Here is a 57,671-nt window from a genome sequence, read left to right on the forward strand (position 1 = left end):
GTGTTGAATTAAATGCAATTCAAGGTTGGTAACCGTAATTTGTTCAGGTTTTACTAAACCACTTTGTACTAATCCTTTTGCTATAGAGGATCCCAAATTTCCTCCTCCAATAATTGTAATATTCTTTGAGTTCATTTTTAAGCTGTGTTTGTAAATATCGTTTAAAATTGCGGCAGCAAAACTAATGAAGATTGCGATTTAAATTACTAACTATTTGTAGTGATTTTTGTGTTATTCAACTAGTCTGGAAAATGATTTTCGAAAGCATACCAGTGTTGTGGAGTTGTGGTCATTATATCTGATATAAATGAGGTAGAATTATTTTAAGAATGCAATTGAGAATAGATGAGTGTACTCTTAAATTTTGTATGTGATTAATTACTGAGACAAAGAGAGTCTGCACTCTTACGCTACGAGTGCATGCTTACTTAGGTGACGAGTGTACGTACACTTAACCTAAGAGTGCATAGTTAAGCAGACGATGTAATAGTAGTTACGACTGTAACCTAATGTTCTCCAATTAAAATGTCATTTTAATAGTAATTGTAACGATGCTACAATACTAATTAAAACGTCGTTGTAATAGTAGTTAAAACATCATTACATAGAAAATGCTGACTCAAAAGGATCAATTGTTCAAGAAATTAATACATCACACATTAAGCTTCTTTTTCTTTTTGAAGTATTTGTTAATGGTCTCCAGTAATTTCTTTTCATCAAATGGCTTCGCAATGAAGTCATCACATCCAGCTTCAATACTCTTGTTCTTATCTTCTCTGAAAGCATTTGCCGTTTGTGCAATAATCGGAAGATTATCACGCATTTTCTTAATAGATTGTGTTGCTTCCAAGCCATTGATGTCAGGTAATCGCAGATCCATTAAAACAAGGTTAATTGTAGGATTTCTTAAGCTCAGTTCTATTGCTTTGTTTCCTGATATGGTATGAAGTATTTTTACTTTTGTAGGCTTTAAAGCTGCTTCGATGTACTTGTAGTTGGTTTCGTCATCCTCTACTACCAAAATTAGCTTATCATCCCATTTGTAATCTTTTTTTTTCGGTTTTGTTTTAATTGGAACATTATCCGAATCAACAGGTTTGTATGGAATTGTAAAGAAGAAGGTTGTTCCTTTATCCTCAACCGTTGCCATTCTTATTTTACCACCCATTAATTCAACAAAACCTTTTGAAATGGCCAAGCCAAGACCAGTACCACCATATTTACGCGTAAAGGATTCTTCAACCTGACGGAATCGTTCAAAAATAATGTCCTGCTTCTCTTTTTGAATACCAATGCCTGTATCCTTCACATAGAACTCCAGGAAGTTGTCCTTTAAAAGTTTATAGCCAAACTCAATGGAACCTGATGAAGTGAATTTAAATGCATTGTTCAGAAGGTTAGAAAGAACTTGTCTTAGTTTTCTTTCCTCGGTTACTACCAGAGTTTTTTCGTTTGGTAATGATTTAATAACTCTAAATTCAATCTCATCATCAGCAATATTCTCTTTGCTGAATTGCATATGTAAATCGTCTAAAATTGAATTAATAGAGCATTGTGTTTCCTTGATGATAGTCTGACCGGCATCCAGCTTGGAAATATCAAGAATGTCATTAATAATCTTCAGCAGCTGATTTGAACTCTTGTAAATGATATCTACATATACATTTTGTTGTTCGTCAGTTTTTCCAGGCTTTCTAAGCATATCTGCAAAACCAATAATCCCATTCATTGGGGTTCTGATTTCGTGTGACATGTTAGCAAGGAATGCAGACTTTAAACGATCACTTTCTTCAGCTTTTTCTTTTGCTTTTACCAATTCACTTTGTGAATTAATGATTGGAGTAATATCATTAATGATGATCATGGAAGAGGTGTCGAATGGAACCATGAAAAATTCACAATGCCTCTGTTCTCCATTTTTAGTGCTAATGTGAAATTCTTGTTTCTCAATATCCGTATTGTCCTGTCTTGCTTTTTCAGTAGCTTTTTCCCAAGTTTCAATAACTATCTTTCTGTATTCTTCGTCAGGATAACATTTCGCATACCAGTCTTCAGAAGTACGAATGTCATTTAAGTTATAGCCAAATTGCTCAATAAACTTATCATTTAAGAATTCGATATCCTTATTCTCATCAGTAATTACAATCGGAAGCGGTGATTTATGGATCATCTTCTTCAACCTGCGTTCGCTCGAAATTATAGCCTGTTGGGCATTCTTCCTTTCGGTGATATCACGTGCCGTGGAAAGAATTACATGTTTTCCTTGCAAGGTTACCAACTGGTTGACTGTTTCCATTGGTGTTTTTTTGCCATACTTGGAAACAAACATTTGTTCACTGGTAAACTGCTTTTCACGCGTTAAACGTTTTATAGAATCTACAATGTAATCATCATCTAAATTTTCAATGAAATCATGAAGTGTCAGTTGTAACAATTCTTCACGAGAGTAACCCAGCAATATACAAGCGGTATCGTTAGCTTCTATCAATTTAGAAGAACCATCACCCAAATATTCATTAACCAATATGATATCAGTGCTACCATTGATTAGGTTTCTATACTTTTCTTCACTTGTAGTAAGAGCAGTAGTTCTTTCTTTAACCCTTTCTTCAAGCTTTTCATTGAATGATCGTAATTGTTCCGAATAATCGTGAATTTCCTGGTATTGTTCACGAATGGTTTGTTCACCTTTTTCACGCTCTAATATTTCATTCTGAAGCTTGGTATAGGTTTCGGTTAATTCGGTGATAGAATGGTTTAACAAGCTCTCCTCACTAATTCTTTTAACTGAACCATGACCTTGTCCTTGATAAATGGCTTGAGCTTTATAAATATAATTTTTAATTGGTCGGGAAATACTATCAGAAATTACATAGGTAATGGCGATACAAAGCAGTACAATTATCACTGATATAATTGTGAACCAAAACAATGTGGCGTTATGCATTTCCGATGCTTCCTTATAATTGGAATCTGCTTGATTTTCAGCAAAATCAGTTAATACTTTGGTTTTTTCCTTAAGCTTATTCAAATGGTTTGCTGCCATGCCATCCACCATTTTCTTAGCAGTAAGTTCTTTACCACTAACTTTTAAGTCGATAATTTGGTTTCGGATATCTTCCCAATCCATAAAGGCGCGGTGAGCTTCACCTACATCTCTTCCATTGCCTAGGAAATTATTGTAGACAATGTCAAATTCACCTTCCACCTTAAGGTGATAAAGGTTAATGGTATCAATTGCCTGATCGAACTCCTCTTGAGTATTAGCAAGTAAGATATCTTTCATTGCACTTTCCATGATTTGAATGTGCGTATTGATATCTCGAATACTATTGCTTACCGTATAGGCATGATTATAAATAAATTCAGATTCTGATCGTAGTTTTTTTACCTGGAAAATAGAGAGGACGAAGAATGATACCGTAAACAGTAGAATAAGTCCGAATCCGGCAAGCACTCTCGTACGAAATTTTAACTTATTAAGCATTTAGCTTCGCCTGTATTTAGTGTGTAATTAGTGGTTGATTTTGGTCACATTTAGGTGACTCTCATTCCTAAGTTAGTTATTCTGATGGATTTACACAAGATTTTTGATAAAGGTGCTATAATTGCTTACGTAGAGGGGAATTTATGCAACAAAAAAAGCAGCTCAAAATGAGCTGCCTATGAAATATAATCAATTGTATTTTGATTTATACGATCCCAGAGAATCCCATAAAGGCCATTGCAAGTAATCCGGCAACAATAAGAGCAGCAGGAGCACCTTTCATACCTTTTGGAAGTTCTACTAAATCAAGATGTTCTCTTAGACCTGCAAATAGAACCAATGCCAAACCAAAACCAATTGCTGATGCTCCTGAGAATACAACAGCTTCAACAAGGCTATAGTCTTTTTGGATGGTCATGATTGCCACACCCAAAATAGCACAGTTAGTAGTAATAAGAGGCAAGAATACACCTAATGCCTGATACAATGCAGGACTCACTTTTTTCAAGATAATTTCAACCAACTGCACCAATGATGCAATTACCAAAATAAAGGTGATGGTCTGCATGAATCCAATATTATAAGGATTCAAAATATAGTTTTGAATCAAATAGGTTACGATTGTAGCAAGAACCATTACAAAAGTAACAGCACCAGTCATACCGACAGCCGTTTCAACCTTTTTCGAAACCCCAAGGAATGGACAAATTCCAAGGAATTGCATCAATACAACGTTATTAACGAATATTGCAGATATAATAATTACAATAAATTCCATGATTTTCCTCCTTAAGCTTTTCTAAGTTTGTTAATAAATGCGATTAAGTAACCAAGGGCAATAAATGCTCCAGGGGCCAATACAAAAATCAACATACCATAGTTTTCACTAAATAATGTTATTCCAAACATTTTACCTGCACCAAAGAATTCGCGTACAGCTCCTAGCATAGTTAATGCCATTGAGAAACCAAGTCCCATACTAGCACCATCGATAATTGAAGGAACCAATTTATTTTTAGATGCAAATGCTTCGGCACGCCCTAACACAAGACAGTTAACTACGATAAGAGGAATGAATACACCCAATTGCTCGTGTAAAGCAGGAGCGTAGCCTGCCATTACCAAATCAACCATTGTTACGAAAGAAGCAATGATTACAATAAATGATGGAATCTTTACTTTATCAGGAATTTGAGAGCTAACCAGTGAAATTACAATGTTAGACATGATTAGTACGAATGTTGTAGCTAATCCCATACCCAATCCGTTAATTGCAGAAGAGGTTACCCCAAGTGCAGGACACATACCCAACAATAGAGTAAAAACAGCATTCTCTTTAAAAAAACCTTTTAAGAAATTTTCTTTGTTTGTCATTACTTGGTTCCTCCTTCCATTTTCTTGTTATACTCATTGTAAGCAGTCTGAACAGCTTCTAAGAAAGCTCTGGAGCTAATTGTTGCCGCAGTAATAGCATCAACTTCACCACCATCTTTGCTAACAGTAAGGTTTGCTGTTCCAGGATTTTTGCCCAAAATGCTACACTTGGCTTTAGTTGGATCTGTAGTTTTAAACCAAGGTTCCATTTTTGTACCCAAACCAGGTGTTTCTTTGTGTTCCAATACTGAATAATTGTTGATTGTTCCATCAGGTTTAAAACCTACCATGATCCAAATGTATCCAGAGAATCCGTTTGTGGTAAATGTTTTTACAGCAGTACCAACCAATTCACCTCCTTTTTTTGCAGGATAGAATTCCAAAAGATCACCTGTAGGCATCTCAACCGAATACATTTCCTCGCTAGGATTATTATCAAATTCAGGAACAACTTCCTTAATGGCTTTTAATTTTTTAGCCAATTTAGCAGCAGCGATAGGCTCTTTGGTTAACTCGTAAAGTCCACCTAATGCAGCTGAGGCAACTAGTGTTACAATGAATAACACCAGAACCATATTTATAAATGTAGATTCTTTTTTACCAGCCATGATTATTTCCTTTTTTCGCCGAAACGCTTAGGTTTAACATACACGTTAATTAGTGGCACAAATGCATTCATAATAAGAATGGCAAATGATACTCCTTCAGGATATGCTCCAAACACACGGATTACTACAGTTAGGACACCGATTCCCACACCGTAGATGATCATTCCTTTATTAGACATTGGAGAAGTAACATAGTCGGTAGCCATGAAAATAGCACCTAACAATAAACCTCCTGTCAAAATATGGAATACAGGTCCCGCATAAGCTTCAGGATCTACCATGTGAAGAATTCCTGTTAAGATCGCAACAGAACCAATCACTGCCACAGGAATGTGCCAGGTAATGATCTTACGGATCAACATGTAAATCAATCCAAGAACTAAGGCAGCTCCTGCAATCTCACCCATTGAACCTCCCATGTTTCCAAGGAACATGTCCATGTTTGAAGGGATTTGGCTTGTTAATTCCGATAAAGGTGTTCCGCTTTTTAGACCTTCCTTAATGATAGCAAGAGGTGTAGCTCCAGTTTCTACATCAATATATCCACTGGTTAAACCTATAGACACTGGCCAACTGGTCATCTGAACAGGGAAAGAGATCAAAAGGAATACACGACCAACCAATGCAGGGTTGAATACGTTGTTTCCTAATCCTCCAAATGTCATTTTACCAATACCAATCGCCACTAATGCACCAATCATGATGATCCAGATTGGAAGGTTAGATGGTACGTTAAAGGCCAAAAGAATACCAGTAATAAGGGCAGAACCATCGTTAATGGTAACTTCTGTCTTAAGAATGTATTTTTGAATTAAGAATTCGAATAAGTAACATGATGCTACGGCGGTTAGGGTTACAACTAGTGCACCTAATCCAAAGTAAAAGAACGAAAATAGCAGCGCCGGAAGCATCGCAAATACCACACCATACATATTTTTCTGTATGGAATCTCCACTATGAACATGCGGAGATGGTGCGACAAGTACTTTGGTGTTCATATCTATTTGTTAATTAGTTAATTTTTCATTTGGTAAATGAACGATTATTCATCACTCATTGTTAATCGCTAATTATTTGCGTGCTCTCATAATCTGACCCACTTTTCCTTTTCCCAATCGGATGTAATCCAATAAAGGACGGTGAGCAGGACATGTGAAACTACAAGAACCACATTCGATACAATCCATTACTGCATCTTTTTCTAAGCGCTCGTAATCTTTCTTATCAGCACATACCATTAGCAAGTAAGGTTCAAGTCCCATTGGACATACAGAAACACACTTACCACAACGGATACAAGCTTTGGTAGCTTTACGTGCAGTTTCTTCGCGAGGAAGAAGCAATAATCCAGAACTACCTTTAGTCAATGGAACATCAACGCTGGCAATTGCTTTACCCATCATCGGACCACCACCAACAATTTTACCAGTATCTTCTGGCATTCCACCTGCAGCTTCGATAATATCTTTAACAGGGGTACCGATACGGAACATCCAGTTCGATGGATTCTTCAAGGATTTACCAGTAACTGTTGCTACACGCTCAATCAATGGCTTGTTTTTCTGAATTGCTTCGTAAACTGCATAAGCAGTACCTACATTCTGAACAACTGCACCAACTTCAATTGGAAGAGCCCCCGATGGAACTTCTCTCTTAATGGTTGCAGAGATCAATTGTTTCTCACCGCCTTGAGGATATTGAGTCTTTAATGGACAGATTTCAATGCCTTGATAGTTTGCAGCAAGCTTTGTAAGGTGTGCAATGGCATCAGGCTTGTTATTCTCAATACCGATAATTGCTTTGTTTACCTCAAGCGCTTTCATCAAGATTTGAGTACCAACTAGTACTTCATCACCTTTTTCTAACATGATTCTGTGGTCAGAAGTTAGATAAGGCTCACACTCAACTGCATTAATGATTAAAACCTCTGCGGTTTTTCCAGGAGGAACTGAAAGTTTAACATGAGCAGGGAAGGTAGCACCACCCAAACCAACGATACCCGCATCGCCAACTCGTTTGATGATTTCCTCTTTGCTTGCGCTAATTTCTTTTACCAATTCTTCGCTTCGATCGATATGCTCTAACCATTCATCGCCATCAACTTTGATGATAACCGATGTTCTTCGGAAACCACTAGCATCCATGATATCATCTACCTTGAATACTGTTCCTGAAACAGATGAGTGAATGTTTGCAGATACAAATCCTGAAGATTTAGCAATTAGTTGTCCTACTTTTACTTCGTCGCCTTTTTTAACGATTGGTGTAGCAGGAGCACCAATATGTTGTGAAATTGGAATGCTAACCATTTGGGGTATTGGCAATGCCTGGATTGCGCTTTCAGCAGATAGTTTGTTTTCTGCTGGATGAATACCTCCTATAGAAAATGTTTTTAACACTGATTATCCTCCTATTTATTTGTTATCAGATGTTTCTTCTTTCGAATCGTTTGCTTTTGGCTCAGCTTTAGGAGCATCTTTAACTTCCGCCTTAGCAGCTGCAGGTTTTACTGTTTTAGCATCAGGTTTTGCAGCAGGCTTCTCTTTTCGAGGAGGGAAGTTTAATTCATGTATTGCATTAGTAGGACAAACTACCACACATTTTCTACACAATTTACATTTGTTGTAGTCGATGTAAGCAAGGTTGTTTTCTACTGTAATTGCATCGAAAGGACATTCTTTCTCACACTTGCGGCAACCAATACATGCAACATTACAAGCTTTTTTGGCAACAGCACCTTTGTCCTTGTTTACACAAGACACAAAAATACGACGGCTCTTAGGTCCTTTTTTGCGAAGCTCAATAATGTTATTAGGACAAGCTTTAACACAAGCGCCACAAGAAACACACTTGTCTTCAATGATAACTGGCAGACCTGTTTCTTCGTCCATGTACATTGCATCAAAATTACAAGCTTCAACACATTCGCCTAAACCTAGACATCCATGCTGACAACCAGTTTCGCCACTATAAAGTGATGCTGCAATAGAACAAGATGCTGCTCCATCGTACTGATTTGTTTTCGGACGGTTTTCGCAAGTTCCGTTACAACGTACAACAGCAACAGTTGGGTCTGCTGCTTTAACTTCGTGTCCTAAAAGGGCACCTACATGTGACATTACCGCTGCTCCACCAACAGGGCAGTTGAAGTTTGAGATGTCGTCGGCTTTTACCAATGCTTCGGCAAAACCTCTACAACCCGGATAACCACAACCCCCGCAGTTCGCTGCAGGCAATGCTTCTTCAACCTCGTCGATACGAGGATCTTCGTACACTTTGAATTTTTGGGCTACAAAATACAGGATAATTGCTGCAGTAACACCAATAGCACACAAAGCCAGAATAGTGATAGCTATAATGCTCATAGAATTAAATGTTTACGATTTTTTCTATTGTAAATGAAAACGTTTTCTTTAAACGTCCTTTAAAAAAGGACAATATGATATAATAAGGTGGTAAAACTGCTAATGATAGTAAACCACTTATTAGTTCGTCGTTAGTAATTGATGTTGCTATAAAAAGAACAAGTAACACAAGAACAAATGGGAGTACATATGCCAACATTAATGCAAACCAGCCTAAGGATTCGCGGTAAGTTAATTTGACTTTTTCTCCTACAGAATACTTGTTGCTAAAATCAATAACATCAATTGATTTTTCCTTCATATCAGACATTGTACACGCTCCTTTTGCATGACAACCTGCACAAGCCGAAACATTAACAATTCCGACTGTAATCTTACCATCCTTTATTTCCAGGATAGTCCCCTCATGATCAATTTGTTTGGGAGTACTCATGATTTAGCCCCTTTTTATTTAGTGTATGTGTTTGTTAGCTGTATATCAGCACCTTTAAATAGGTATGTTATTTAACACATGGCAACAAAATTAACACTTTAGGCCACATTCCATCCTGAAAAAGTCTATTTATAGCGTGTTTAAATAGAGGGAGTTCCTTGCTTTTGTAATGTAGAGATTGCAATTTTTCATGTATCTATATTGAATACAGTTAGTTTGGGCTATTCAAGAAAAAAATCGCTAATTTTAGTACTTTCTGCAAACGAGGTAATTTAGAATCTATGTAAATAAATCATCGTTTATCGTATTTTAGAATTTCATTAAAGAATTATAAAGACAAAGAAAACTTAGATTGAATAGGATAAAATTGACATAAATAATCACCACTAACCTAGAATTATGAAAAAAATACTATTGCTTAGCTTAATGCTAATTCCTGGAATTTTAATGGCGAAGACGCAAAAATTAGAATCTTTTGAACAAGTAATGGATGCCTTAAAACAAGGAAAAGTTGTACATGCTGTTTTCTATTATAAAGATTGTCAGTTAATAAGTGACAATGAGATAGAGGACGAGAGCGTTGATGCTATTGGAGGTATGAAAATAGATACCTGGGAGTATTTTGCCAAGGGTTCGATTCGAAATAAAGAGGCTTTTGTTGTTACTTCAACTTCGAAACTAATTGCCAATCCAAAAGGAAAAGGATATGTGTACAATTACGTGAAACTTAAAATTAAGGAATCAGGTGAAGTTAAAATCACTGCCAACTACGTTGATTCTGTTACCCATGAAGAAACGATGACTGAAAACTTCTTTACAGAGATTAATGACGGAGAAAAAGGAGCTGCCCACTTTTATGTGGATTAAGTATATGGATTAAGGACATCACGATATATAAAGCAGAAATCTAATGATTTCTGCTTTTTTTACATTTGATTATGAGTGGTTAGGCTTATTTTATTGATGTGTAGAACTTGTACTTTACAGTATCTACCTGGTTACCCAACCAGGTAAAGTAGGTTGGTAGACGTACTAGAGTAGGTTATCCAAATGGGTAAAGTAGGTTGGTAGACGTGCTAGAGTAGGTTATCCAAATGGGTAAAGTAGGTTGGTGGACGTACTAGAGTAGGTTATCCAAATGTGTAAAGTAGATTGGTGGACGTACTAGAGTAGGTTATCCAACCAGGTAAAGTAGGTTGGAAAACGTGCTAGAGCAGGTTGTTTAAATGGATATAATAATTTATTGCACTTACTTGGGTAGGTTGTTATTATAATAATTGCAGTTCAAGTAGGTATTTAAAGAAAAATGCCCAACGTATGTAAAATACATTGGGCAAATATCTTAAGTGCATATTGTGCTTCCTTAGAATTGAAAACGCAATGCCACATAAGGCATTACCGAATTATCAGCTTTAAAGCTTCCATCATCCTGTTTATTCCAGGTCCATTTGTAGTCTACTCCTGTTGCTATAATAGGACTGATTTTATAGGCAAAACGAATTAATGCCAATGAATTATCATCGAATTCAAAAGCATCACCAAAATCAACCAAATTGGCTTTTGTATAATATCCTTCAATAATAATCTTATCGAATAAATCTTTTGTTTTAAGATTTAGCTGCATGGTAGCAGGAGTTTCTTCACTTACATTATCAGGTAGAAGTAAATTACCTCCAACCAAAACTTTATCCATTAACGAAGCAGTTAATGATCCGTAAATACCCTGCTTGTTTTTTGCATCTCCCAATGCCACAATTTTTGCATCCTTATTGATTTCGTAATGGGCATCGAAGAATTGTGGCAGGTAATTGTCGCTATACCAAAGACGTTCTATTCTTGAGTTTAGCCTGAAAAAATTGCCTATGACATTCATATTGGCATTTACACCAATTCCCATACCTTTTCCTGCACCATACCTTTGCGTAGGAGGAATTGCCTGATGATATCTGGCCAATGAATCTGATTTTATTTTTGTCAATTTACTAAAGTGGGTATATCCGGTAATATTGATGAAGTTGGAATTGATGAAAGTGATTCCCATATCAAAACCATAGGCTTTCACTCCATCAGAAAGGAATTCATTTATTCCAGTATCATCGCCAAAGCGATTGGTTCTATCCTTATCGGAGATATAGGAAATACCAAAATCTAAGGTTTTAAGTACTGGAATTCCACTAGCGCCAAAAGGACGCACATAAGGGCGAATGGCGAAAAGATTGAATGATTCAAGGTTAAAATCGCTATACAAACCTTCGATACCAACTACTTTTTTAATTCTGAAATCGTAGCTTACACCCACTTTTCGTTTCTCGAAACTAGGTGAGTTGTTGTAGTTATTTAGCAAACTCCCATATCCAAGAGATTCACCTCTTAGTTGACCTACTTTAATGAATACAGGATCTTTTTTCTTACGGCCGTAACGAACATAGCTTATTAGACGAAGGATTCCAGAGCCATTTTTGAATTCGTCGCTGTACAATTTTCCCGATTCTAGGTTAAAGTATATTGGAAGATCAAATCCTACACCTACTTTTCCTAAGTTCAATTCTGGTTGAAATCTTGCACCTGCATAGTTTTCGCCACCAATTCTTGCAAAGGCAAATGAACCGGTGAAAAGACTTATAGAATCTGGATTGCTTAGGTTTTCGAAAGAGTTATCGAAACCATAAAATAAATTGTCTTCCTGAGCTTTCAGATTGCCTGCATACAGGAATATTGAAGCGATAGAGAGTAGTAATAGTTTTTTCATATCGTTATAGTGATTATTGGTGTATGTTTACCGAACAATGGATAAAGATCCCTGTTTTATTTATAAGGAGCATTGCTTTGTGAATAATGATATTATTGAAATACAATTTAAAAATATAAATTTATGATTCAATAATTAGCTTATTACACTCCAATTTATTTTTGTTTTGCTAAGTCTTTTTACTTGTTTGGCTAAAGTGAAGTTCTCTTCTTTTTCCAGAAGAGGATCATCATCTAAAATTTGCTGTGCAACATCTCTTGCATATTGCAATAACTGACCATCTTTACCAAGGTGAGCAATTTTTAAATCATAGGAAATACCACTTTGCTGAGTTCCTTCAATATCTCCCGGGCCTCTTAGTTTTAAATCAACTTCGGCAATTTCAAAACCATCGTTGGTTCTTACCATGGTTTCAATTCTTTTTCTCGATTCATTGGAAATCTTGTAGGAAGACATGAGGATACAGTATGATTGTTCGGCACCACGTCCTACACGACCACGCAATTGGTGCAACTGCGATAAACCAAACCTTTCGGTACTTTCAATAACCATTACCGATGCATTGGGTACATTAACACCAACTTCGATTACGGTAGTTGCTACCATAATTTTGGTTTCACCTTGCGCGAATCGTTGCATTTCAGCATCTTTTTCGGCTGGTTTCATTTTACCGTGAACCATACTTATGCCGTACTTTTCAGGAGGAAAAGAACTGGCCACACTTTCATAACCTTCTTCCAGGTTTTTATAATCCATTTTTTCCGATTCTTTAATCATCGGATATACCAAATAGATTTGCCTTCCCAAATCGATCTGTTTTTTCATGAACTGATAAACCTGTCGCCTTTTATTCTCGAAGTAATGAACCGTTTGAATTGGCTTTCTCCCTGGAGGCAGTTCATCAATTACAGAAACTTCCAAGTCGCCGTATAAGGTCATTGCTAAAGTTCTTGGAATTGGAGTGGCCGTCATCACCAATACATGTGGAGGAATGTTATTCTTTTTCCATAATCGAGCACGCTGTGCTACCCCAAATCTATGCTGCTCATCGATAATAACCAGACCAAGGTTATTGAATTGAACCACATCTTCGAGCAATGCATGTGTACCAATCAGAATCTGCAACTCTCCACTTTTAAGGTCTTCATGTATTCTTCGTCTGTCCTTTTGCTTTGTGGAACCGGTAAGTAAAGCAACATTTACATCAATTCCTTCCAGAAATTCAGAAATGCTTTCCATGTGTTGTGTAGCTAGAATTTCGGTAGGAGCCATTAAGCATGCTTGACAACCATTATCGAGTGCCATAAGCATGCACATTAGTCCAACCATGGTTTTACCACTACCTACATCACCTTGTAGCAGGCGATTCATTTGTTTCCCGGAACCAACATCCTTACGAATTTCTTTAATTACTCGCTTTTGGGCATTGGTTAATTCGAAAGGCAAATTGTTTTGGTAGAACGTATTAAAGTATTCACCAATTTTTGAAAACAGATGTCCTTTGTATAGGATTTTCCGTTTCATTTTCATTTTAAGAATGTTGAGTTGGATGTAGAACAACTCTTCAAACTTTAGTCGATATTGTGCTTTTTTTAGGATCTCAGTATTTTGCGGAAAATGAATCTGAAGCAAAGCTTCGTGCAGGTTGATTAGACCCTGTCTTTTAATTAGAGGTGCTGGCAAAGTTTCTGGTATTTTCCCATTAACTGATTTTAGTGCATTTTCTTGCAGTTTCTGAATTGCTCGTGAATTCAGAAAGCTATTCTTCATTTTCTCGGTGGTCAGATAAAATGATTGAAGCGAAGCATTAATCTTCCCATTGCTTTTGTTTGCTTCTTCTATTTCAGGATGAACAACATTAACCTTCCTGTTGAACTCAGAAGGTTTTCCAAAAACAATGTAATCGGTATTTGGCTTTAGGTTGCCTTTAATGTATTTAATGCCCTTAAACCAGACCAATTCCATGGTGTCTTCACCATCTGTAAAATAAGCTACCAAACGTTGTTGACGTTTTTCGCCTAAAGTTTCGATGCCTGTAATTTGTCCTCTTACTTGAATATAGGGTAGTTTCGAGTTAATCTCCCTAATTGAATAGAATTTTGTTCTATCGATATATTTGTACGGAAAATGATACAACAAATCCTCGTAACTATAGATCGATAGTTCTTGATTCAAAATGGAAGCTCTTTTGGGACCAACTCCAGCTAAAAATTTTATATCTAGGCCAGCTAATTCAGACATTTAATCACATTTTAATAATACAATATTGCATGTATTATGCCGATTGATTTCTAAAAGTACATTGAAAGTGTAATGAAACATTGCGACATTCTAGAAACAAATCGGTTTAAAGTATTGAAAGTTCAAAAAATCTAATAATTTTAATTGTTGAGAAACTCAAATTTACAATTTAATTCGCCAAATATACATAAACACTAGCATGAGTGGAATTCGATATCGACTAAAAAAAAGATTAATTCGTTTAAAAACTTATCGCCGAAAGGGCTTTGGAGAACATTCTTCAAATGCAATAGATTTGATAACTAATGTATTTGGAGCTAAGCTTCATTATTATGCCTTTCGCGATCTTCAACAAACCAGGGGATTGGCGGTAAGGTTGTTGAAAGCATCTTGTAAATCATCGGCTATTAGTGCTGGTCGTGCAAATTTTTTGAAGGAGGAAATCCTAAATTTAAAAAGGGGAAAAGATGTGGATCGCTTAATTTTTCGCTTGATGAATTATTACCAAGTAAAAAAGCCTGTGTTTATTGGAAATGGATTGGGGTATACGAAGGCGTATATGGCCAAGGTTGATTCGAGAATTAAACTTTGCTGTATTGGAGATTGCCTAAAAAATGAAGAGATAAATTCAAAAATATTTAATAGACAGCTTCAAATTAATAATATTGAATCTATACAGTTCTGTGAAGTAAAGGATGTTGACTTTATAGTAATATCCAATATGGCCAGTGTTGAAGATATTGAGCTATTTAAAACAAACTATGCTCAAATATTGGGCAGGTCTTCTATTCTTGTTTTTCAAAATATGAATAGAAATTCTGTCTTGTTGGATACCTGGAAAACGTTAAAACATTCTCGTGAATTTGATTTTCATCTAAATATGCATTCCGTAGGAATTTTAATTTCTATAGATAATACGGAAAAATAAATTCTTAGAATCGTTCTAAATAATAAAAAATTTTATCTTTGTTATAACTGCTAATTTTATCAGGCAAAACTTGAAATGTTAGCTAAAAAATAGAACAATGGATAAATTTAAAGTATATACAAAAACAGGAGATAAGGGAACCACTGGTCTTATTGGTGGAACTCGTGTTCCTAAATATCATTTGAGATTAGAAGCTTACGGAACTGTTGATGAATTGAATTCATATATTGGATTAATTCGATCTCATGAAATAGAAGAAAAAACTCTGGAAGTTTTAAATATAGTACAGAACAAGCTGTTTTTGATTGGCTCTCGTTTGGCTACAGATGATGAAAAATCAGACTTAAAACAGAAGCTAAATCTGAATGAGGATGATATTTTATTATTGGAATCCGAGATGGATCGAATGGATGAAGAACTTCCAGAATTAAACAATTTTGTTCTACCTGGAGGGAGCCGATTAAATGGATTTTGCCATGTTGCCAGAACAATTTGCCGTAGGGCAGAGAGAAGAGCCAATCAATTGTCATTAGAAATTGACATAAATCCCTTATTGTTGAAGTACTTAAACAGGTTGTCGGACTACTTATTTGTGTTATCACGCAAGGTTTTAAAGGATGTTGGGGCTGATGAAATAAAATGGGAGCCGGACTTGTAAATTCGGAAAAAAAAATTATATTCGCAGAATAAAGGAACCTAAAAATATTTTGAACTTATGTATTGGACACTTGAATTAGCAACAAAACTTGAAGATGCCCCATGGCCGGCTTCTAAGGATGAGTTGATTGACTACGCAATTCGCTCTGGTGCGCCGCTGGAGGTAATTGAAAATTTGCAGGAAATCGAGGAAGAGGGAGAGATTTTTGAGAGTATTGAGGATATTTGGCCTGATTACCCTAGCAAAGGAGATTTTTTATTCAACGAAGATGAATACTAAAAAATAAAAAACGAGGTTTTGTTACAAAACCTCGTTTTTTATTTCCTGCTTTAAACAGATTTATAATCTGTTTACTCACCTTTTAAAATACTTTTAGCTGTATGTGGAGGTGTATCTCGCCAAATAAATATATCTTCTTTTGATTTTGGCTGAACACCATCGAACCAACGGAAATTTTTCAGGAATAGCATTTCTTGTTCCACTTCAAACAAAGGGTACATGTTGCCATCAGGTTTTTTGATAAACTTAATCTGATCGATTTTGTTATCCTTTATAAGTATTGTAATATTACTGCTTTTGGCAATATTCATTCCCATTAATATTTCTTTGTCTTTTGGATAATATATAGTCTCACCATTGCCATCAATATCTAATTTGTAAATTTTATTGTCTCTAACATGACCAAGCATGTTCTTTCCTTTGATCTGGTTGTAAAAGACGCTGTCTTCTTTTGCCGTTAGGAAGGAAGAACCTCTAAAATGAAGATATTTTAGTTTCTGATTTTGTGTTTCTATACCTATAGTATCAGCAATCATCTGATTGCCCTGCGCCCATAAAACCGGATCGTTAAACAATCTTATGGTAGAGTCTTGCATGGTATATACCAGAGAATCACATTTACCTTGCAAATCGGGTCTGAAAAACTTCACGTGATGAAAAGCCTTTATTAGTTCATAATCTGCAGTGTCTTTTGATATTGTAAGCGTATCTGCATGTAGAAAAAGAGAATCTTGTTCTGCAACTTGAATAAAAACTGCCGAATCAGTCATTAGTGCTTCTTCGGTATTCTTAAAAGTTTCTAAAAAGTGTCCTTGCAAGATAATATTATTAACCGTGTCTTTTAATTCTACATTGTCAAATACTCTTGCAGTTTCATTATTTTTATCCAAGTAAATGCTATCGCCTTTTATTTGATATGCTTTACTATTAAGGGTAGTGTTTTTAAAAAATTGTGATATTCCAGTAGTTGTATTGTACCATCCATCTTCTGAATAAAGTGTTTCTGTTTCATTTTCGATGGTAGTAGGACCTAAAATAAAAGCAGTTTTGCTAACCGTATTGTATTTTAATGTATCTGATTTTAAAGTATAGTCATTACTTAGAACTTCAACGCTATCTTTAAAGAACAACAAATCCTGTCTCGTATAATATCTTCCTATGCTGCTGGTAAGCGTATTGTCGGTATCTACAATTTTTCCACCATTAAAATAGTAACCTACACTTTCGTTCATATCAAAATCAAGAAACTCAGTGGTTACGGTAACTGTTTTATTTTTAAGCTTTACATTTTTACGCATTTCAGCCAGTTTGGTGTTTCCATAGTACTTTAGTACATCACCATAAATGTGAACTGTGTCCGAGCTAATAATGTGAACATTACCATATGCAACAATTCTGTTGTCTCCTCTGAATTGATATACGCTATCGCAATACATCTTAATGTTTTCATGAGTAATAAATACATTGTCATTGAAAACAGTAAGCTGTGATTCTGATTGTAATTTCGCTCTCATGCTATCGAAATGTTTAATTTCAATTAATGATTTTTTCTGAGCTTCCAGCGTAAATGAGAAAAGGCAGAATATTCCTGCGAATAGAATAATCGATTTATATTTTGTAATGATGCAAGGCATTCCTTTTATTTTATTAATTCTTTTATAATATCTTCAACACTAATTCCTTCAGCTTCGGCCTTGTAGTTTTTCATGATCCTATGTCTTAATATAGAAACTGCAACTTCCTTTACATCTTCTATGTCTGGAGAATATTTTCCGGAAAGAAGAGCGTGTGCTTTTGCTCCAATAACCAAATATTGTGACGCTCTTGGTCCAGCACCCCAATTAATATACTCATTTGCCATAGAATGCGAAAACTCGGTATTAGGCCTCGATTTTGCCGCCAAATTTACAGCATATTCCAATACATTGCGATTAATTGGTACTTTTTGTATCAATTTTTGATAATAAGAAATCTTTTCACCTGAAATAATCTTGTCCAATGCAATTTCCTTGCCACATGTAGTGTTTTCAACAATCGAAATTTCATCTTCTAATTTTGGGTAATCCAAATAAATGCTAAACATGAAACGGTCTAGTTGAGCTTCAGGAAGTGGGTATGTACCTTCTTGTTCGATTGGGTTTTGTGTGGCCAATACGAAAAAAGGTTTTTCAATTTCGTAGTTTTTACCATTTACCGTTACCATTTTTTCTTGCATTGCCTCCAATAAAGCCGATTGAGTTTTGGGAGGCGTACGGTTAATCTCATCAGCAAGAATGATATTGGCAAACAAAGGACCTTTTATGAAATTGAATTTGCGCTCGTTATTTAATATTTCCGTTCCTATAATATCAGAAGGCATTAGATCTGGAGTAAACTGTATTCTTTGGTATTTTAAGTCTAAAACCTGCGCAATTGTGTTTACAAGTAAAGTTTTAGCCAGCCCAGGAACACCAACAAGTAAACAGTGTCCATTACTAAAAATCGAAATCAATACTTTTTTAATGATTTCATCCTGACCATAAATTTTCTTGCCAATTTCCTCAAGTAGTTTTTTATAATCGGCATGTAAGGAATTAGCAGCTTCCACTTCTGATTTAAAATTCATAAGAATTTAGTATTTGGATTTCCTTGAAAAAATCAGACACAGCAAAAAGGCTGTGTCTGAGAAAATATTTTAAGCTTAATTATTTTTGCCAGCCTTTGAATCTGAATTTTGCATTTTTGTATGAATCATCAATGTGAACGTAAGTTCCAGATTGCTTCTCCTTGATCCATTTATCAAGAATATCTTGCTGCTTTTGATTGGTCAGCATATTTTCAAAAATACTCCAGTCGTCAGATAGGTTTGCCGTGTGAGATTTAGTTTCTGATTTTATCTTGATGATTTTGTAAGCATCCTTTCCTCCAGAAACATCTAAAAATGGCTCAGAAATCTCGTTTAATTTTAAGTTGTTAATTTGTTGAGCAATTGCAGGAGGCAAATTATCTTTTTCAAATCTTGATGATCCAGTATATGGATTAACAATCAAACCACCATTATTTCTTGTGTCTTTGTCAGCTGAGAAATAAAATGCAGCTTCATCAAATTTTAGTTTTTCACCTCTAATTAAATCTGCGATACTATCTAAGCGTGAAGTAGCTTCTGCTCTTTTTTCTTGTTCAATTTTTGGTTTTAGAAGAATGTGACGAACATTAATTCTTTCACCTTTTCGATCAATAAATTGAATGATGTGAAACCCGTACTCTGTTTCTACAATTTTAGAAACTTTATCAGTTTTTAGGTTGAAAGCTACGTTTGCAAACTCTGGTACCAAACTTGATCTTGGTGTATATCCTAATTCTCCACCTTGACGAGCACTTCCTGGGTCTTCAGAATAAAGAACTGCCAATGTAGAAAAGCTCTTTCCTTCATGCACCATATCTCTAAACTCTCTTAACCTGTTTCTAATTCGGTCTTTCTCGTCGTCAGTAACTTGTGGATATCTAACAATCTGTTGAACCTCTAGTTTTCCAGGAATTGTAGGTAAACTGTCCTTGTTTAATTTATTGTAAAAATCACGAACCTCAGCAGGAGTAATGTGAATATCCTTAGTGATTTCTGCTTGCATTTTTTCTTTGATGCGCTCATTTCTGGTAGGTTCGCGTAAATCGTTTTTCATATCAAGAATCGATTTTCCAAAATATTGTTCCAATTTTTCTTTGGAACCGATTCTTTGAATGTACATTTCCATTTTGCGATCAAGATCATCTTCAACTTCTTGTTCGGTTACCTCAATACTATCAATAGCAGCTTGGGCAATCATCAATTTTTGAATCAATAGATCTTCAAAAATTTCGGTTTTCAAGTCAACACTACCTGATGTGTATCCTTGAGCCTTAAGACTGATAAATCTTTGCTCAACATCGGATTTTAATACAACCTGATTACCAACCACGGCAATGATTTTATCTACCACATTGTCTTGAGCATTAAGAGTAAGAATACTCAGTAACAACAGTGTTAACACCGTGTAAGTTTTTCTAAAAATGTAACGCATATTTTATGGTTTAATAAATTTTGAATTTATTTTTCGATTCTGCATCCCTATAGATGTTTTCTTCGAGATTTTTTATGAATTCTATTTTTCTTTTATTGATTATTATTTTTCTGATGTCATCTCTTACAAAATCAAGAGGTGCAACATTATTTTTGAACTCAACATTTTTAATAGCGACAAAATACCTGTATGTCGAGTCTTCTGTTTCAATGTGTTTTCTGCTTTTTAATAGTTTATCTTCGTTGCTAAATTCGAAAGGGATTCTATTTAATAGTTCTTTCGCATTTACCCATTGCCCGCTAAAATTATCAAATTTTGTGGCATTCTGAAAACAGTAGTCTTCCAATTCGTCCCAATCTTCCTCTTTTTCTGATTTATAAAGCTTCTGAACTCCTTTGTAATTTGGAACAGGTTTTGAGATTTGAATATATAATGCTTTGATAATGTTTCTGTTCAATATAAAGTTGCCAGAGTTTTGACGATAATAATTATCAATTTCAAAAGTTGTAACAGTGGTATCAAGTTTTTGCTCTAAAAGTTGTTGCTGATACTTGTGAATAATTAAAGATGAACGATAATCTTCTACCATTTTGCTAACATCCTTGTCTTCATCAGAAAGATTAAGTTCTGCCTTCGAAATGATCAACTGTTTTTTTACCCACTGGTGAATGTAGTTATCAGCAATTAGAATACTATCTTCTTTTGTGCTTCCATTGGGAACAATAGCTGCCACCTCACTCATGTATAAATAGTTCTGATTTACTTTAGCAACAGCTTTGTCTTCCTCTTGATTGTAGTTACAGGCAATCATGCCTGCAAGTAAAATTATTGTAAGTATGTACTTATTCATTCTTATTTGTTCGCAAATTTGTTAAAGCTTTAGGATTGATTTTTACAGAGTACTTCTTTCTTAGTTTTTCCGACCAATTTTTCTCAATCCAAGCTCTGTAATCTTCAGATACAATATCTTTAACTGTTTCGTAACCAGCTTCTGTGTTGTATTTGTGCTGATTGTTAATGTAAAATTCTTTTGTTTTTTCTTTGTTTGAAGTATTATTCCAAATTGTTTCTTTGGTGATAAAATAAACTAAAATTCCTTTTTCGTATTCATCCAGTAATATTTTAAGCTCAGGATGATTTTCCACAAGTCTATTTTTGTGGTATGCTAAGATACAAGTGTTTGAGAAATTAACATATAATCTATTGATATAATCTTCAAAATTTTCGTAAATATCTTTAGAAGCTTGTTTGCTTAGGAATTCAGCAAACTTTTCTTGTGAGTAACTTTGATCTTCAAGTGAAAATAAAGTTTCCCATAATTCAGCATAAGCATAATCCAAAATCGAGTAAAAATTTGATAGCAAATTCTTATTTTCTTTGAAATTATATCTTTCTTTTAACTGCTTGATTAACTCATTTTCTGAGATTCTTGATCTGCTATCTTCTTCCAATAGCTCAATTAATTCATCTTTGCATTCCTCTAGATTATTATATTCCTTTTTATCTATAAGCTGGATAATGTGGTATCCAAATTCGGTTCTAATTGGTTGTGAAAATTCACCTGTGTTTTTTAATGCAAATGCAGTTCTTTCAATGGTTGGATGAGTTTCGAATAATCCAAACCATGGCAATATACCATTGTTGTTTACTGACGTAACATCATCTGAGAATTTTTGAATAAGTTTAGGAAAATTAGCTCCTGATAGAAGAAGTTGATATATAGAATCTGCTTTTGTTTTAAGTTTATCCTTTTCGGATTTCTTTTTAAACTCAAGCATAAGGTGTCTAACCTTTACTTTCCCTGGATTTTTAATTTTGTCAATGGTTTGGACAATGTGGTATCCGTAAGGCGACCGAATAGGTTTGGAGAATTTGCCTTTAGCTGAATTGTAAGCAGCAGTTTCAAAGGCGTAATCCATATCGAAAACTGTAATGTATCCTAATTCTCCATTGTTTTTTCTAGCTGATAAATCATCCGAGAATTGATTGGCAAGTTTTGAAAATTTCTTGCCCTGATTTAATAATGAATAGATTCTGCTAACCTCATGATAAGCTTCAATTGTATCTTTTGGTGTAGCCCTACCTTCAATTTTAATTAAAATATGGCGAGGTTTTATGAAATGTTGAATTCTTTTGAATGTTTCTTCAAGTAAATTTTGACTGATCTCTGCAGGATACAAATAAGCATTAAATGCTTGATTGTGATAAGTTTCGATTTCCTGAATTACTTCTGGTAAAGTGTCAAATTGAAGATTTTTAGCTTCTATAGCCTTTAGGTGAAAATCGATGTATAAATCTAAAGATTCCTTTAAAGAAAGCGGTTTGTTATGCTGGTTGCGGAGTTTATTACTTTCGAAAAGTTCCACAAACGGAGCAGAAGGGTAAGTTGTTTTATCAATGCTAAAAAGGGTATCTGTCGAACTGTATTGCCCGTAACTTTCTAACGAGCAATATAAAACTGTAATCAGATATAATAAACCCTTCCTCATTCAGTAATTATATGGTAAATATTCTAATAAAGAAAACGGTAACCCGTACCATAACGGGTTACCGAAATATATGCGATAATATTATCTGCTATAGTTAGGAGCTTCGCGAGTAATCGCAACATCGTGTGGATGACTTTCTGCCATACCCGAAGCAGTAATTTTAACAAATTTGGCATTGTGTAAGTCCTCAATACTTGCAGAACCACAATATCCCATACCTGCACGTAAACCACCAATTAACTGATAGATTACTTCGTATAAAGTTCCTTTATATGGTACACGAGCAGCAATTCCTTCAGGAACCAACTTCTTAATGTCATCTTCAGCATCCTGGAAGTAGCGGTCTTTTGAACCTTGTTGCATTGCTTCAACAGAACCCATACCACGGTACGATTTAAATTTACGACCGTTGTAAATGATGGTTTCTCCTGGAGATTCTTCAACACCAGCAAGAAGCGATCCGGCCATAATACAATCTGCACCAGCAGCAATTGCTTTTACAATATCACCAGAGTAACGCAAACCACCATCAGCAATTACAGGAACTCCTGTTCCTTTAAGGGCTTTTGATACTTCGTAAATTGCACTTAACTGTGGAACACCAACACCAGCAATAACACGTGTAGTACAAATAGAACCAGGTCCGATACCAACTTTAACAGCATCAGCACCAGCATCAACTAGCATTTTTGCAGCCTCAGGTGTAGCAATGTTACCAACAATGAACTGCATATCAGGAAATTTCTTCTTTGCAGTTTTTAGTACCTCAACAACTCCTCTTGAGTGACCGTGAGCTGTATCAATAATAATAGCATCGGCATTTGCTTGTACTAAAGCTTCAACCCTTTCTAATGTATCAGCAGTAACACCAACAGCAGCAGCTACACGCAAACGACCTTTCTCATCTTTACAAGCCAATGGCTTATCTTTTGCTTTGGTAATATCCTTATAGGTTACCAAACCAATTAATTTGTTTTTTGAATCAACAACTGGTAATTTCTCAATTTTATGAGCTTGAAGAATTTCAGCTGCTTTTTCTAAATCAGTAGAATCGGAAGTGGTAACAATGTTTTCACTTGTCATTACTTCTGATATTGGACGATCCATATCCAATTCGAAACGCAAATCACGATTGGTAACAATACCTAATAATGATTTATCTGTGTCAACAACAGGAATACCTCCAATTTTGAATTCCTTCATCAATGCCAAAGCATCGTTTACAGTTTTGTAAGGAGGAATTGTAATTGGGTCATAAATCATCCCGTTTTCAGCTCTTTTTACAGTTAATACCTGCTTTGCCTGAGCTTCGATACTCATGTTCTTGTGAATTACACCAATACCACCTTCACGAGCAATGGCGATTGCCAAAGCAGATTCGGTAACTGTATCCATCGCAGCAGATACCATCGGAGCATTAAGAGTAATGTTACGGGAGAACTTAGTTTTTAAACTTACGTCTCTAGGAAGTACTTCAGAATAAGCAGGAACCAAGAGAACATCATCAAACGTTAGACCGTCAGAAATAATTTTATCAGATACGAATGACATTATGCAATAATTTTAGATTTAAATTGCATGCGAAAATACAAAAAAATAGCGGAATAGAACTTGATTACAAATACTAAAAAATGTTAATTGATTAATTCCATATAAAAGTTAGTATTTTTAAACTGTTTTATTGATAGAAAAAGTGAATAAAAAGACCATAAATAAACTGGAAAAGAAATAAATGGATCGATTTAAAGATGTTCTAAAAAAATATTGGGGCTATGAGGAGTTTCGTCCTTTGCAGGATGAAATTATTAAATCGGTTTCAGAAGGGAAAGATACTTTAGGCTTAATGCCAACCGGAGGAGGTAAGTCATTAACTTTTCAGGTTCCGACTATGGCAATGGAAGGCATCTGTTTGGTGGTTTCACCTTTGGTTGCGTTAATGAAAGATCAGGTTCAAAACTTAAGAGAGAAGGGAATAAAGGCTGAACTGTTATATTCGGGACTATCAAGACATGAAATTGAGAATATTCTGAACAAGTGTTTGTTCGGAAACGTGAAGTTTTTATACATATCGCCAGAGAGAATTAGTTCAGATATATTTAGGAAGAAGGCGGTACAAATGAATGTTTGCCTAATTGCTGTGGACGAATCGCATTGTATTTCGCAATGGGGCTATGACTTTCGACCTTCATATTTAAAAATTATTTCGCTTCGAGAGCTATTGCCTGATGTTCCGGTTTTGGCATTAACCGCTACTGCAACAAAAGATGTAGTTTCTGATATTCAGGAAAGGCTAGGATTTCCTGAGAAGAATGTCTTTAGTAAAAGTTTTGAGCGTAAAAATTTGGTGTACCTGGTCAGAGAAACCGAGGACAAGCCAAAATATCTGCTCAAGATTTTAAACAAGCAAAAAGGAAGTTCGGTTGTTTATGTGCGAAGTAGGAAAAAGTGCAAGGAGTTGGCCGAGTTCCTTAAAAATAATAGAGTGAAAGCAGAATTCTATCATGCAGGCTTGCCGAACGAAGTGAAAGATTTTCGTCAGGAAAGATGGAGAAAAGGGATTGTGCAGGTTATGGTAGCTACCAATGCTTTTGGTATGGGAATCGATAAATCGGATGTGCGTACCGTTGTGCATATGGATTTGCCGGATACATTGGAAGCCTATTTTCAGGAGGCAGGAAGAGCAGGAAGAGATGGCAAAAGAGCTTATGCAGTAATGCTGTATTCAAATCCCGATAAGGTGCAATTGCTGAAAAGAATAAAAACATCATTTCCGGAAAAGGATATGATTATTAGAGTGTACCAGGCATTGGGGAACTTTTTGCAAGTTGCAGAAGGAGCTGGAAAGGATGCGGTTTTCGACTTTGACTTGGGACAGTTTTGCCACAATTTTAAATTTAATGTTCTGCAGGCTTTTAGTGCATTGAAGATTTTGCAACGAGCTGGATACATTGAATTGACAGATGATTTGGAACATGAGTCGAGAATACATTTTGCAGTACAACGGGATGATTTGTATAAATTTCAGGTAGCAAATAAAGATTTTGATGCCTTTATAAAGGTACTCTTGCGATCTTTTACAGGTTTGTTTACCGATTACGTTCCTATTAATATTGATACTTTATCCAAAAGGATAAAAGCTGATAAAGAATTAATAATTGAATACCTAAAAGAATTATTGAAGTACGGGATCATAAAATACATCCCTAGAAAGAAAACCCCTTTTATATTATATACCCAAGAGCGATTACCTATCAGTTTTATTAAATTGAGTAAAGAGGTTTATCAGGAAAGAAAGGAAAATCTTGAAAGCAAAATTCAATCGGTGATTGATTATGCAGAATCTGAAAATATATGTCGATCGAAATTCTTGTTGGAATATTTTGGACAAAAACATGCTCCCGATTGTGGTAGGTGTGATATCTGTAAAAGTAAAGAAGAGAAAGAGTTGAGCGAAGAAGAGTTCAAAGAAATTTATTATGCGATTTTGAATTTAATCGAAAAAGATTTTTTGAGTATTGATGAACTTGTGGATCGTTTAGATTACAAGGATGATAAGATATTGGAAGTAATTCAGCATTTAAAAGACAATGAAGAAGTGGATTGCCAAAGTGGAAATCGAATAAAATACATTCCAATCTAGTTCGTAATTTAACCAATAATATCAGGGTACAGAACAGGTCTATTAGTCAATTCTTATGTGCTGACTGGTAACTAAGGATTTATTATTCGTAAAATCTTGTTATTTTTGCAAGGTTGTAGGAAAAAATAGAGATGGAAGATCAATTTGAACACGTAGTATATTCTAAAAATGTGATTGAATTTGTAACGGTAGCAAACGAATTTTGTTTGTTATTGGAATCAAGTTCAAAAGTTTCGAAACTTGAGTATGTGGAAACAGCTCAAAAGTTATTGCCATTGCTTTATTTAAAAGCATGCATGTTGCCGAAAAATGAGAATGAACTAGAAGAGGAAGTTGAAAAGTTTGTGACAGAATCTGATTGGGAATTTATTCACTCATCGGTAAAAAATAAAATGGGTGCTCACGACGAGTTTTTAGAAGTGTTCGAGAACGATATGGAGTATAGCGATACACCATTGGTAGCTTCTATTTCTGAAAATTTTGCCGATATTTATCAGGATCTTAAAGATTTTATCACTTCATATAAGATTGGAACTGTTGAGGTAATGAATGATGCACTTTGGGATTTAAACAACCATTTTTACGAATATTGGGGCCAAAAATTAGTTAATTCGCTAAGAGCAATGCACAAGTTGGCTGCCGATAAAATTAATTTAGATGATGAATCAGAATTAGATGCTGATTCAAATATCGATAACATAGACATGACTGGATCTATTTTCTCGCAGCGTCAGAGAGAATGGGGCGAAGATAAAGAATAAGGAAAATAAATTTCCGGAGTAAAAGAGTAGTAAATGTTGCCATTTCAAAAATCAATTACAAGCGAAGAAGCAAACAAAATGCCGTTAAAGGCTTTCGAAGGAGATATCATACTTGTTGATGAGTATAAAGATCTGTACGAAGCTGTTCAATACCTGAATAACTATTCTATTTTAGGTTTTGATACGGAAACCCGACCGTCGTTTAAAAAAGGAAAAGTAAACGATGTTGCTTTGCTACAATTGGCGGCTAACTCTAAAACATTCTTGTTTAGAATCAATAAAATTGGTCTTCCCGAGGAAATTATAGAATTGCTAAAGAATCCAAATATTGTGAAAGTTGGCGCAGCAATAAAAGACGATATCAGAGGCTTGCAGAAGCTAAATGATTTCGATGCCAATGGATTTTTGGAATTGCAGGACTATGTTTCCAATTTTGGAATTGAAAGCTTTTCATTGAAAAAACTTTCTGCGATTGTATTGAATTTCAGAATATCAAAAAGACAACAAGTATCCAATTGGGAAGCAGAAACCTTGAGTCCTGGTCAGTTAAGATATGCTGCAACTGATGCATGGGTATCTTTAAAGATTTTTGAAAAGTTGAAAGCTTCAGAACAAGAATTGTAAGACTCTCAAAAAATACCTTGACTGCTAATAGTCAATTAACAACGAATACGAAAAGTTAATATTCGTTAATCAGTAAAAAACACATTTCTAAATGATAGATTATCCAAAAGTATACCTGAGAAAAGGAAAGGAACATTCTGTAAAACGCTTCCATCCGTGGATTTTTTCAGGAGCGGTAAGTAAAGTAGATGAAGGCTTACAAGAAGGCGATTTGGTCTCAGTTTATAACGATCAAAATGAATTTTTAGCCATAGGACATATTTCAATTGGTTCAATTGTAGTCCGCATTTTAAGCTTTGAAGAGAGAGAGATTAACCTGGACTTTTGGGTAGAGAAAATCCGTTCAGCTTGCGAAATGCGTAAGGCTGTGGATCTTTATGGCCGAGATAATAATAATGTATTCAGATTGGTTCATGGAGAAGGTGATGGATTGCCAGGATTGATTATTGATTTTTATGCTGGAACAGCAGTAATTCAATGTCATTCGGTTGGAATGTATCTGCACCGCGAGGAAATTACGGAAGCATTACAAGCTGTATTTGGCGATGATTTGGTGGCTGTTTTTGATAAATCGGAAGGAACCATTCCTTTTAAATCAGGAATTGAGCCAAAGAATGGATACTTGTTTGGCGAAACAGAATCATTTACCGCTATAGAGAATGGATTGAAATTTAATGTGGACTGGTTAAAAGGACAGAAAACAGGTTTCTTCATCGATCAGCGTGAGAACAGAAGTCTATTGGAGCAATATTCAAAAGGAAGATCGGTGCTAAATGTGTTCTGCTACACGGGAGGATTTTCTTTCTATGCCATGAGAGGTGGTGCAGAATTGGTTCATTCGGTAGATAGTTCTTCCAGAGCAATTGATATCACCAAAGAAAATGTTGAGCTTAACTTTCCTGATGACAAGCGTCACGAAGCATTTGCTGAGGATGCATTTAAATTTTTAGATCAATCATCTCAAAAATATGATTTAATTGTTCTTGATCCACCTGCATTTGCGAAACACAAAAAGGTGTTGGATAATGCATTGAAAGGATACAAGCGATTGAATAAAAAAGGATTCGAACAGATTAAGCCTGGCGGAATTCTATTTACATTCTCTTGTTCGCAGGCAGTGAGCAAAGAGGATTTTAGAAAAGCAGTTTTTGTGGCTGCGGCTAATGCAGGAAGAACGGTTCGTGTGTTACATCAATTGACACAGCCTGCCGATCATCCTGTAAATATTTACCATCCAGAAGGGGAATACCTGAAAGGTTTGGTTTTGTATGTTGAATAGACATTTTTTTGTATCTTCAATATGGCTTAAAAAGAGAAGAATACTCTCTTGGTATTAATTACTAAATCGAAACTAGTTGAAATTTTCTGAATTTGATTTTTCTCCTGAAATAATGGAAGGACTGGATGCCATGGGCTTCGAGACACCTTCTCCGGTTCAGGAGTTATCTATCCCAAATATTATAGCAAAAAAAGATATGATTGTTTGTGCCCAAACGGGTACAGGTAAAACGGCAGCATATCTTCTTCCGGTAATGGACCAAATCCAGAAGAATCAAATTGAAGGTTTTAGTACCTTGATATTGGTTCCTACACGTGAGTTGGCTATGCAAATCGATCAGCAAATGGAAGGATTTGGATACTTTGTTTCCATTACTTCTTTGTCTGTGTATGGAGGAGGTGATTCATCGGTTTGGGATCAGCAGAAAAAAGGCTTAATGGAAGGTGCAGATGTAGTAATTGCTACGCCAGGAAGAATGATTTCGCACCTGAATTTAGGTTATGTGGATACTTCAAAGTTGAAACATTTAATTTTGGATGAGGCCGACAGGATGTTGGATATGGGCTTCTTTGATGACTTGATGCAAATTGTGAGTTTTCTCCCAAAAGAGAGACAAAACCTGATGTTTTCAGCTACCATGCCTCCAAAAATTAGAGAATTGGCAGAGGAGATTTTGGTTGAACCAGAAAGCATCAATATTGCAATTTCGAAACCAGCCGAGGGAGTTCTACAAGCTGCCTATATGCTCCACGAAAATCAGAAAATTCCATTGATCAACCATTTGCTGGAAGGAAAAGATCTGAAAAGTGTAATTATTTTCTCATCCACGAAAGTGAATGTAAAGGCCATTACAAAAGATCTGAAAAAGCATAAATTTAAGGCTGCTGGTATACAATCTGATTTGGAACAGAGTCAGAGGGAAGAGGTTTTGCGTGAATTCAAAAATAGAAAACATCAAATATTAGTTGCTACAGATATCATTGCCAGAGGAATTGATATTGATTCAATCGATTTGGTAATCAATTTTGATGTTCCGAACGATGCTGAGGATTACGTGCACAGAGTTGGACGTACGGCACGTGCAGAATCGGAAGGAGTGGCACTAACTTTTATTACTACAAAAGATCAGAACGATTTTAAAAAGATAGAAGACCTGATCGAGTCAGATGTATTCAAAATTCCTGTTCCTGCTGAGTTGGGAGAAGCGCCTGAATACAATCCTCGAAAAAAAGAAAAACCCAAAGGCAAGCGCAAGTTCTTTAAACGCAAAAAGACAAATAAAACAAACAGCAAAAAATAATAACCCTAACCAAAGAAAAATGACCCAAGCTGAATCTTACGACATGATTGTGATCGGCGCTGGAATAAGTGGATTAAGCCTCACAAATCATATTGCCCGATCGGGTAAAAAAGTACTAGTTGTTGATGCTGCCGATAAGGTAGGCGGATGTTTAAATACTTATTACAAAGATGATTTCTGGGTTGAAATGGGGGCTCATACTTTCTATGCTACCTATACCAATTTGATTGATTTGATTCAGAAAAATGGATTGGAACAGGACATTGTGGCTCGTGAGAAGATAGGCATGAAAGTGTTTACCGATAAGCATGAGAAAATCATGTCTGGGGTAAATAAGTTTGAGTTAATACGATCGGTTCCCAATTTGTTTTTCTCGAAACGTGATGGAAAAACCGTTAAGGAATACTTTGGTAAAATTGTAGGACGAAAGAACTACGACAATGTTTTTACTCGCATGTTTAGCGCGGTGATTGTACAGAATGCCGATAATTTTTCTGCAGAATATTTTCTAAAGCGCCGTAAAACCAAAAGCAAGGAACATCCTAAGAGTTTTATTCTTAAAAAAGGAATGTCAAGCTTTATGGAAGCTCTTGCTGCACATGAGAATATCAAGGTTCAACTCAATACAAAAATCAATCAGCTAACTAAAAATCAGGATGGATTTGAGGTGAAATCTGAAGCAGGAGATGCATTTACTTCTAAAGATATTGCTTTGGCTGTTTCTCCTCAACTTGCTTCGGAACTAAGTAAAGATTTGAACGCTGATTTATCTTCCGTATTGGCTGATTACCCGATTCAAAATATTGAATCGAGAACGGTTGTTCTGCCTAAAGAAAAGCTGAACTTCGATCCTGTAAGTTTTATTATTCCATTACAAGGACCGTGCTTTTCAATGGTTACCCGTGATGTAATGACTCATGATCAAATGAGAGGTTTCGCATTTCACTTTGAAGAAAATCATATCAGCAAAGAGGAACAGGAAAAGTTCATGACTGAATTGCTTTGCATTGATTCTTTGGATGCAGAAACTGTGGAGGCGAAGCACAAATTACCACTGATTCAAATTGGGCATACTGAAAGAATGGCAAAGATTAAGCAGTTGGCTGAGGAAACAGGAATTTACATCACAGGTAACTATTTTAACGGCCTTTCTTTAGAGGATTGTGTTGAGCGTTCGAAGCAAGAATTTGATCGTTATGCAAAATCCTAATACCTGATACTTATACAAGAATGAAAAAATACATAGATCAAATATCGAAAAGCTTGCAATTGCAGGCTTTTCAGGTTGAAAATACCATGCAATTGCTTGGCGAAGGAGCCACATTGCCATTTATTGCTCGTTATCGTAAGGAAATGACAGGCAGCTTGGACGAAGTTCAGATTGCCAATGTGAAAGAGGAATTGGCTCGATTAACAGAGCTCGACAAGAGACGAGAAAGCATTATTGAGGCAATTGATAAGCAAGAGAAACTGACTGACGAGTTGCGTGCCAGAATTGAAGCTTGCACGGAACTAAACCAGTTGGAAGACTTGTATTTGCCATACAAACAAAAGCGCAAAACCAGGGCTGTAAAAGCAAAGGAAAAAGGCCTGGAACCTTTGGCTAAAATCCTGATGAAACAGCTTGAACGCGATGTGGAATCGAGAGCCAGTCAGTTTGTAAACGATGAGGTTGCCGATGAAGATGAAGCACTGCAAGGTGCGCGCGATATTATTGCAGAATGGGTAAACGAGAATGAAGTTTCCCGTAACTCCGTTCGTGGCATTTTCCAACGTCAGGCAGTAATCCGCTCTAAAGTTGTAAAAGGCAAAGAGGAAGAAGGAGTAAAGTTTAAAGATTACTTTCAGTCGGAAGAGCCATTAAAAAGATGTGCTTCACATCGCATGTTGGCTTTGAGAAGGGGAGAAGCAGAAGGAGTTTTACGATTGGATATTGCGCCCAATGAAGATGATGTATTGGACAGATTGAATAGAATCTTCGTAAAAGGAAATACCGAAGCTTCCGATCATGTAGAGGTGGCAGTAAAAGATGCGTACAAAAGATTATTGAGTTCTTCGATTGAAACAGAGTTTGCCAAATCTTCGAAAGAGGAAGCCGACAAAGAGGCCATTCGTGTGTTCTCCGAAAATTTGCGCCAATTGTTGTTGGCATCGCCGCTGGGACAGAAGCGTGTTTTGGCGATCGATCCTGGATTCAGAACAGGCTGTAAGGTGGTTTGTTTGGATGCACAAGGAAATCTGAAGCACAACGAAACCATTTACCCACATGCACCACAAAACCAGGGAAAGATGGCAGCCAAAAAGTTGACCAATATGGTGGAAACATACGACATACAGGCTATTGCCATTGGGAATGGAACGGCAAGTCGTGAAACAGAAAGATTTGTGACCAATCTGCATTACGATAGAAAAGTTCAGGTTTTTGTGGTAAGTGAAGCTGGGGCATCAATCTATTCAGCATCGAAAGTGGCTCGCGAGGAATTTCCACAGTATGATGTTACGGTTCGTGGAGCGGTATCCATTGGTAGACGCTTGATGGATCCTTTGGCCGAATTGGTAAAAATCGATGCCAAATCGATTGGAGTAGGCCAATACCAGCACGATGTGGATCAAAACTTATTGAAACAGAGTTTGGATCAGGTGGTGGAATCATGTGTGAACAAGGTGGGTGTGAACTTGAACACAGCTAGTAAACACTTGTTGAACTACGTATCAGGTTTAGGTCCGCAGTTGGCGCAGAATATCGTAGATTACAGAGCCGAAAACGGAGCTTTTTCATCCCGTAAGGAGATCACGAAAGTGAAACGAATGGGAGCGAAGGCATTCGAGCAATGCGCAGGTTTCTTACGTATTCCGAACTCCGAAAATCCTTTGGACAATTCAGCGGTTCATCCAGAATCTTATGGCATTGTAAAACAGATGGCAAAAGATGTGAATTGCTCTGTTGCCGATTTAATTGCTGATCAAAATCTGCGCAAGCAAATCGATTTGAACAAATATGTGAGCAATGAAGTTGGCTTGCCAACCTTAAAGGATATTATGGAAGAGCTTGAAAAGCCAGGACGCGATCCGCGAACTGCCATTAAAGTTTTCCAGTTTAAAGAGGGAATTTACAAGATAGACCAGCTCGAAGTTGGAATGGAGATGCCAGGCATTGTTACCAACATCACAAACTTTGGCGCCTTTGTTGATGTGGGCGTGAAGCAAGACGGTTTGGTACACATTTCGCAATTGGCCAATCGATTCGTATCCGATCCGGCCGATGTGGTTCAATTGCATCAGCATGTAAATGTGAAAGTAATTGAGGTTGATGTGGCCAGAAAACGCATTCAATTATCAATGAAAGATTGTGAGCAATAAAGTAGAGATATGAAGTGTATTTTCTTCCCTGCAGCTTGCAGGAAGAAAAATACACCCTGTATAATCCTTCCTGCAAGCTGCAGGAAAGAAAATACACCCTGTGAAATCCTTCCTGCAAGCTGCAGGGAAGAAAATACACCTCGTAACTCGGGTTTATATAAACTTTATGAGCTTGAAAAAAATGCTTTTGAGAAGTTTTGCTATTTTTGAAACTCGATAACGAAAAATAAAAGACTATGGATTTTAACGATCAGGATGTAATTATAGAATGCCCGACTTGCAAAAAGGAAATGATTGTAAAGATTTTAGAGATCACCAATCATCATACGGTAAGCTGTCCGGAGTGTGGAGCTAAGGTCGATTTATCGGCAAACGATCCATCAGCAAAATTGGGAATACCTAAAAACTATAAGCCTTTTGAAGGCTTGGATGAATACCTGAAGGAAGTAGAAGCGAAAAGAAAGAAATAGAAATAAAAAGAGCAGCAATTTTGCTGCTCTTTCTTTGTATTATCTTCTGCTAACATCTCCACCGCTGGAGCTGCTCACATTTACTTTTGTTGGATCACCATAGTAATTTACATCGCCACCAGAGCTTGCCGATGCTTCTATAGACTCACTTGCATAAACCGAAACATCACCGCCACTAGAAGCTTTTGCTTTACAAACTTTAGCTTTTAAATCAGCAGCTCTTAAATCGCTACCACTGCTTGCTTTTCCATAGAAAGAATTCGCAGTACCTGAAAGATTTGCATCAGCACCAGAGCTTACCGAACAGGTTAGGTTATCTGCTTTAAGTTCAAGATCTGCATCGGCACCAGAGCTAACCGAAATATCAAGATCTTCAAATTTAAGCAAGTGGCTCGATTCAAGATCGGAACCGCTCGAAACGCTAATTTCATTTACATTCACGAAGGTCACATACACATTAAGCTTCTTGGCTCTACGAATAGGATCTTCCGTTTTAATTACCAACTTATCACCTTTTATGCGGGTAACAATCAACTCAAGAAGGTTTTCATCAGCCTCTACAGTAACCGATTCTTTATCACCTTGTTTTAGATAAACATCGATACCACTACCAGATGAAATAGCAGAAAAAGAACCAATTTCTCTGTCTTGTTTTTTTACAATGCCATTGCCTTTTGTACCCCAGAATTGTGCGTTTACGGTCGACGATAATACCATAGTTAACGCAACTAATGTAAGGGACAGTTTTTTCAATAATTTTTTCATGCGTATAAGGTTTTAATGAAATAATTTCAAGTTTCTACTCATGTTATATGACGCCGAGTGTTGGCTTCAAGTTACAGGTGAATTGAATAAAATAAGTTCACCGATGAAACTTTCGAACTATAAATGATCTGGTGTAAAGACGATAAGCCCATCTTTACAGTTGCATGAATTTTTTTTGAATTAAAATAAATTCAGAAATGGCTGTGCCAATAATTTTCTTACTCGACTTTTCAATGACTTTTTATCTATCCTCTTGGGAACTGTTTTACCTGGTACTTTCGTGTGATTTCCCAATATAATTACAGCTGGTGATGCAGGCAGGTCTGATGGATCGATCTTACTAAAAAACTTTGTGTTTCCACTTAAAATGTCACTTTCGGTATAACTTACTTTCGAAACCACATTAATATTGGTTTCTTTTGAAAGTCTTTGGTTGAGCTCATAAGCCATCTCGCTTAAACGTTCCAATCCCATGTAAATAACAACCGTATCGTTATTTTCTATTTCCTTAATAATACCATCTAAATTGCTTTTCTCACCTCCAACTTTAATAGCTGAATGAAAATGAATGCCTGAGGCTTTACCTCTTTCGGTCAATGGAACCCAAAATTCGTTGGCAGCGGCCATTCCTGCACTAATTCCGGGAATCAATTCAAGCTCTACATCCGATTCTAATAAAAAGCGGATTTCTTCTACGCCTCGGCCATAAACCATGGGATCGCCTGATTTTAATCTCACAACCTGATACCCCAGACTGTAGTATAGGATCATTTGATTGTGGATGTTTTGCTGTCTTTCTACCGGATTTATGCCATCGCCCGAACGTTTCCCAACCTCGATAACAATCGATTTTTTAGGAAATAAACTGCGAACATCTTCTGTTATCAGGTCATCGGTGAGGATAACATCTGCCGATTCCAAAACTTTTAAAGCTCGTATGGTAAGAAGATCGGCGGCACCTGGTCCGGCACCTACGATCCATATTTTTCTTTTGCTCATGTTTTGATGTTTAGTGTTTAAAATCTTTTGGGTTTACAATTTGCTTGATGTATTGCTGGCGGATGACAAAATCTCCAAAACGTTCTTCTTCTGTTCTGTTTTTTGAATAATCTTCCAGTATAGGACGAAGCTCCTGAAGAATTTCCTCTTCGTTTATATTCTCACGATATAGATTATTCAATCTTGTTCCGTTAAAGTTTCCACCTAAATAAAGATTATACCTGCCGGGCCCTTTTCCAATAAATCCTATTTCAGCTACATAGGGTCTTCCACAACCATTGGCACAACCAGTCATTCGAATTACGATCTCATCTTTGAATAAGCCAAAATCGTTCAAGCTACTTTCAATTTTGTCGATTAAACTTGGCAAGTACCTTTCTGCTTCGGCAAAAGCCAAACTACAGGTATTTAGTGCCACACAAGCTATGGAGTTTGATCTGGTTCCCGATATTGTATTGGGCAATGAGTTATACTTTTTCAGGATTTCGTTGATCTTTTTCTTGTCGTCGTCCTTTATTTTTCCAAGAATCAGGTTCTGATTCCCTGAAAGACGAAAATCTGAAATGTTCAAGTCAGCAATCTCTCGCAAAGCAGTTTTAATTTTTACATTTCCCACATCTTTAACTCTGCCTCCTTCAATGAAAAGGGCTAGATACCAGTCACCATTCACAGTTTGGTGCCATCCAAATTTGTCTCCATTTCTGATGAGGGCGTATTCCCGTTCAGCTTCCAATTCGTAATCCAATTTTTCGTGTAGCAGTTCCTTAAATTTATCTATGCCTAATCGGTCGATAGTGTATTTTAAACGTGCATTTTTTCTGATCTTTCGATTGCCTTGTTCTTTTTGAACCAATACAATTTTCTCGGCCACATCAACGGTGTTTTCAGCCTTCACAAAACCCAATGTTGTTCCCAATCTTGGATAGGTTTCAGCATCGCCAAAAGTAGTTCCCATTCCACCCCCTGCAACAACATTAAAGCCTTCCAATATTCCATTGTTTTCAATGGCTATAAAACCGATATCCTGTGTAAATACATCGGTATCGTTAAAAGGGGGAATGGTAAAGCCAATCTTGAATTTACGTGGCAAATAAACTGGACCATACAAAGGTTCAACTTCCCCTTTTGAACCTTCAGCCACTTTTTTCTGATCCAACCAAATTTCATAATAGGCAGGAGTTCGCGGAGTAAGATGATCACTTACTTTATTGGCAAAATCCTGAACATGATCGAACACATTGGAACTATAAGGATGAGGACTGGCCATTACATTTCGGTTTACATCCCCACAGGCAGCAATGGTATCGAGCAATGCCTTGTTTATGGATTGGATACTTGGCTTCAGATTTCCCTTTAAAACCCCATGAAACTGAAAGGCTTGTCGAGTGGTTAGCTTTAAGGTGCCATTGGCATATTCATCTGCAATTTGATCCATCTGTAACCATTGGTCGGCATTCACCAATCCTCCTGGTACTCTTACCCTGATTAGGAAAGAGTAATCAGGTTCCAGTTTGGTCTTTTTCCTTTCTCTTTCGGTATCTCTGTCGAATTGTTGGTAAATGCCATGGAACTTCGATACTTGTCTGTCATTTACAGCAATTGCACCCGTAATCGGATCAGCAAGACTTTCAGCCAATGTGCCTCGCAAATAATTGCTATCGGTTTTAATTTTTTCTACTTCGGACAATTCTGCCCAATTTATATTTTGATCTGACATGATTTTTCAGTTTTAGTATACATCAAGAAGTAAACGTCTCTCTCTCTTTAATTTTTTCAGATATTCATCTGCTTTTTCAGCTGTTATTCCACCTTCGTTGGTAATGATTTCTTTTAAGGTTTCCTGCACATCTTTTGCCATGTAGTTTTTATCACCACAGATGTAAAAATGAGCTCCGTTCTCTAACCATTGAAAAACTTCAGGTGCCTTTTGTTTGAGTTTATGCTGTACATACTCTTTCTCATTCTGATCGCGTGAAAAGGCAACGTCCAATTTGTTTAGAACTCCCTTTTGCAAATATTTTTGCCATTCAACCTGGTATAGAAAATCTTCTTTAAAACGCTGGTTTCCAAAAATCAACCAGCTGTTGGTTTGCTTGCGGTTTTGCTCAATTTCCTGAAGGAAACTCCTGTATGGCGCCACTCCGGTACCCGCTCCAACCATGATCAAAGGCTTGTCATTTTCCTTTGGCAATCGGAAAGCTTCATTCTTCTCTATAAAAATGGGAATGTGATCGCCCACATTAATTTGGTCTGAAATGTAAGTGGAACATGCTCCGTTTCGATCTCTTTTCTTGTGCTTGTACCTAAGTGAAGCAACTGTGATATGAACCTCTTCGGGATTTTGAGTCGGTCCGGAAGAGATGGAGTAGAGGCGAGCATATAAAACTCTCAGAATACCAATGAACTCATCCGTTTTGATTTCGCCGGGAAAATCTTCCAATAAATCTATTGCATCAGCTCCATATAGGTATTTATCAAGGGCATCCTCATTTTCCAACAAAGAAGTGAGCTCTTTATTTTGAACAAGCTGGTTGTATTTTTCAAGAACTTCCCGATTTAATACCGTTATCTCAAGTTTGTGTTGTAGTGCTCTAAATAAGCTTACATCCTTATCTCCAACTCGAACAATTCGTTCAGGATCATCGGCAAAGTGATTGATGATCAAATCCACCAAATCAATCGGATTGTTTGGAAGGACTCCAATGCTGTCACCTGCCTGGTATTCTATATCCGAATCTTCCAGAGAAATCTCAACATGGTAAATCTCTTTCTCCGATTGTTCCGTTGTAATTCGAACTTTCTCAAGAACCTCCGCATAGAACGGATTGCTTCGATTGAATTTCTTCTTTTTAGCAGTAGCGTTTTCTGTAGCAACAGTAGGAATTGTTACTGGCTGAATCTTTTGTAGTTCACCAGCAACAGAATCAATCCAATTGTTGGCTATCTCCTCATAAGCAACATCGGCTTTTTGAATGGGAATGATTTCCTCACCACCTAATTTTTTGAAAGCTTCACTAAAATCAACACCTGTTTGGCAGAACTTCTTGTATGATTTATCACCTAAAGCCAGTACCGAGAATTTTGTTCCTTCCAGTTTTGGTGCTCTCTTACCCAAAACATACTCATGAAACTCTTCTGCCTGAATTGGAGGTTCGCCTTCTCCGTGAGTGCTTACAATCAGAAACAGATACTGTTCTTTTTTCAGATCATTTTTCTTGTATTCATCTAGGGCTTTAAGTGATGGTGAAAAACCTAAGGAACTTACTCTATCGTATAAATACAGAGCAATTTCTTTACTGTGTCCGGTATGTGTACCATAAAGAATGGTAATTTTTTCTGATGATTTTGGTACTTTCGTTTCAAGTTTGTTTTCACTACTTGTGCCTCCATTTATCAAGCCTGAGATGTACCCATTCAACCAAACCAATTGTTCTTTGTTTAGTTCTTTTATCAGCTCATCAATTTTGGTAAGCTGTTCGTTATTTATTTGATATTGATTTGTCATGATTTAGTTTGCAATTAAGAGTTTTTGAAGTCTGTAGTTTTCGAAATAATCCTTCAGTTGATTTCTAATTTTGATAGATTTAAATACATCTTCACCATTAGAACTTACAGCAATGCTGATATTGTCTTGTTTATAGATTGCCGGAGAAACAAATTCACAAAAGTCGGGTTGGTCGTGAACATTCAGAAGCACATTGGCTTCTCTACAGTCTCGAATTAGCTGTCGCACAAAGGCAGGATCCTCAACACAACTATAAATCAAATAGTAATTTTTCAGAACATCCTTATCGTACTGTTGTTCGTGATAAGTGATGCCTGTATTCTTTATCCAGCTAATGATATTGGGAGCCAGAACTTCTACCAAATCAGTACTTCGTTGTAGAATTTTTAATTTCTTATAGGCATCTTCGCCACCACCAATAATTAGTATCTTTTTGTTGGTAATATCTATTGCTATGGGTAAAAACTGTTTCTTCGACATGATTCTTTGTTTTTAAATGTGATAATCAACTGGGTGTTTATCTTCTTTTCCAAACTTTATTTTATTCCAGGTTCTTTCGTGTAGAAAGTAGAGTCCCATTTTCGTGAATAATTCAACGCCACCAATCGACATTGCCCAAGTGATATCTCCAATCACCAGTCATGAAATCAGGACTGTATCAATTGTTCCAATGGTTCTCCACGAAATGGTTTTTGCAATACTTCTGTAAGTTTTTTCTTTCATTTTTTTTAGCTTACTCGTAAAAAAAAGAGCCTTTCTGGTTCGCAGAAAGGCTCGGTATGCTAGTTCACTTATATGCATAACGAAATCTGCTAAGGAGGATACCATAACATACACATACAACAACACATCGTTTGATGTGAGATTTGATTGATATGTGATTTTTGGTTTTGCATTTGTGTTACAATTGATGAATAAATATTCTGATTTGATTACATGTACATCCATAAAAAAAGCCTTTCTGCTATTGCAAAAAGGCTTGTGTTGTTATTTATGTCCTACTAAAAATTTAAACAACTCCTTCTTGCAGTTCAATACAATCCATACACATACAACAACAAGCTGTACCTGCAAAAGAAGAAGTGATTGTATTTCCAGGGATGTTATTCATTGTTTTGTTTAAATAGGATAAAATGATCTTTATTTCGGGTACAATTTTAGGAATTCATTTTGAATATTACAAACTGCTGATCTAAAAATATTTTCACAATGGAAGATTTGCTTTGTTTTGAAAACGTTTTCGTTTACTTAGACTGAAACCAAAAATAAATAAGTACTTGCCCTTAAAATACAAGCCTTGTAGAGAGTCAATCCATGATGAAAAAATGTAATATTACAGGAGATCAATTTTTTTTTAGAGAATAATTAAAGGATTTAATAAAGAAGACTTCACAATTAGTTTTCATCCTATAAGTTGAATTACACTAAAATTGCCAGAGTATAATTTTTATATAATGACAAAGAAAAATAGAATTGTAAGTTTTAAGAAACGGGATTCTGAATTAATGAATTTGATTCAGAATTTCTATCCCTACGGATTTGAAGATGATATAAAATTTTATCAATTGGGTCCAGATAAGAGTTTTTATGCTTTCCCCATAAGTACCGAAGAGTGTAATATCCTGGTAAAAGTTGATGTTGACTATGATTTTAACCTAGATATGGAGGATGAATAAAGTGGTCAAGAGTCTGATTTGTAAGAGACCATTTCATGAGTAGTAAAATTTATGGAGTGTTCACTTCATTTTTGTTGCTTGGAATTCAATCTCTTCCTATATTTACAGCACATTTAATAATTAAATACTATGCTACCAAAGTTTTTATTAGCAGACAATTCGCAGGAGTTACCAGATACTCTTTTCATTGTTCACACACGTTCACCTAAGTGTATTATCGAATGTGATGTAGAAGATTTTAATTCAAACCAGACCATTTACTGGATGGATAAAACACCAGAAGATCAGAATTTGATCGAAGATTTGTTAGATGAGGCTGAAACCTTCTACAATGATGAGTTAGAAAATCAAGAGGATCTTTACGACGAAGAATTCGACGATTAATTAGGAATATAATGAGTAAAAAACTACAGCGATCATCTAATAAAATGGTTGCAGGTGTTTGTGCGGGTATTGCTGAATACTTGGGCTTAGATGTAACACTTGTAAGAGTTCTTTATGTGCTAATTTCTATTTTTAGTGCAGGATTTCCGGGATTATTGATCTATATTATTCTTTGGTTTGTAATGCCAGATTATTATGAAGTGTTATAAAGATTTTTTCTTTAAAATATAATGGGAAAGCAATAGCTTTCCTTTTTTTATGCCTCAACTTTTTAGCATTTTATGCTTTGTGTTAAAAAACAGCGAAAAATTCTTTCAAAAGACCACATTTGTCATGATTTCGAATATTCTAATCTTCTATTTTTGCTGCGATTTTTAGAGATGGATAAATCATGTGCCTAATTGCAGTGATAAATAGCTGCTTAAGTTTGAAATATCCTTTCTTTTTAAAACAAACACAAACACTTAAAGATTCTAACAGATGAACCTAAAAAAACTGATCCCTTTAATTGGGTTGGTATGTATTTGTTTGGGAGTTAATGCTGAAAAACTTCCATCAAAAACCAAAGTTAATCGTAGTATTGACTTTGTAAGTAAGCACCTTTGGAGAGGTAGTCATAGTGGTACAGCACCTACTATTGAGCCAACGCTGGAGATTCAAACCGGTCGCTTTACATTTGGTGCATGGGGAGCTTATGCAACTGATGATAGCTATCAGGAAGTTGATTTATACGTATCGTATAATACTCCTCTATTTCAATTTAGTGTTTACGATTTTTATTGTCCACGTCCTAATTTCGAAAAATCAAAATTCTTTGATTTCGACAGTGAAAATAGTGTTCATTTGTTCGATGCTACAGCAAAGTATAAGGGTTGTGCAAAATTTCCTGTTTCTATAATGGGATCTGTTCTTTTCTATGGAGAGTTTGATAAGGATGAAAATGGAGACCAGAATTACTCTACTTATTTTGAGTTAGGGTATTCGAACTTTATTGGTGGCAAGAAATTCTCTTATGCATTAGGTTTTTCGCCATTTGAAGGAATGTATGACGATAAATTTAATGTGGTGAACATGAATGTTACCATGTATGATGAAATCAAATTGACTGATAAATTTTCATTGCCTATTCGTGGTGGGTTGACTTTAAATCCAGCAACTGAAAAGTTATTTTTGACTTTCGCAGTTACATTGAAATAAGATCAGGTTTGATAATATTTACAAGGCTTCCTTTTGGAAGCCTTTTTTGTTTTAAAAGAATTGGTGATATTTAGAAATCGTAAAAAGAATTTGAATGAAAGCATTAGATAAAGTACATGAGTTTCACAATGCCTTTGGGGTTAATGTGGAAGACCAACCTAATATTCCAAGTGTTGAACGCTGTGAGTTAAGACAAAATATCATTCAGGAAGAAGTGAATGAGTTGAAAGCTGCCTGGGAGTCGGGAAATCTGGTGGAAGTAGCAGATGCATTGGCTGATATACACTATGTAGTAATGGGAACAGTTCTGGAATTTGGATTACAGGATAAGTATGCTGAAATATTTTCTGAGGTACACAGAAGTAATATGAGCAAATTGGATGAAAATGGAAAACCTTTATATCGTGAGGACGGAAAAGTGATTAAATCGAATTTGTACACAAAGCCAGATATAAAGAAAATCTTAACCCCATAAATCTAAAGTTATGAAATTAAAGCTCTTGATAATTGTGTGTTGCTTTTTATTTTCCATAGAAGGCTTTGCTCAGGAGAATGCACCATTGGAACATTTTAATCAGTTCACCGAGGGAGTGTGGATTACAGAAGGTGAATGGTCGAATGGTCATAAGTTCAAACAGGAAATCGATTTTGAATGGGGATTAAATCACAAAATTGTAAAGGTGAAAACCTATGGAACCATTGATCCTAAAACCAAAAAGTATGGTTTAAGAAATGAGGGGATAAGGGCCTACAATACTCAGGATTCAGTAATTCAATTTTGGGAGTTTGATATTTATGGAGGAATCACGAAGGGAGAATGTTACTTTGAAGGCCGGAACCTACATTACGAATACGATTATCATGGTGAGAAACTAAAAGAATCATGGATTTTTGTTGATCAGGATAGCTACAAGTATCAAATTGGAAGTGTAAAAGATGGAAAACTTGATAAAGTATACATGAAATCTTCTTACAAACGAATATTAAAACTAAACAAGCAATGAACTTGAAGAAATATCACGTAGATGCTTTTACAAATAAGCTGTTTGGTGGGAATCCAGCATGCGTAATTCCACTGGAAGAATGGCTTTCAGATGATTTGTTATTGAATATTACAAAAGAAAACAATCTCGCAGAAACAGCCTTTTTTGTACCTGAAGCTGATCGTTTTCATATTCGATGGTTTACACCCGAATTGGAAATGGATTTGTGTGGTCATGCGACTTTGGCAACGGCTCATGTCATTAAGAAACATTTGAATTATCCTGAAGATAAAATTCGTTTTACATCAGCTAGTGGAGATTTAGAAGTAGTTTTTGATGGAGATAGATATGTGCTGGATTTTCCTTCTAGAATGCCTGTTCCAACTTCATTGCCATCAATTATTGAAGATAGTTTGAATATAAAACCACTAGAGGTGTTCCAAGCCCGAGATTATGTGCTCTTGTATGAAAATGAAGACGATATTCTGGCATTAGAACCCGACGAGAATAAATTGAAGGGCATTGATTTGGGACATGGAGGAATTGTTTGTACTGCCTTAGGTCGTGAAGCTGATTTTGTTTCTCGATTTTTTACTCCGGGTGCAAGTATTTTCGAAGATCCGGTTACTGGATCGGCACATTGTTCTCTGATTCCTTTTTGGAGTGAGAAACTTGGTAAGAAAGAAATGTTAGCCTTTCAATTATCAGATCGAAAAGGTGAATTGTTCTGTACCAGTAGTGATGATCGAGTAAAAATAGCGGGTCACGCAGTAAGTTATAGTGTAGGAGAAATCTATTTAGATTAATTTAGAAATGTTAAATAAACTAAAACGACCTTAGAAAACTAACTCTAAGGTCGTTTCTGTTTATAATAATATGTAGATTTGATTATGATAGAATTCAAAACAGATCCGCAAACAGTTAATGATTTAAATTTATTACCGAAACATCATGGTGATATCTCCATTCTAAATTTATTCAATTCAACAAAAACAAAAGGTGGTTATAATGCTCTGATTCATTTAATGGAAACACCATCAAATGAAATTGATGTGATCAATAATAGAGTTGAGACAATTGAATTTGTGGGCAAGCTTAAGGAACAAATTATTACATGTTTAAATGACAATGTGCTGGATATTTTAGAGTATTATTTGAATCAAAATACGGTGCCACTGCGCGATAATTTTATTGATGCATTGAGTGACAAGATAACTTATTTCTTTAGACCTAATAATGATTACTTTATTGTTTCCAGAGCATTGGAATACATAGGGAAACAAATTTCAAATTTATATGTACTTGTTGAACAATCAGGAGCTGAACTTCCTGAGTTTTTTGAGGAATTAAAGGCTGAAATTCAAGAGTTAAGAAAGGATGAAAACTTGAATGGATTGCTAAAACCTAAAAAAAAGAAAATTTCCTTTAGGCAGATGAATCGATTTGATTCTTTGATTAGAAAGAATTATATAGAATTGCTGCAAAGAATAATAAAGAGAACCTATTTGCTTGATGCTTATTTGTCTGTTTCTAATTTTTATATGAAGAGTAGTTTCCATTTTCCAGAAATGAAGAACTCTGATGTTCCTGAATTTAAAGCAATAGATATTTTTCATCCTTTTGTAGAAGAGCCTGTTCCTTGTAGTTTCGAATTGGGAAGTAATAACAACCTTTGTTTTTTAACTGGAGCCAATATGGCAGGAAAGTCTACTTTTTTAAAAGCGGTTTCCTTATCAGTTTATTTGGCACACATTGGTTTTCCTGTTCCAGCTAAAAGTTGTAAGCTGTCTGTTTTCAACGGATTGTTTACTACCATTAACTTGTCGGATGACATCAAATTGGGTTATAGTCACTATTACAGCGAGGTGAAGAGAATCAAGGAAACTGCCTTGAATTTGAAATCTCACAAAAAGTTATTTGTTATCTTCGATGAATTATTCAGAGGAACCAATGTAAAGGACGCTTACGATGCCAGTCTATTGATTACAAAAGGATTTTTGAAATCGAAAGGGTCCTTATTTATAATTTCGAGTCATATCTCCGAAGTGGGAGATCAATTATTGGAAGGAAATTTAGCTGATTTAAAATATTTCGATTCTCGATTGGAAGGAGATATTCCGATCAATACCTATCAACTTGTAGAGGGAATATCAAGCGAACGTCATGGATTGGCAATTGTAAAGCGAGAAGGAATTGTAGAACTATTAGAAGCGTAAGAATGGAATATATTGAAGAGGAAGTTTTCGAAAATCAGGATTTTTCAACTGTAAATTTATCAATGGCTGAATATGACAATTGCCGCTTTGTAAATTGCACATTTTCCAACTCTGATTTATCGAATGTTGTTTTTTTGGAATGTGAATTTGATTCCTGTGATTTAAGCAACGTCAAGGTGAATCATACCGCCTTTCGGGATATTCAATTTAAATCATGTAAAATGTTAGGCATTGCATTTCAGGATTGCAACAAGCTATTGCTTTCTTTTACTTTTACCGATTGTATGCTAAACCTTTCTTCGTTTTATCAACTTAAACTAAAAGCAATTCAATTTGTAAACTGCCAGTTACATGAAGTGGATTTTGCAGAAACTGATTTGACTCACGCTTTATTTGCAAATTGTGATTTGGCAGGAGCTGTGTTTGAGTTTACCAATTTAGAAAAAGCGGATTTGATTTTGGCAAGCAATTACTCCATTCATCCCGAGTCGAATAAAATTAAGCAAGCAAAATTTTCAGCCCAAGGTCTGGCAGGATTGTTACAGCAATATGATATTGTGATAAAATAAACAAACCCACCAATTAGGCGGGTTTGTTCTATATTATACGATTGATTAAGCTGCAGATTTGCTTAATTCTTTTGCTTTAGGAAAATCGACAGGAACTTTTGTCAAGTTGTGAGTATAATTGGTAAACGATATTTCCATTACAACTGCCAGAAAATCGATTAAGGCTTTCTCATCGTATCCTGCCGCATAGAAGACTTCCAAATTGCTTTCACTTGCTCTTCCCCTGTTAGTTGCTACATCGGTAGCAAGTCTGCTTAAAGCTTTCAATTTTGAGTCTGCAATGCTTCCTTCACGCAATTGAATGGTTTCTTCTTCTGTAAAGCCATTCATTTTAGCTATTGCTGTGTGAGCAGCCAAACAGTATTCACATTCATTTACTTCAGATACGGCAAGTTTTATGGCTTCCATCTCTTTTGCCGAAAAGCTTTCTTTACCAGCTTTGCTCGAAAAGTTCAAGTAATTTTCTAAAGTATCGCTCGAGTAAGCAATGGTTGCATATAAATTAGGAATCATACCCAATTGACTTTTTACATTGTTTAGAATACTTTGTGCTTTTTCATCAAGTTGATTTACTGTTGGTACATTGATTGTTTTCATCTCTTTATCCTTTTGTAATTAATACTCTTAAATAATTTGTTATTACAAAAGTGCAGGAAATAAAAAGCGGAAAGAATGGCAATTCTTCCCACTGGCTTGGCAATTTTTCCTTTTAGATTAAATTATCATACTTTTTTTAAAATCAGTTGGACTTTTACCAACCACTTTGCTGAAAAAACGACTAAACTGGGCCGCATCATCAAAGCCTAGCTCATAGGCAACTTCCTTTGCGGTTTTATCGGTATGAATGAACAATCTTTTTGCTTCTAAGCCGATGCGTTCCTGAATTACCTGCAAAGGAGTTTTATCATTATACTCTCCAAATAAATTTGAAATGGTTTTAGGCGATTTATTTAGCAAATCGGCGTAATCAGCAACTTTGTGTTTTTGTTTAAAATGCATTTCAACCAATACATTAAACTGCCTAATGATATCCAATTTATCCTGATTAATATCTGGATTTGTCAATGTTTTTCGAGCAAGTCTGGTGCATTTAATCAAGAACCTTTTTAGCAGTACCTGAAGCATTTCTCCCTGAATATGGTCCGAATTTTCAAATTCTTCAAGAATCACCTTGATCAACAAATCAAAGCTTTCCTGATCTTTCAAATCCAATGAAACAATTGGAACTTCTGATGATCCAAAAAACAAATACCCATAGCATGATACTTCCTGATCGTGTTGTTGGATACAGTAAAATTCTCGATTGAATGATAATTGATTTAAAGTGGAATTGATTTCTTCCACCTCAAGCTGATTAAGAGGTGTGAGGAAAAGAATTTGGTTCTCCTTAATTGTGTAGGCAATTCCATCAACAATTAAACGAGAACATCCGCTTCGCTGCCAAAATATTTTGTAAGTCTGGTTTTTATTTTGGATTTCATCCGAAAATGAAAAGTAGGATGAATCTCTTTTGTTAGAATAGGTATGAAGCATTGGTAATATTTAAACGTTAATGTACTCGAAACCATCGTTTGGATTCAATGTTTGATCATCACTTTTGTTATGCAATAGAATTTTATATTCCAGGTATGCCTTTAGATTGGTCATCCAAAAAGTCCATCCATTGCTACAGCCTACGAAATTATTCATTTTGCTTGGCTCATCTGTTTTAATTTTACTTTGAGTAAGGCAAACTAAAGTCATGCCTTTTTCTCTTGTCAGCAATACTTCCACTTCATTATCAGCAAAAGCAAAAACGATTTTATCTCTTCCGTTGGCTTCTATTATTTTTCCTTTCTCTATACCTTCCCAGTTGTACCATTGCCAAGAATAGGTATCCCCAGTTTGAATAAATTCTTTACTTGCTCTGGGCAAATTATCTGCTGATTTGAATTCTGCTTTCTTTAGAAACCATCTTTCCAATTTATGCTGAGTTGCCCAGCATTTGTATATTTTATCAATGGATGATTTAATATGGATTTTTCGAACAAATTTGGTCCAATCTATTTCTTTCATAACTGTTAACCTTTATTGTTTTGTTCGATTTAAAATACAAAAAAAGACACAGATATTCAGGCCAAATGCCTTCTGAAAAATAAAGTATTGAATTTTAAAGCGTTCAACCATACTTTTTCAATGAATTGGATTCTTCCGTCAGCGGATGGGCTCATCAAAAAAATAAATGATGTGTTCCGCGAGCGTGTGGGCTTGTCGAAAAAATAAATGATTACTTCCGCCAGCGGAAGAGGTCGTCAAAAAATTAAATAAGCTCTTCCGTCAGCGGATGAGCTCCTCAAAAAAATAAATGATGTGTTCCGCGAGCGTGTGAGCTTGTCAAAAAAATAAATGATCACTTCCGCCAGCGGAAGAGGTCGTCAAAAAATTAAATAAGCTCTTCCGTCAGCGGATGGGCTCCTCAAAAAAATAAATGATGTGTTCCGCGAGTGTGTGAGCTTGTCAAAAAAATAAATGATCACTTCCACCAGCGGAAGAGGTCGTCAAAAAATTAAATAAGCTCTCCCGCCAACGGAAGAGCTCATTTATTAATTATTTAATGTCTTTATTATACTTCTGAGGGATGTTCTTTTTTGAACTTATCCCAATAAGTATTTAATGTTGACTTCATATCTTTATGCAGCATTAATATCCCGATAAGGTTAGGCAAAGCCATCAGAACGATGGTAATACCGGAAATGGTCCAAATGATTGTTGTATCAGCAAAGGATGCAATAAAAAAGCCTATACAATAAATGATGCGATAAGGAAGCACACCTTTAACACCAAACAGATAGGTAACCGAACGTCCTCCGTAATAGGCCCAGGCAATTGCAGTTGAAAAGGCAAACAAAAGTAGGCCGATGGAAACAATCCATTTTCCCCAATCGCCCAATAAGCTTCGGGTAAATGCCTCGGCAGTTAATGGTGCCGAATGTACAAGAGAGTTTCCTTTAAATGTTACACCATTATTTGATGAATATTTTCCATTGGAAATGGCCACTTTACCATTGTAGAGTTTGTCTTGAGAGTCATAAATTTTGATGTTCTCTGCTACTGAACGAGCATTAATAATGCTTAATTCATTTTTGATTTCACCATTCACAACAATCAAATCACCTGTAAACACAGGTAAATCTGAAGTTCCCCCTAAATAGTGATATAGTTTTTCACGATCTTCTTCATTGGTGTCATCGTACTGATTTGCCATCACCACCATATCGGTTGGTTGAAACTGGTTTGGCAATTTTTCGGTCCATACACCTGATGATAGAATCACCAACCCCGTAAGTGTACAGATTACGATGGTATCGATAAATGGCTCAAGAATAGCAACCATACCTTCCGAAACAGGTTCTTCTGTTCTTGCAGCAGCATGGGCAATAGGCGCAGATCCCTGACCAGCCTCATTACTAAATAAACCACGGTTTACACCTTTGGTTAGGGCATAAGAAAAACCAGCCCCCAGGAAACCACCAACAGCAGCAGTTCCTGTAAATACATTGGTAAATATGGATACGAAAGAAGGAATAATGTTTTCGTAATTGTAAAAGATTACTGCCAATGCTCCTACAAAATAGATGATCGCCATGGTAGGAACCAATCGTTCCGTTACTTTGGCGATACGTTTAATCCCGCCTAAAATTACAAATGCCAACAAAACGGTAAGGATTCCTCCAACCAACATTTTGTTGAACCCAAATGTTGTAAACATCGAATTGGAAATGGAATTAATTTGAGGCAAACTACCAGTACCAAAAGATGAGAAGATGGTCATGACTGCAAAGATTCCAGCCAACCATCGCATATTCAGCTTATTCTTCATGTAGTACATCGGTCCACCCGAAATAAAGCCTTTTTCATCGGTTTCGCGATATTTATGAGAGAGGGTTACCTCTACAAATTTAGTTGTCATTCCTAAAAAGGCGGTCACCAACATCCAGAATAAAGCTGCCGGACCTCCCAAGTAAATTGCCAAAGCTACACCTGCAATATTTCCGGTTCCAACAGTTCCCGAAAGTGCAGTTGTTAATGCCTGGAAATGCGATGCATCACCTTTTTCACCAGGTTTGTCATACTTTCCGGTTACAACTTTTAAGGCATGTTTAAAAAATCGAAATTGGGGAAACTTTAAATAGATGGTATAGAACAAGCCAGTTCCGATTAGTAAAATTGGAAACCATTTGCTTCCTCCTAAAAATCCTTCAATTAAAGTTAGAAAATCATTAAGGTTATGCATAAATATAGGTTATTGGTAATTGGGTTAATAGATTCTTTTTTTGAAAGCCATCTAAGATAAGAGTTTATTTTGAATTGCCATATGTATGAAATTGGAATGAATATATAGCAGATGTATTGGTTAATCGTCCGTGATCATAATTTTATCGAAAAGAAATTGAATTCAGCATCTAAATCCATAAATTTAATCTTTGATTTTTATCCTTACATGAACCAACCGTCCTTTATGGACTTTTAACTATATCAAAACAACAAAATGAAAAGATTAATTTACGTATTGATATTTTTTGTAGCGCTCAATGCCAGTGCTCAAAACAATATCGATTTTCAAAAGCCTCCAAAAGATATTTTGGAATTGGCTGATGTGGAGAGAGCCCCATCGGTAATTTTGGATAACCAAAAAGAGAATATGATTCTATTGTATAGAAGTGCATACAAAACAATAGAGGAATTATCTCAGGAAGAAATGCGTTTGGGTGGATTAAGAATTGATCCTAAAACCAATATTGGCAGTAGAACCAGCTACAGTAATAATATTAAACTGAGAAAGCTAAAGTCTAAATCAGATGAAGCTATTCAGGTAAAAGGTTTGCCAAAGAATCCAAGATTAAGCAATTTTATTTTTTCACCAGATCAATCTAAATTGGCTTTTACCAATACGAGTAGCCAAGGTGTAGCAGTTTGGATTTTGGATGTTGCAACAGCATCGGCAGCACAAATAACAGAACCAAAAGTGAATGCCAACTTAAGAGATCCAATCAACTGGTTTAAAAATGAAGAGGCTGTTCTGGTAAAATTTGTTCCAGAAAATAAAAAGGAATTAATTAATACAAAAAGTTCCGTTCCGTCAGGTCCTACCATTTCTGAAAATGCAGGTAAAAAAGCGCAAAACAGAACGTATCAGGATTTGTTGAAAAACAAAAACGATGAGTACAATTTTGAGCAATTGGCATTGTCAGATTTGTACAAAGTTAAAATGGATGGGAATGCTGAAAAGTGGTTGCCATCAGCAATGTATAAGAGTGTTAATTTCTCTCCTGATGGAAATTACGTTATGATTTCGGTGGTTGAAAAACCTTTCTCTTACTTGGTGCCTTATTACAGATTCCCTTCAAAAACTACTGTATATACAAAGGATGCAAAGAAAGTTGAAGATGTTTTGACCGTTCCATTGATCGAAGATCTTCCTCAGGGATTCATGGCAGTTCGTAAAGGAAGAAGAAATGTGAGCTGGCGTTCAGATATGCCTGCATCTTTAATTTATGCAGAGGCATTAGACGGAGGTGATCCTGCAAATAAAGTGGATTATCGCGATGAAGTTTTTCAGCTGGAAGCTCCATTTAAAGGCAATGGAAAAAGCATTTTGAAAACCATAAATCGTTTCTCTGGAATTACCTGGGGTAATGAAAATATTGCAATTGCATATGATTATTGGTGGAATACCAGAAATACAAAAACTTATATCTTTAATCCTTCTGATGCTTCAGTTGCTCCAAAAATGATTAGTGATAGAAATTACCAGGATAAGTATAGTGATCCGGGAAGTTTTGTATCTGCAAGAAACCAATTCGGTAAATATACATTAGCCTTAGATGGCGATAATGCTTTCCTTTTGGGTGATGGATATTCTAAAGAAGGACAATTTCCATTTTTGGATAAGTTCAACTTAAAGACTCAAAAGACGCAACGTTTATATCAGTCAAAATACACTGATAAGGTTGAAGATTTAAGAAATTTTGATGTTAAGAAAAAAGAACTTTTGGTTAGAATCGAATCTAACTCTGAATATCCTAATTACTTCTTCAGAAAATTAAAAGGAAAGAAACTAAAGCAGCTTACATCTTTTGACAATCCATTTAAGAGCATTGAAGGTGTTCATAAAGAAGTAATCAAATACAAAAGAGAAGATGGAGTAGAGCTTTCAGGTACTTTATATCTGCCAGTAGGATATGATATGGAGAAGAAAGAAAAAGTTCCGATGATTTTGTGGGCATATCCAACCGAATACAAGGATAAAGCAAGTGCTGGACAAACCACTGCAAATTCGAATGAATTTACTTATTTGTATTGGGCATCGCCACTTTTCTGGCTAACCAGAGGATATGCTGTTTTAGATGATGCAGCTTTCCCAATTGTAGGTGAAGGAGATGAAGAGCCAAATGATACTTTCCGTACTCAGTTAGTTGCCAATGCAAAAGCAGCTATTGATGCAGTTGATGACATGGGGTATATTGATAGAAATCGAGTAGCTTGTGGCGGTCATAGTTATGGTGCATTTATGGTTGCTAACTTGCTAACACATTCAGATTTATTTGCAGCAGGTATTGCTCGTAGTGGAGCTTACAACAGAACGCTTACTCCTTTTGGTTTCCAAAGCGAAGAAAGAAACTACTGGGAAGCCCCTAATGTGTATTATACCATGTCTCCATTTATGCATGCCGAAAAAATGAACAACGCATTATTGCTTATTCATGGTGAGGCAGATAACAATTCGGGAACTTATCCGATGCAAAGTGAGCGTTACTTTAATGCTTTAAAAGGATTAGGGGCAACGGTTCGTTTGGTAATGCTACCAAAAGAGAGTCACTCATATCGCTCAAAAGAGAATATTATGCATATGCTTTGGGAACAAGATCAATGGCTTGAAAAGCATGTTAAAAATCGTAAAAAAGAAATTGCTGAAAAGTAATTAATAAAAGATGCATTAGTAAAAGCTCACACTGTTTAGTGTGGGCTTTTTTGTTGTTAAATAGAATGATGATAAATTATATAGTATAACAATATTTATTATAGTAAAATAATATATTTGATCACCAGAATTGTACGAGATTTATAAAATTAATTAAGATCAAGCACTAACCTAAACATTATTTAATGAGATTAATTTTAACAAGTATTTGTATCACCATTATTTCTACCATGACTTTTGCTCAGAAAAGAGATATTACTGGAGCAGAAAGAAACTTAGCGATTGATACTGGAAATAAAGCCATTGAGAAAATTCAAAATCAGGAGTATAAAGAGGCTTTTCCTTTACTAAAGCAGACCATTCAATTAGATTCTACACTAAGAAAACCTTACTTGTATTTATATACAATAGCATCCAAATGTGAAGAATACAGAGATTCTTCATTGTGCCTACTCAATAAAGCCAGTTCATTGTTTCAGGAAGATGATGAGATTTGTTACTACATCGGTGAAATTTATAGAATGAAAGGTGAATTGAATAGAGCATTTGTAGAGTATAGTAAGGCAATTAACTACAGTAAAAAAAACGGTGAAGAATTGTATTTGGTTCCACATTACTATTTCAACAGAGCTAGCATTAGTCTTCAAAAAAAAAGATTGTCTTCTGCAGCCATTGATTATTCTTATGCGATAAAATTAAAGCCAGAGTATACTGCTGCATATGTAAACAGAGGCATTTGTTGGTTTCAAATGGGTAAAAAAGAAGATGCATGTACTGATTGGAAATCAGGTATGGACTTAGGTTCGGATTATGCCAAAGAATGTTGGGAGAAGAATTGTAAAGAATAATAATGAAGGTTCACAATTATAAAGAGAGCAAGCCGAAAATCTGAAGAGTAGGCAATAACCTGAATATTAAATTATGAGATTAATTTTTACTACAATTTGTTTATTACTATTAACAAGTGTTGCCTCAGCACAAATTGAGCAAGGTAAGTTTTATATCAATGCTCAATCAGGAATTGGCTTTAGTTCTGTGAATAGTGAGTTTGAATCTGGAGGAAGTTCAACAAGTGAGGTGGAGTCCAGTCAATTTGCATTTGCACCTAGTGTAGGATACTTTGTTGGAGATGGATTATTAGTGGGCTTAAGTGTTCCATATATGACAAAAAAGAATGAGGATGAGGATGGAGATGAGACTAAATCACGTAGTATTTCGTTCGGTCCATTTGTAAGGTATTATTTTAATAATGGAGGAAGTAAAACAAAGCCTTATCTGCATGGAGGCTTAGGGGTTGGAGCTTCAACGACTGAAACAGATAATAATAAATGGGATTATCGTCTTTCAAATTATGAGTTGGGCGGAGGTCTTGCAATCTTTTTCCATAAAAATATTGCCGTTGATTTGGGTTTGTCATATTCGAATAGTACTCAGAAGTATAAAGAAGATAGTGATGTGAAGTTGAAAACTAAAAATTTAGCTTTTAATGTTGGTTTTACTTTTTGTTTATAATCTGCAATTTTAAATTCATATTAAACAATGAAAGAGATAGTTGTATTATTGATGTTATTAGCATTTGTGTTTGTGTCTTGCGACGAGGATTCGAATGATGATACCAATGAACTATTAGAAATTGAATTAATAAGTCCTGTAGAAATTCAGGGTGATATGGTAAACCTACCCGTGAATACTCCCATTCGTTTTCAGGCAAAATGTAATGTTGCAGACGCTGGAGAAATCTATTGGTATACCAATGATGAAAGGGATTATCATTCCATGGATCAAACAATTAGTTTTGATAAAAATGGTTTGTATCGTATTTATTTTGATCTTCGCAGCTCAAGATATTCTGCAAAAGAAACATTTATCTGGATTAATGTAATAGGTAAAGTTGTAACTGAAGTTGAAGAGGATGAAGTGGGATGTGCTCTGGTTGAAAGTGGCAACAGCATTTATATCGCTACCAAAAAAAGAAAGTCATTTACAAACGCAGGTGTATTTCTATACAAGTATACTGATGGTGAATTGGAAAAATCGGATTACCTGGAAAATGTAAATCAGATTTTAGAAGCCAAAATGATGGACAATGGTAATATTCTTTTTCTTACCAATGTAGGCTTTGTACTTGTAAATCCGTCAGATAATTCCACAAGAGTAATTGAGGATATGACATATGATAAAGCTCATATAGTTAGCTTTGATAATGAAGAGTTATTGATAGTTGGTATTAAAGGGCACAGAGCAATTCTTGAGAGAAGAAAAATATCAGGAGAATTGATTGAAAAGAAAACCATTTATAAGGACGATGATGAATATTACATTAAAGATATTGGCTTTTTAAATGAGAATGATTTTGTAATACTTTGTGAGGTTATTGAATATGCCAATATGGAGTATTATGAAGGGAAACGATATGTAGTTGAAAAACGATTTTCATTAAATTCTAATACGGATAACAGTGAGTGGGATAGAGATTTTGCATATTTTTCGAATTACCATTATGACACTTCAGATTTAGGTATTAATTCAACAGGATCTGGAGTTATGGTATTTGGAATTTTTGATGATGATTTTTTACTACAATGGAATTACAACAATAATTATCAAATAAATATGAAAAGAGGTTTTGAATTTGATGCCGTTGAAGTCTTTTCTCAAGACGATTATTTCTGTGGTCCATCGGATGATGTTAATAATTGTCATGACAGGAGAATTTGGGGATGGCAATTTAAGGATTATAATATCACCTTGTTTCAAAATCAAAGACTTGTAGAAAATGGTTTTGGAAGTCTTCATAAAAAAACCAAAATATTCGAAATTGATCATTCATTTAAAGTAGATTGGGTGTTTGAATCAGATGATTCTTATTTGTTGTTAATCAATACCCAGAAGTATGGAAATTATGAATATGACTATAAAGGCAACAGCAAAAGGTATTGTTCCATTTTTAGGATGGATAAAAAAGGGAATTTTATAGATCTTTACTAATACCCATAAAGAAATGAAATAAAAGGAATAATACATTATTGTGTTATTCCTTTCTTTTTTGCCTATCCGTCACTTTTGTTAATTTTGCAAGAAATAAAATAAAGACAGAAAGATAGCGCGTGATATATCCGGAAAATTTTGAGACAAAACTTAGGTTCGATAAAGTAAGAGAACTGGTTAAGAAACAATGTTTAAGTTCCTTGGGAAGAGATTTGGTTGATGAAATTCGATTTTCGAATTCATACAAGAATGTGAATCGAATGGTGAATGAAACCAACGAATTTAAAACCATTTGCTTAGAGGAGGAGAATTTCCCATTGGGATACTTTATAGATGTTCGCCAAAGTTTGGAGAAAGTTCGAATTGAGGGAACTTATCTTGAACTGGAGGAACTGTATAATTTAAAACGATCCCTGGAATCTATTTCTTCTATTTTACGATTCTTTCAAAAAAAGGAGGAAGATGAATATCCATACCTGATGAAATTGACAGGGAACGTGAAAATGTACCCTTATATTTTCGATAGGATTAATGGAATTATCACCAAAAACGGAAGAATAAAGGACAACGCATCTCCTGAACTACAACACATCAGAAGCACTTTAATTCAAAAGCAATCTACCATCTCAAAACGAATGCAGTCTATGCTGCGTGCGGCTCAGAAAGAAGGTTGGGTTGATCAGGATGTAGCCCTTTCTTTGCGCGATGGACGTATCGTTATTCCAATACCTTCGGCATACAAAAGAAAGATTAAAGGGATTGTTCACGATGAATCGGCAACCGGTAAAACTTCTTATATCGAACCATCGGAAATTGTTGAAACCAACAATGAAATTCGAGAGTTGGAGTATGCAGAACGTCGCGAAATCATTAGAATATTACAGGAGTTTACAGCGCAACTTCGTCCGTATATCGATGATATGTTTTTGGCTTATGAGTTCATGGCTAAAATCGACTTTATTCGTGCCAAGGCCATGTTTGCCATTCAGGTTAAAGCTTTATTGCCTAAAATGGTAAAAACACCAACATTGTTGTGGGAAAAGGCCACACATCCTTTGTTGTTTTTAACCTTACAAAACGAAGGGCGAAAAGTTGTTCCACTGAGCCTTCAGATATCTAACGAGCAGAGAATTATTCTAATATCAGGACCAAATGCCGGTGGTAAATCGGTTTGTTTGCAAACAGTAGGCTTGTTGCAATACATGTTCCAATGTGGATTTTTGGTACCGATGGAAGAGGAATCAAAAATCGGAATTTTTGATAAGATTTTCATTGATATAGGTGATGAGCAATCCATAGAGAATGATTTGAGTACATACAGTTCTCACCTGATGAACATGAAGCAC

53 protein-coding genes (2 of these 53 only partly in view) are annotated in these 57,671 nt (G+C 35.7%); 26 read left to right on the forward strand and 27 right to left on the reverse strand.

The window, feature by feature from the left end; genetic code table 11:
* From proC to DF185_RS14925, 9 genes are all read right to left on the reverse strand, one after another.
* Positions 1-135 carry the beginning of a pyrroline-5-carboxylate reductase gene (gene proC, locus DF185_RS14885; protein ID WP_110361553.1) on the reverse strand. It extends 672 nt beyond the left edge of the window, so 135 of the gene's 807 nt are visible here — the first part of the coding sequence; its start codon is at positions 133-135; its stop codon lies off the left edge, out of view.
* Positions 136-652: 517 nt separating this feature from the next.
* Entirely contained in the window at positions 653-3,487 is a 2,835-nt protein-coding gene (locus DF185_RS14890) for an ATP-binding protein (RefSeq protein WP_110361554.1), read from the reverse strand.
* A 205-nt stretch (positions 3,488-3,692) separates the two neighbouring features.
* Positions 3,693-4,265, reverse strand: a complete 573-nt coding sequence (rsxA, locus tag DF185_RS14895) for an electron transport complex subunit RsxA (RefSeq protein WP_110361555.1) — start codon at positions 4,263-4,265, stop codon at positions 3,693-3,695.
* Between the two features lie 11 nt (positions 4,266-4,276).
* Complete coding sequence (locus DF185_RS14900) at positions 4,277-4,861, reverse strand: RnfABCDGE type electron transport complex subunit E (RefSeq protein WP_110361556.1); 585 nt, start codon at positions 4,859-4,861, stop codon at positions 4,277-4,279.
* Positions 4,861-5,469, reverse strand: a complete 609-nt coding sequence (locus DF185_RS14905; RefSeq protein ID WP_110361557.1) for an RnfABCDGE type electron transport complex subunit G — start codon at positions 5,467-5,469, stop codon at positions 4,861-4,863. Before DF185_RS14905 ends, DF185_RS14900 begins: the two co-directional genes overlap by 1 nt.
* A gap of 2 nt (positions 5,470-5,471) precedes the next feature.
* Positions 5,472-6,467: an RnfABCDGE type electron transport complex subunit D gene (locus tag DF185_RS14910; protein WP_110361558.1), complete on the reverse strand. Its 996-nt coding sequence runs from the start codon at positions 6,465-6,467 to the stop codon at positions 5,472-5,474.
* A 72-nt stretch (positions 6,468-6,539) separates the two neighbouring features.
* The gene (rsxC, locus tag DF185_RS14915; protein ID WP_110361559.1) at positions 6,540-7,868 is read right to left on the reverse strand and encodes an electron transport complex subunit RsxC; all 1,329 of its coding nucleotides are present in this window, start codon (positions 7,866-7,868) and stop codon (positions 6,540-6,542) included.
* 15 nt (positions 7,869-7,883) lie between these two features.
* Positions 7,884-8,834, reverse strand: a complete 951-nt coding sequence (locus tag DF185_RS14920; protein WP_110361560.1) for a Fe-S cluster domain-containing protein — start codon at positions 8,832-8,834, stop codon at positions 7,884-7,886.
* Between the two features lie 4 nt (positions 8,835-8,838).
* Positions 8,839-9,267, reverse strand: a complete 429-nt coding sequence (locus tag DF185_RS14925) for a SoxR reducing system RseC family protein (protein WP_110361561.1) — start codon at positions 9,265-9,267, stop codon at positions 8,839-8,841.
* A gap of 399 nt (positions 9,268-9,666) precedes the next feature.
* Here DF185_RS14925 and DF185_RS14930 point away from each other — a divergent pair, with 399 nt between their 5' ends.
* Entirely contained in the window at positions 9,667-10,134 is a 468-nt protein-coding gene (locus tag DF185_RS14930; RefSeq protein WP_110361562.1) for a VirK family protein, read from the forward strand.
* A 496-nt stretch (positions 10,135-10,630) separates the two neighbouring features.
* Here DF185_RS14930 and DF185_RS14935 read toward each other — a convergent pair whose 3' ends face one another.
* Together DF185_RS14935 and recG are read right to left on the reverse strand one after the other, a co-directional pair.
* On the reverse strand, positions 10,631-12,016 hold the full coding sequence (locus DF185_RS14935) for a hypothetical protein (RefSeq protein ID WP_110361563.1): 1,386 nt from the start codon (positions 12,014-12,016) through the stop codon (positions 10,631-10,633).
* Positions 12,017-12,151: 135 nt separating this feature from the next.
* Positions 12,152-14,257, reverse strand: a complete 2,106-nt coding sequence (gene recG / locus DF185_RS14940; protein WP_110361564.1) for an ATP-dependent DNA helicase RecG — start codon at positions 14,255-14,257, stop codon at positions 12,152-12,154.
* Between the two features lie 199 nt (positions 14,258-14,456).
* On the opposite strand from recG, the gene DF185_RS14945 reads away from it, so the two are divergent.
* The 3 genes from DF185_RS14945 (at position 14,457) to DF185_RS14955 (ending at position 16,122) form a co-directional block, all read left to right on the forward strand.
* Positions 14,457-15,185: a hypothetical protein gene (locus DF185_RS14945; RefSeq protein ID WP_110361565.1), complete on the forward strand. Its 729-nt coding sequence runs from the start codon at positions 14,457-14,459 to the stop codon at positions 15,183-15,185.
* 97 nt (positions 15,186-15,282) lie between these two features.
* Positions 15,283-15,843, forward strand: a complete 561-nt coding sequence (locus DF185_RS14950) for a cob(I)yrinic acid a,c-diamide adenosyltransferase (RefSeq protein WP_110361566.1) — start codon at positions 15,283-15,285, stop codon at positions 15,841-15,843.
* A gap of 57 nt (positions 15,844-15,900) precedes the next feature.
* Positions 15,901-16,122: a DUF2795 domain-containing protein gene (locus DF185_RS14955; protein ID WP_054714819.1), complete on the forward strand. Its 222-nt coding sequence runs from the start codon at positions 15,901-15,903 to the stop codon at positions 16,120-16,122.
* Positions 16,123-16,193: 71 nt separating this feature from the next.
* Here DF185_RS14955 and DF185_RS14960 read toward each other — a convergent pair whose 3' ends face one another.
* From DF185_RS14960 to guaB, 6 genes are all read right to left on the reverse strand, one after another.
* The gene (locus tag DF185_RS14960) at positions 16,194-17,756 is read right to left on the reverse strand and encodes an OstA-like protein (protein ID WP_110361567.1); all 1,563 of its coding nucleotides are present in this window, start codon (positions 17,754-17,756) and stop codon (positions 16,194-16,196) included.
* Positions 17,757-17,761: 5 nt separating this feature from the next.
* Complete coding sequence (locus tag DF185_RS14965; RefSeq protein ID WP_110361568.1) at positions 17,762-18,727, reverse strand: AAA family ATPase; 966 nt, start codon at positions 18,725-18,727, stop codon at positions 17,762-17,764.
* A 79-nt stretch (positions 18,728-18,806) separates the two neighbouring features.
* The gene (locus DF185_RS14970; protein WP_110361569.1) at positions 18,807-20,159 is read right to left on the reverse strand and encodes a peptidylprolyl isomerase; all 1,353 of its coding nucleotides are present in this window, start codon (positions 20,157-20,159) and stop codon (positions 18,807-18,809) included.
* Positions 20,160-20,169: 10 nt separating this feature from the next.
* Complete coding sequence (locus DF185_RS14975; protein WP_110361570.1) at positions 20,170-21,009, reverse strand: peptidyl-prolyl cis-trans isomerase; 840 nt, start codon at positions 21,007-21,009, stop codon at positions 20,170-20,172.
* Complete coding sequence (locus DF185_RS14980) at positions 21,002-22,648, reverse strand: peptidylprolyl isomerase (protein WP_110361571.1); 1,647 nt, start codon at positions 22,646-22,648, stop codon at positions 21,002-21,004. Before DF185_RS14980 ends, DF185_RS14975 begins: the two co-directional genes overlap by 8 nt.
* A gap of 81 nt (positions 22,649-22,729) precedes the next feature.
* Positions 22,730-24,199: an IMP dehydrogenase gene (gene guaB / locus DF185_RS14985; RefSeq protein ID WP_110361572.1), complete on the reverse strand. Its 1,470-nt coding sequence runs from the start codon at positions 24,197-24,199 to the stop codon at positions 22,730-22,732.
* Positions 24,200-24,380: 181 nt separating this feature from the next.
* Here guaB and DF185_RS14990 point away from each other — a divergent pair, with 181 nt between their 5' ends.
* The 8 genes from DF185_RS14990 to DF185_RS15025 all read left to right on the forward strand — a co-directional run bounded on the left by DF185_RS14990 (position 24,381) and on the right by DF185_RS15025 (position 34,082).
* On the forward strand, positions 24,381-26,288 hold the full coding sequence (locus DF185_RS14990; protein ID WP_110361573.1) for a RecQ family ATP-dependent DNA helicase: 1,908 nt from the start codon (positions 24,381-24,383) through the stop codon (positions 26,286-26,288).
* A 131-nt stretch (positions 26,289-26,419) separates the two neighbouring features.
* Entirely contained in the window at positions 26,420-27,049 is a 630-nt protein-coding gene (locus DF185_RS14995; RefSeq protein ID WP_110361574.1) for a DUF5063 domain-containing protein, read from the forward strand.
* A gap of 33 nt (positions 27,050-27,082) precedes the next feature.
* The gene (locus DF185_RS15000) at positions 27,083-27,673 is read left to right on the forward strand and encodes a 3'-5' exonuclease (protein ID WP_110361575.1); all 591 of its coding nucleotides are present in this window, start codon (positions 27,083-27,085) and stop codon (positions 27,671-27,673) included.
* A gap of 91 nt (positions 27,674-27,764) precedes the next feature.
* Positions 27,765-28,952 (forward strand): class I SAM-dependent rRNA methyltransferase, encoded by a 1,188-nt coding sequence (locus DF185_RS15005; protein ID WP_243421781.1) that lies wholly within the window; start codon positions 27,765-27,767, stop codon positions 28,950-28,952.
* A 76-nt stretch (positions 28,953-29,028) separates the two neighbouring features.
* The gene (locus DF185_RS15010; RefSeq protein ID WP_110361576.1) at positions 29,029-30,252 is read left to right on the forward strand and encodes a DEAD/DEAH box helicase; all 1,224 of its coding nucleotides are present in this window, start codon (positions 29,029-29,031) and stop codon (positions 30,250-30,252) included.
* A gap of 19 nt (positions 30,253-30,271) precedes the next feature.
* Positions 30,272-31,462 (forward strand): protoporphyrinogen/coproporphyrinogen oxidase, encoded by a 1,191-nt coding sequence (locus DF185_RS15015; protein WP_110361577.1) that lies wholly within the window; start codon positions 30,272-30,274, stop codon positions 31,460-31,462.
* Between the two features lie 20 nt (positions 31,463-31,482).
* Positions 31,483-33,612, forward strand: coding sequence for a Tex family protein (locus tag DF185_RS15020; protein ID WP_110361578.1), 2,130 nt, complete (start codon positions 31,483-31,485; stop codon positions 33,610-33,612).
* Positions 33,613-33,848: 236 nt separating this feature from the next.
* The gene (locus tag DF185_RS15025; RefSeq protein ID WP_110361579.1) at positions 33,849-34,082 is read left to right on the forward strand and encodes a hypothetical protein; all 234 of its coding nucleotides are present in this window, start codon (positions 33,849-33,851) and stop codon (positions 34,080-34,082) included.
* A 39-nt stretch (positions 34,083-34,121) separates the two neighbouring features.
* Here DF185_RS15025 and DF185_RS15030 read toward each other — a convergent pair whose 3' ends face one another.
* The 6 genes from DF185_RS15030 to DF185_RS24080 all read right to left on the reverse strand — a co-directional run bounded on the left by DF185_RS15030 (position 34,122) and on the right by DF185_RS24080 (position 39,987).
* A complete protein-coding gene (locus DF185_RS15030) occupies positions 34,122-34,847 on the reverse strand; it encodes a head GIN domain-containing protein (protein WP_110361580.1) in 726 nt (241 codons plus the stop codon).
* Positions 34,848-35,027: 180 nt separating this feature from the next.
* Positions 35,028-35,846 carry a uroporphyrinogen-III C-methyltransferase gene (gene cobA / locus DF185_RS15035; protein WP_110361581.1) on the reverse strand — a complete coding sequence of 273 codons (819 nt, stop codon included), beginning with the start codon at positions 35,844-35,846 and terminating at the stop codon, positions 35,028-35,030.
* 10 nt (positions 35,847-35,856) lie between these two features.
* Positions 35,857-37,563 carry an NADPH-dependent assimilatory sulfite reductase hemoprotein subunit gene (locus DF185_RS15040; RefSeq protein ID WP_110361582.1) on the reverse strand — a complete coding sequence of 569 codons (1,707 nt, stop codon included), beginning with the start codon at positions 37,561-37,563 and terminating at the stop codon, positions 35,857-35,859.
* Positions 37,564-37,575: 12 nt separating this feature from the next.
* Complete coding sequence (locus DF185_RS15045) at positions 37,576-39,351, reverse strand: assimilatory sulfite reductase (NADPH) flavoprotein subunit (protein ID WP_110361583.1); 1,776 nt, start codon at positions 39,349-39,351, stop codon at positions 37,576-37,578.
* Positions 39,352-39,354: 3 nt separating this feature from the next.
* On the reverse strand, positions 39,355-39,831 hold the full coding sequence (locus DF185_RS15050; RefSeq protein WP_110361584.1) for a precorrin-2 dehydrogenase/sirohydrochlorin ferrochelatase family protein: 477 nt from the start codon (positions 39,829-39,831) through the stop codon (positions 39,355-39,357).
* A gap of 12 nt (positions 39,832-39,843) precedes the next feature.
* The gene (locus DF185_RS24080; RefSeq protein ID WP_262509994.1) at positions 39,844-39,987 is read right to left on the reverse strand and encodes a DUF2061 domain-containing protein; all 144 of its coding nucleotides are present in this window, start codon (positions 39,985-39,987) and stop codon (positions 39,844-39,846) included.
* A gap of 818 nt (positions 39,988-40,805) precedes the next feature.
* Here DF185_RS24080 and DF185_RS15060 point away from each other — a divergent pair.
* From DF185_RS15060 to DF185_RS15100, 9 genes are all read left to right on the forward strand, one after another.
* Positions 40,806-41,027 (forward strand): hypothetical protein, encoded by a 222-nt coding sequence (locus DF185_RS15060; RefSeq protein WP_110361585.1) that lies wholly within the window; start codon positions 40,806-40,808, stop codon positions 41,025-41,027.
* A 129-nt stretch (positions 41,028-41,156) separates the two neighbouring features.
* Positions 41,157-41,411, forward strand: coding sequence for a DUF8828 family protein (locus tag DF185_RS15065; RefSeq protein WP_054714877.1), 255 nt, complete (start codon positions 41,157-41,159; stop codon positions 41,409-41,411).
* 11 nt (positions 41,412-41,422) lie between these two features.
* Positions 41,423-41,620: a PspC domain-containing protein gene (locus DF185_RS15070; RefSeq protein WP_110361586.1), complete on the forward strand. Its 198-nt coding sequence runs from the start codon at positions 41,423-41,425 to the stop codon at positions 41,618-41,620.
* A gap of 271 nt (positions 41,621-41,891) precedes the next feature.
* On the forward strand, positions 41,892-42,608 hold the full coding sequence (locus DF185_RS15075) for a hypothetical protein (RefSeq protein ID WP_110361587.1): 717 nt from the start codon (positions 41,892-41,894) through the stop codon (positions 42,606-42,608).
* A 94-nt stretch (positions 42,609-42,702) separates the two neighbouring features.
* Positions 42,703-43,083, forward strand: a complete 381-nt coding sequence (locus DF185_RS15080) for a pyrophosphohydrolase domain-containing protein (protein WP_110361588.1) — start codon at positions 42,703-42,705, stop codon at positions 43,081-43,083.
* A 10-nt stretch (positions 43,084-43,093) separates the two neighbouring features.
* The gene (locus tag DF185_RS15085; protein ID WP_110361589.1) at positions 43,094-43,612 is read left to right on the forward strand and encodes a hypothetical protein; all 519 of its coding nucleotides are present in this window, start codon (positions 43,094-43,096) and stop codon (positions 43,610-43,612) included.
* Positions 43,609-44,397 carry a PhzF family phenazine biosynthesis protein gene (locus tag DF185_RS15090; protein WP_110361590.1) on the forward strand — a complete coding sequence of 263 codons (789 nt, stop codon included), beginning with the start codon at positions 43,609-43,611 and terminating at the stop codon, positions 44,395-44,397. Before DF185_RS15085 ends, DF185_RS15090 begins: the two co-directional genes overlap by 4 nt.
* Positions 44,398-44,481: 84 nt before the next feature.
* Positions 44,482-45,807, forward strand: coding sequence for a MutS-related protein (locus DF185_RS15095; protein ID WP_110361591.1), 1,326 nt, complete (start codon positions 44,482-44,484; stop codon positions 45,805-45,807).
* Positions 45,808-45,809: 2 nt separating this feature from the next.
* Entirely contained in the window at positions 45,810-46,376 is a 567-nt protein-coding gene (locus tag DF185_RS15100) for a pentapeptide repeat-containing protein (RefSeq protein ID WP_110361592.1), read from the forward strand.
* Between the two features lie 45 nt (positions 46,377-46,421).
* Here the strand turns inward: DF185_RS15100 and DF185_RS15105 are convergent, their stop codons facing one another.
* From DF185_RS15105 to DF185_RS15120, 4 genes are all read right to left on the reverse strand, one after another.
* Positions 46,422-46,973, reverse strand: coding sequence for a carboxymuconolactone decarboxylase family protein (locus DF185_RS15105; RefSeq protein WP_110361593.1), 552 nt, complete (start codon positions 46,971-46,973; stop codon positions 46,422-46,424).
* A 117-nt stretch (positions 46,974-47,090) separates the two neighbouring features.
* On the reverse strand, positions 47,091-47,909 hold the full coding sequence (locus DF185_RS15110) for a helix-turn-helix domain-containing protein (RefSeq protein ID WP_110361594.1): 819 nt from the start codon (positions 47,907-47,909) through the stop codon (positions 47,091-47,093).
* Between the two features lie 9 nt (positions 47,910-47,918).
* The gene (locus DF185_RS15115; RefSeq protein WP_110361595.1) at positions 47,919-48,431 is read right to left on the reverse strand and encodes an SRPBCC family protein; all 513 of its coding nucleotides are present in this window, start codon (positions 48,429-48,431) and stop codon (positions 47,919-47,921) included.
* A 547-nt stretch (positions 48,432-48,978) separates the two neighbouring features.
* On the reverse strand, positions 48,979-50,649 hold the full coding sequence (locus DF185_RS15120) for an alanine/glycine:cation symporter family protein (RefSeq protein ID WP_110361596.1): 1,671 nt from the start codon (positions 50,647-50,649) through the stop codon (positions 48,979-48,981).
* 255 nt (positions 50,650-50,904) lie between these two features.
* On the opposite strand from DF185_RS15120, the gene DF185_RS15125 reads away from it, so the two are divergent.
* The 5 genes from DF185_RS15125 to DF185_RS15145 all read left to right on the forward strand — a co-directional run.
* Entirely contained in the window at positions 50,905-53,337 is a 2,433-nt protein-coding gene (locus tag DF185_RS15125; protein ID WP_110361597.1) for an alpha/beta hydrolase family protein, read from the forward strand.
* Between the two features lie 185 nt (positions 53,338-53,522).
* The gene (locus DF185_RS15130) at positions 53,523-54,185 is read left to right on the forward strand and encodes a tetratricopeptide repeat protein (RefSeq protein ID WP_133250047.1); all 663 of its coding nucleotides are present in this window, start codon (positions 53,523-53,525) and stop codon (positions 54,183-54,185) included.
* A 73-nt stretch (positions 54,186-54,258) separates the two neighbouring features.
* The gene (locus DF185_RS15135; RefSeq protein ID WP_110361599.1) at positions 54,259-54,849 is read left to right on the forward strand and encodes a porin family protein; all 591 of its coding nucleotides are present in this window, start codon (positions 54,259-54,261) and stop codon (positions 54,847-54,849) included.
* A 27-nt stretch (positions 54,850-54,876) separates the two neighbouring features.
* Positions 54,877-56,325 carry a hypothetical protein gene (locus DF185_RS15140; protein ID WP_110361600.1) on the forward strand — a complete coding sequence of 483 codons (1,449 nt, stop codon included), beginning with the start codon at positions 54,877-54,879 and terminating at the stop codon, positions 56,323-56,325.
* Positions 56,326-56,444: 119 nt separating this feature from the next.
* Positions 56,445-57,671, forward strand: partial view of an endonuclease MutS2 gene (locus tag DF185_RS15145; protein WP_110361601.1) — the beginning only. 1,281 nt of this gene lie beyond the right edge of the window; the window shows 1,227 of its 2,508 coding nt (coding positions 1-1,227); it begins with the start codon at positions 56,445-56,447; the stop codon falls past the right edge of the window.

The organism is Marinifilum breve (assembly GCF_003202155.1).
Lineage (GTDB): Bacteria > Bacteroidota > Bacteroidia > Bacteroidales > Marinifilaceae > Marinifilum > Marinifilum breve.

Bases quoted from the DNA above. Each gene is read 5' to 3' on its own strand.
- DF185_RS14890 (WP_110361554.1), bottom strand. From the start codon at position 3,487: ATGCTTAATAAGTTAAAATTTCGTACGAGAGTGCTTGCCGGATTCGGA.
- rsxA (WP_110361555.1), bottom strand. From the start codon at position 4,265: ATGGAATTTATTGTAATTATTATATCTGCAATATTCGTTAATAACGTT.
- DF185_RS14900 (WP_110361556.1), bottom strand. From the start codon at position 4,861: ATGACAAACAAAGAAAATTTCTTAAAAGGTTTTTTTAAAGAGAATGCT.
- DF185_RS14905 (WP_110361557.1), bottom strand. From the start codon at position 5,469: ATGGCTGGTAAAAAAGAATCTACATTTATAAATATGGTTCTGGTGTTA.
- DF185_RS14910 (WP_110361558.1), bottom strand. From the start codon at position 6,467: ATGAACACCAAAGTACTTGTCGCACCATCTCCGCATGTTCATAGTGGA.
- DF185_RS14920 (WP_110361560.1), bottom strand. From the start codon at position 8,834: ATGAGCATTATAGCTATCACTATTCTGGCTTTGTGTGCTATTGGTGTT.
- DF185_RS14925 (WP_110361561.1), bottom strand. From the start codon at position 9,267: ATGAGTACTCCCAAACAAATTGATCATGAGGGGACTATCCTGGAAATA.
- DF185_RS14930 (WP_110361562.1), top strand. From the start codon at position 9,667: ATGAAAAAAATACTATTGCTTAGCTTAATGCTAATTCCTGGAATTTTA.
- DF185_RS14935 (WP_110361563.1), bottom strand. From the start codon at position 12,016: ATGAAAAAACTATTACTACTCTCTATCGCTTCAATATTCCTGTATGCA.
- recG (WP_110361564.1), bottom strand. From the start codon at position 14,257: ATGTCTGAATTAGCTGGCCTAGATATAAAATTTTTAGCTGGAGTTGGT.
- DF185_RS14945 (WP_110361565.1), top strand. From the start codon at position 14,457: ATGAGTGGAATTCGATATCGACTAAAAAAAAGATTAATTCGTTTAAAA.
- DF185_RS14950 (WP_110361566.1), top strand. From the start codon at position 15,283: ATGGATAAATTTAAAGTATATACAAAAACAGGAGATAAGGGAACCACT.
- DF185_RS14955 (WP_054714819.1), top strand. From the start codon at position 15,901: ATGTATTGGACACTTGAATTAGCAACAAAACTTGAAGATGCCCCATGG.
- DF185_RS14960 (WP_110361567.1), bottom strand. From the start codon at position 17,756: ATGCCTTGCATCATTACAAAATATAAATCGATTATTCTATTCGCAGGA.
- DF185_RS14965 (WP_110361568.1), bottom strand. From the start codon at position 18,727: ATGAATTTTAAATCAGAAGTGGAAGCTGCTAATTCCTTACATGCCGAT.
- DF185_RS14970 (WP_110361569.1), bottom strand. From the start codon at position 20,159: ATGCGTTACATTTTTAGAAAAACTTACACGGTGTTAACACTGTTGTTA.
- DF185_RS14975 (WP_110361570.1), bottom strand. From the start codon at position 21,009: ATGAATAAGTACATACTTACAATAATTTTACTTGCAGGCATGATTGCC.
- DF185_RS14980 (WP_110361571.1), bottom strand. From the start codon at position 22,648: ATGAGGAAGGGTTTATTATATCTGATTACAGTTTTATATTGCTCGTTA.
- guaB (WP_110361572.1), bottom strand. From the start codon at position 24,199: ATGTCATTCGTATCTGATAAAATTATTTCTGACGGTCTAACGTTTGAT.
- DF185_RS14990 (WP_110361573.1), top strand. From the start codon at position 24,381: ATGGATCGATTTAAAGATGTTCTAAAAAAATATTGGGGCTATGAGGAG.
- DF185_RS14995 (WP_110361574.1), top strand. From the start codon at position 26,420: ATGGAAGATCAATTTGAACACGTAGTATATTCTAAAAATGTGATTGAA.
- DF185_RS15000 (WP_110361575.1), top strand. From the start codon at position 27,083: ATGTTGCCATTTCAAAAATCAATTACAAGCGAAGAAGCAAACAAAATG.
- DF185_RS15005 (WP_243421781.1), top strand. From the start codon at position 27,765: ATGATAGATTATCCAAAAGTATACCTGAGAAAAGGAAAGGAACATTCT.
- DF185_RS15015 (WP_110361577.1), top strand. From the start codon at position 30,272: ATGACCCAAGCTGAATCTTACGACATGATTGTGATCGGCGCTGGAATA.
- DF185_RS15020 (WP_110361578.1), top strand. From the start codon at position 31,483: ATGAAAAAATACATAGATCAAATATCGAAAAGCTTGCAATTGCAGGCT.
- DF185_RS15025 (WP_110361579.1), top strand. From the start codon at position 33,849: ATGGATTTTAACGATCAGGATGTAATTATAGAATGCCCGACTTGCAAA.
- DF185_RS15030 (WP_110361580.1), bottom strand. From the start codon at position 34,847: ATGAAAAAATTATTGAAAAAACTGTCCCTTACATTAGTTGCGTTAACT.
- cobA (WP_110361581.1), bottom strand. From the start codon at position 35,846: ATGAGCAAAAGAAAAATATGGATCGTAGGTGCCGGACCAGGTGCCGCC.
- DF185_RS15040 (WP_110361582.1), bottom strand. From the start codon at position 37,563: ATGTCAGATCAAAATATAAATTGGGCAGAATTGTCCGAAGTAGAAAAA.
- DF185_RS15045 (WP_110361583.1), bottom strand. From the start codon at position 39,351: ATGACAAATCAATATCAAATAAATAACGAACAGCTTACCAAAATTGAT.
- DF185_RS15050 (WP_110361584.1), bottom strand. From the start codon at position 39,831: ATGTCGAAGAAACAGTTTTTACCCATAGCAATAGATATTACCAACAAA.
- DF185_RS15060 (WP_110361585.1), top strand. From the start codon at position 40,806: ATGACAAAGAAAAATAGAATTGTAAGTTTTAAGAAACGGGATTCTGAA.
- DF185_RS15065 (WP_054714877.1), top strand. From the start codon at position 41,157: ATGCTACCAAAGTTTTTATTAGCAGACAATTCGCAGGAGTTACCAGAT.
- DF185_RS15070 (WP_110361586.1), top strand. From the start codon at position 41,423: ATGAGTAAAAAACTACAGCGATCATCTAATAAAATGGTTGCAGGTGTT.
- DF185_RS15075 (WP_110361587.1), top strand. From the start codon at position 41,892: ATGAACCTAAAAAAACTGATCCCTTTAATTGGGTTGGTATGTATTTGT.
- DF185_RS15080 (WP_110361588.1), top strand. From the start codon at position 42,703: ATGAAAGCATTAGATAAAGTACATGAGTTTCACAATGCCTTTGGGGTT.
- DF185_RS15085 (WP_110361589.1), top strand. From the start codon at position 43,094: ATGAAATTAAAGCTCTTGATAATTGTGTGTTGCTTTTTATTTTCCATA.
- DF185_RS15090 (WP_110361590.1), top strand. From the start codon at position 43,609: ATGAACTTGAAGAAATATCACGTAGATGCTTTTACAAATAAGCTGTTT.
- DF185_RS15095 (WP_110361591.1), top strand. From the start codon at position 44,482: ATGATAGAATTCAAAACAGATCCGCAAACAGTTAATGATTTAAATTTA.
- DF185_RS15100 (WP_110361592.1), top strand. From the start codon at position 45,810: ATGGAATATATTGAAGAGGAAGTTTTCGAAAATCAGGATTTTTCAACT.
- DF185_RS15105 (WP_110361593.1), bottom strand. From the start codon at position 46,973: ATGAAAACAATCAATGTACCAACAGTAAATCAACTTGATGAAAAAGCA.
- DF185_RS15110 (WP_110361594.1), bottom strand. From the start codon at position 47,909: ATGCTTCATACCTATTCTAACAAAAGAGATTCATCCTACTTTTCATTT.
- DF185_RS15115 (WP_110361595.1), bottom strand. From the start codon at position 48,431: ATGAAAGAAATAGATTGGACCAAATTTGTTCGAAAAATCCATATTAAA.
- DF185_RS15120 (WP_110361596.1), bottom strand. From the start codon at position 50,649: ATGCATAACCTTAATGATTTTCTAACTTTAATTGAAGGATTTTTAGGA.
- DF185_RS15125 (WP_110361597.1), top strand. From the start codon at position 50,905: ATGAAAAGATTAATTTACGTATTGATATTTTTTGTAGCGCTCAATGCC.
- DF185_RS15130 (WP_133250047.1), top strand. From the start codon at position 53,523: ATGAGATTAATTTTAACAAGTATTTGTATCACCATTATTTCTACCATG.
- DF185_RS15135 (WP_110361599.1), top strand. From the start codon at position 54,259: ATGAGATTAATTTTTACTACAATTTGTTTATTACTATTAACAAGTGTT.
- DF185_RS15140 (WP_110361600.1), top strand. From the start codon at position 54,877: ATGAAAGAGATAGTTGTATTATTGATGTTATTAGCATTTGTGTTTGTG.